59 protein-coding genes and 3 pseudogenes (1 of these 62 running past the window's edge) are annotated in these 57,671 nt (G+C 40.2%); 42 read left to right on the plus strand and 20 right to left on the minus strand.

From position 1 onward, the window contains the following. Positions 1-116: 116 nt before the first annotated feature. Positions 117-257, minus strand: a complete 141-nt coding sequence (locus AC1D7X_RS11240; protein WP_495475342.1) for an SDR family NAD(P)-dependent oxidoreductase — start codon at positions 255-257, stop codon at positions 117-119. Between the two features lie 193 nt (positions 258-450). Between AC1D7X_RS11240 and AC1D7X_RS11245 the strand changes: the two genes are divergently transcribed. The 8 genes from AC1D7X_RS11245 (at position 451) to lpxA (ending at position 7,537) form a co-directional block, all read left to right on the plus strand. Continuing rightward, a complete protein-coding gene (locus tag AC1D7X_RS11245) occupies positions 451-1,656 on the plus strand; it encodes an MFS transporter (RefSeq protein ID WP_495455344.1) in 1,206 nt (401 codons plus the stop codon). A 308-nt stretch (positions 1,657-1,964) separates the two neighbouring features. Beyond that, entirely contained in the window at positions 1,965-3,134 is a 1,170-nt protein-coding gene (locus tag AC1D7X_RS11250) for a glucose-1-phosphate adenylyltransferase (RefSeq protein WP_495455345.1), read from the plus strand. Further along, positions 3,131-4,234 carry a glucose-1-phosphate adenylyltransferase subunit GlgD gene (gene glgD, locus AC1D7X_RS11255; protein ID WP_495455346.1) on the plus strand — a complete coding sequence of 368 codons (1,104 nt, stop codon included), beginning with the start codon at positions 3,131-3,133 and terminating at the stop codon, positions 4,232-4,234. Before AC1D7X_RS11250 ends, glgD begins: the two co-directional genes overlap by 4 nt. Before the next feature lie 173 nt (positions 4,235-4,407). After that, a complete protein-coding gene (locus tag AC1D7X_RS11260; RefSeq protein WP_495455347.1) occupies positions 4,408-4,917 on the plus strand; it encodes a mismatch-specific DNA-glycosylase in 510 nt (169 codons plus the stop codon). An 84-nt stretch (positions 4,918-5,001) separates the two neighbouring features. Further along, the gene (locus AC1D7X_RS11265) at positions 5,002-5,439 is read left to right on the plus strand and encodes an RrF2 family transcriptional regulator (RefSeq protein ID WP_495455348.1); all 438 of its coding nucleotides are present in this window, start codon (positions 5,002-5,004) and stop codon (positions 5,437-5,439) included. Between the two features lie 189 nt (positions 5,440-5,628). Next, complete coding sequence (locus tag AC1D7X_RS11270; RefSeq protein WP_495455349.1) at positions 5,629-6,279, plus strand: nitroreductase family protein; 651 nt, start codon at positions 5,629-5,631, stop codon at positions 6,277-6,279. Positions 6,280-6,441: 162 nt separating this feature from the next. Next, complete coding sequence (locus tag AC1D7X_RS11275) at positions 6,442-6,528, plus strand: hypothetical protein (protein ID WP_495475343.1); 87 nt, start codon at positions 6,442-6,444, stop codon at positions 6,526-6,528. Positions 6,529-6,760: 232 nt separating this feature from the next. Continuing rightward, positions 6,761-7,537 carry an acyl-ACP--UDP-N-acetylglucosamine O-acyltransferase gene (gene lpxA / locus AC1D7X_RS11280; protein ID WP_495455350.1) on the plus strand — a complete coding sequence of 259 codons (777 nt, stop codon included), beginning with the start codon at positions 6,761-6,763 and terminating at the stop codon, positions 7,535-7,537. A gap of 86 nt (positions 7,538-7,623) precedes the next feature. Here the strand turns inward: lpxA and AC1D7X_RS11285 are convergent, their stop codons facing one another. Then, positions 7,624-8,073, minus strand: a complete 450-nt coding sequence (locus AC1D7X_RS11285) for a DinB family protein (protein WP_495455351.1) — start codon at positions 8,071-8,073, stop codon at positions 7,624-7,626. A 195-nt stretch (positions 8,074-8,268) separates the two neighbouring features. On the opposite strand from AC1D7X_RS11285, the gene AC1D7X_RS11290 reads away from it, so the two are divergent. After that, the gene (locus AC1D7X_RS11290; protein ID WP_495455352.1) at positions 8,269-9,261 is read left to right on the plus strand and encodes a cation diffusion facilitator family transporter; all 993 of its coding nucleotides are present in this window, start codon (positions 8,269-8,271) and stop codon (positions 9,259-9,261) included. Positions 9,262-9,320: 59 nt separating this feature from the next. Here AC1D7X_RS11290 and AC1D7X_RS11295 read toward each other — a convergent pair whose 3' ends face one another. Together AC1D7X_RS11295 and AC1D7X_RS11300 are read right to left on the minus strand one after the other, a co-directional pair. Further along, on the minus strand, positions 9,321-10,193 hold the full coding sequence (locus AC1D7X_RS11295) for a DegV family protein (protein WP_495455353.1): 873 nt from the start codon (positions 10,191-10,193) through the stop codon (positions 9,321-9,323). A gap of 34 nt (positions 10,194-10,227) precedes the next feature. Continuing rightward, positions 10,228-10,656, minus strand: coding sequence for a hypothetical protein (locus AC1D7X_RS11300; RefSeq protein WP_495455354.1), 429 nt, complete (start codon positions 10,654-10,656; stop codon positions 10,228-10,230). A 170-nt stretch (positions 10,657-10,826) separates the two neighbouring features. On the opposite strand from AC1D7X_RS11300, the gene AC1D7X_RS11305 reads away from it, so the two are divergent. After that, a complete protein-coding gene (locus AC1D7X_RS11305) occupies positions 10,827-11,207 on the plus strand; it encodes a DUF423 domain-containing protein (RefSeq protein ID WP_495455355.1) in 381 nt (126 codons plus the stop codon). A gap of 74 nt (positions 11,208-11,281) precedes the next feature. Here the strand turns inward: AC1D7X_RS11305 and AC1D7X_RS11310 are convergent, their stop codons facing one another. Then, complete coding sequence (locus AC1D7X_RS11310; protein WP_495475254.1) at positions 11,282-11,839, minus strand: hypothetical protein; 558 nt, start codon at positions 11,837-11,839, stop codon at positions 11,282-11,284. A 199-nt stretch (positions 11,840-12,038) separates the two neighbouring features. On the opposite strand from AC1D7X_RS11310, the pseudogene AC1D7X_RS11315 reads away from it, so the two are divergent. The 4 genes and pseudogenes from AC1D7X_RS11315 to AC1D7X_RS11330 all read left to right on the plus strand — a co-directional run. Further along, positions 12,039-12,158: pseudogene (locus AC1D7X_RS11315) on the plus strand (YunC family protein); the annotation flags it as partial. A gap of 616 nt (positions 12,159-12,774) precedes the next feature. Continuing rightward, positions 12,775-12,966, plus strand: coding sequence for a helix-turn-helix domain-containing protein (locus AC1D7X_RS11320; protein WP_495455357.1), 192 nt, complete (start codon positions 12,775-12,777; stop codon positions 12,964-12,966). A 63-nt stretch (positions 12,967-13,029) separates the two neighbouring features. After that, on the plus strand, positions 13,030-14,142 hold the full coding sequence (locus AC1D7X_RS11325) for a site-specific integrase (protein ID WP_495455358.1): 1,113 nt from the start codon (positions 13,030-13,032) through the stop codon (positions 14,140-14,142). Between the two features lie 66 nt (positions 14,143-14,208). Continuing rightward, positions 14,209-14,409 (plus strand): annotated as a pseudogene (locus AC1D7X_RS11330) (DUF1805 domain-containing protein); the annotation flags it as partial. Between the two features lie 71 nt (positions 14,410-14,480). Here the strand turns inward: AC1D7X_RS11330 and mtnA are convergent. Then, positions 14,481-15,575: an S-methyl-5-thioribose-1-phosphate isomerase gene (mtnA, locus tag AC1D7X_RS11335; RefSeq protein ID WP_495455359.1), complete on the minus strand. Its 1,095-nt coding sequence runs from the start codon at positions 15,573-15,575 to the stop codon at positions 14,481-14,483. After that, complete coding sequence (gene mtnK, locus AC1D7X_RS11340; RefSeq protein WP_495475255.1) at positions 15,572-16,804, minus strand: S-methyl-5-thioribose kinase; 1,233 nt, start codon at positions 16,802-16,804, stop codon at positions 15,572-15,574. Before mtnK ends, mtnA begins: the two co-directional genes overlap by 4 nt. Positions 16,805-17,084: 280 nt before the next feature. Here mtnK and AC1D7X_RS11345 point away from each other — a divergent pair, with 280 nt between their 5' ends. From AC1D7X_RS11345 to AC1D7X_RS11375, 7 genes are all read left to right on the plus strand, one after another. After that, positions 17,085-17,546, plus strand: a complete 462-nt coding sequence (locus AC1D7X_RS11345; RefSeq protein WP_495455361.1) for a Dps family protein — start codon at positions 17,085-17,087, stop codon at positions 17,544-17,546. Between the two features lie 279 nt (positions 17,547-17,825). Further along, entirely contained in the window at positions 17,826-18,605 is a 780-nt protein-coding gene (sufC, locus tag AC1D7X_RS11350) for a Fe-S cluster assembly ATPase SufC (protein WP_495455362.1), read from the plus strand. A 24-nt stretch (positions 18,606-18,629) separates the two neighbouring features. Further along, on the plus strand, positions 18,630-19,937 hold the full coding sequence (gene sufD, locus AC1D7X_RS11355) for a Fe-S cluster assembly protein SufD (protein ID WP_495455363.1): 1,308 nt from the start codon (positions 18,630-18,632) through the stop codon (positions 19,935-19,937). Continuing rightward, positions 19,934-21,154: a cysteine desulfurase gene (locus AC1D7X_RS11360; RefSeq protein WP_495475256.1), complete on the plus strand. Its 1,221-nt coding sequence runs from the start codon at positions 19,934-19,936 to the stop codon at positions 21,152-21,154. The genes sufD and AC1D7X_RS11360 overlap by 4 nt, the downstream gene beginning before the upstream one ends. Next, on the plus strand, positions 21,144-21,578 hold the full coding sequence (gene sufU / locus AC1D7X_RS11365; protein ID WP_495455365.1) for a Fe-S cluster assembly sulfur transfer protein SufU: 435 nt from the start codon (positions 21,144-21,146) through the stop codon (positions 21,576-21,578). The genes AC1D7X_RS11360 and sufU overlap by 11 nt, the downstream gene beginning before the upstream one ends. 17 nt (positions 21,579-21,595) lie before the next feature. After that, the gene (gene sufB, locus AC1D7X_RS11370) at positions 21,596-22,993 is read left to right on the plus strand and encodes a Fe-S cluster assembly protein SufB (protein WP_495455366.1); all 1,398 of its coding nucleotides are present in this window, start codon (positions 21,596-21,598) and stop codon (positions 22,991-22,993) included. Between the two features lie 174 nt (positions 22,994-23,167). After that, on the plus strand, positions 23,168-24,175 hold the full coding sequence (locus tag AC1D7X_RS11375) for an NAD(P)H-dependent flavin oxidoreductase (RefSeq protein ID WP_495475344.1): 1,008 nt from the start codon (positions 23,168-23,170) through the stop codon (positions 24,173-24,175). Between the two features lie 183 nt (positions 24,176-24,358). Here AC1D7X_RS11375 and AC1D7X_RS11380 read toward each other — a convergent pair. Together AC1D7X_RS11380 and AC1D7X_RS11385 are read right to left on the minus strand one after the other, a co-directional pair. Further along, positions 24,359-25,226 (minus strand): annotated as a pseudogene (locus AC1D7X_RS11380) (HD-GYP domain-containing protein). Positions 25,227-25,273: 47 nt separating this feature from the next. Continuing rightward, positions 25,274-25,996: a molybdenum cofactor biosynthesis protein gene (locus tag AC1D7X_RS11385; protein WP_495455368.1), complete on the minus strand. Its 723-nt coding sequence runs from the start codon at positions 25,994-25,996 to the stop codon at positions 25,274-25,276. A 151-nt stretch (positions 25,997-26,147) separates the two neighbouring features. Between AC1D7X_RS11385 and AC1D7X_RS11390 the strand changes: the two genes are divergently transcribed. The 9 genes from AC1D7X_RS11390 (at position 26,148) to AC1D7X_RS11430 (ending at position 34,788) form a co-directional block, all read left to right on the plus strand. Further along, positions 26,148-27,584 carry a bifunctional metallophosphatase/5'-nucleotidase gene (locus AC1D7X_RS11390; RefSeq protein ID WP_495455369.1) on the plus strand — a complete coding sequence of 479 codons (1,437 nt, stop codon included), beginning with the start codon at positions 26,148-26,150 and terminating at the stop codon, positions 27,582-27,584. 60 nt (positions 27,585-27,644) lie between these two features. After that, positions 27,645-28,475, plus strand: a complete 831-nt coding sequence (locus tag AC1D7X_RS11395; RefSeq protein ID WP_495455370.1) for an undecaprenyl-diphosphate phosphatase — start codon at positions 27,645-27,647, stop codon at positions 28,473-28,475. 88 nt (positions 28,476-28,563) lie between these two features. After that, a complete protein-coding gene (locus tag AC1D7X_RS11400) occupies positions 28,564-29,685 on the plus strand; it encodes an HD-GYP domain-containing protein (RefSeq protein ID WP_495475257.1) in 1,122 nt (373 codons plus the stop codon). A 284-nt stretch (positions 29,686-29,969) separates the two neighbouring features. Then, positions 29,970-31,106, plus strand: a complete 1,137-nt coding sequence (yfkAB, locus tag AC1D7X_RS11405; RefSeq protein ID WP_495455371.1) for a radical SAM/CxCxxxxC motif protein YfkAB — start codon at positions 29,970-29,972, stop codon at positions 31,104-31,106. 17 nt (positions 31,107-31,123) lie between these two features. Further along, positions 31,124-32,482 carry a hemolysin family protein gene (locus tag AC1D7X_RS11410; RefSeq protein WP_495455372.1) on the plus strand — a complete coding sequence of 453 codons (1,359 nt, stop codon included), beginning with the start codon at positions 31,124-31,126 and terminating at the stop codon, positions 32,480-32,482. Between the two features lie 12 nt (positions 32,483-32,494). Then, positions 32,495-33,526 (plus strand): sporulation integral membrane protein YtvI, encoded by a 1,032-nt coding sequence (gene ytvI, locus AC1D7X_RS11415; RefSeq protein ID WP_495455373.1) that lies wholly within the window; start codon positions 32,495-32,497, stop codon positions 33,524-33,526. Positions 33,527-33,705: 179 nt separating this feature from the next. Continuing rightward, complete coding sequence (locus AC1D7X_RS11420; protein WP_495455374.1) at positions 33,706-33,927, plus strand: spore coat associated protein CotJA; 222 nt, start codon at positions 33,706-33,708, stop codon at positions 33,925-33,927. Beyond that, positions 33,927-34,193 carry a spore coat protein CotJB gene (locus tag AC1D7X_RS11425; protein ID WP_495455375.1) on the plus strand — a complete coding sequence of 89 codons (267 nt, stop codon included), beginning with the start codon at positions 33,927-33,929 and terminating at the stop codon, positions 34,191-34,193. Before AC1D7X_RS11420 ends, AC1D7X_RS11425 begins: the two co-directional genes overlap by 1 nt. Before the next feature lie 25 nt (positions 34,194-34,218). Then, the gene (locus AC1D7X_RS11430; RefSeq protein WP_495455677.1) at positions 34,219-34,788 is read left to right on the plus strand and encodes a manganese catalase family protein; all 570 of its coding nucleotides are present in this window, start codon (positions 34,219-34,221) and stop codon (positions 34,786-34,788) included. Between the two features lie 199 nt (positions 34,789-34,987). On the opposite strand, the gene AC1D7X_RS11435 is transcribed toward AC1D7X_RS11430, so the two are convergent. Beyond that, positions 34,988-36,379 (minus strand): aldehyde dehydrogenase, encoded by a 1,392-nt coding sequence (locus AC1D7X_RS11435; protein WP_495455376.1) that lies wholly within the window; start codon positions 36,377-36,379, stop codon positions 34,988-34,990. 116 nt (positions 36,380-36,495) lie between these two features. Here AC1D7X_RS11435 and AC1D7X_RS11440 point away from each other — a divergent pair, with 116 nt between their 5' ends. Beyond that, positions 36,496-37,140, plus strand: coding sequence for a phosphatase PAP2 family protein (locus AC1D7X_RS11440; RefSeq protein ID WP_495455377.1), 645 nt, complete (start codon positions 36,496-36,498; stop codon positions 37,138-37,140). A gap of 337 nt (positions 37,141-37,477) precedes the next feature. Here AC1D7X_RS11440 and AC1D7X_RS11445 read toward each other — a convergent pair whose 3' ends face one another. Next, on the minus strand, positions 37,478-38,128 hold the full coding sequence (locus AC1D7X_RS11445; protein WP_495475258.1) for a nitroreductase family protein: 651 nt from the start codon (positions 38,126-38,128) through the stop codon (positions 37,478-37,480). A gap of 116 nt (positions 38,129-38,244) precedes the next feature. Between AC1D7X_RS11445 and AC1D7X_RS11450 the strand changes: the two genes are divergently transcribed. Further along, positions 38,245-38,610 carry a MerR family transcriptional regulator gene (locus AC1D7X_RS11450; RefSeq protein ID WP_495455379.1) on the plus strand — a complete coding sequence of 122 codons (366 nt, stop codon included), beginning with the start codon at positions 38,245-38,247 and terminating at the stop codon, positions 38,608-38,610. Between the two features lie 212 nt (positions 38,611-38,822). On the opposite strand, the gene AC1D7X_RS11455 is transcribed toward AC1D7X_RS11450, so the two are convergent. Genes AC1D7X_RS11455 through AC1D7X_RS11480 form a run of 6 tightly spaced genes read right to left on the minus strand, consistent with a single transcriptional unit; the run spans position 38,823 to position 45,472 of the window. Continuing rightward, positions 38,823-39,956, minus strand: coding sequence for a YheC/YheD family endospore coat-associated protein (locus AC1D7X_RS11455; protein ID WP_495455380.1), 1,134 nt, complete (start codon positions 39,954-39,956; stop codon positions 38,823-38,825). Further along, entirely contained in the window at positions 39,938-40,462 is a 525-nt protein-coding gene (locus tag AC1D7X_RS11460) for a GNAT family protein (RefSeq protein ID WP_495455381.1), read from the minus strand. The genes AC1D7X_RS11455 and AC1D7X_RS11460 overlap by 19 nt, the downstream gene beginning before the upstream one ends. A 16-nt stretch (positions 40,463-40,478) precedes the next feature. Beyond that, complete coding sequence (locus tag AC1D7X_RS11465; protein ID WP_495455382.1) at positions 40,479-41,597, minus strand: YheC/YheD family endospore coat-associated protein; 1,119 nt, start codon at positions 41,595-41,597, stop codon at positions 40,479-40,481. Next, the gene (locus tag AC1D7X_RS11470) at positions 41,594-42,970 is read right to left on the minus strand and encodes a YheC/YheD family endospore coat-associated protein (protein ID WP_495455383.1); all 1,377 of its coding nucleotides are present in this window, start codon (positions 42,968-42,970) and stop codon (positions 41,594-41,596) included. The genes AC1D7X_RS11465 and AC1D7X_RS11470 overlap by 4 nt, the downstream gene beginning before the upstream one ends. Next, on the minus strand, positions 42,967-44,091 hold the full coding sequence (locus tag AC1D7X_RS11475) for a YheC/YheD family endospore coat-associated protein (protein ID WP_495455384.1): 1,125 nt from the start codon (positions 44,089-44,091) through the stop codon (positions 42,967-42,969). The genes AC1D7X_RS11470 and AC1D7X_RS11475 overlap by 4 nt, the downstream gene beginning before the upstream one ends. Positions 44,092-44,104: 13 nt before the next feature. Further along, positions 44,105-45,472, minus strand: coding sequence for a YheC/YheD family endospore coat-associated protein (locus tag AC1D7X_RS11480; protein WP_495455385.1), 1,368 nt, complete (start codon positions 45,470-45,472; stop codon positions 44,105-44,107). 147 nt (positions 45,473-45,619) lie between these two features. On the opposite strand from AC1D7X_RS11480, the gene AC1D7X_RS11485 reads away from it, so the two are divergent. The 3 genes from AC1D7X_RS11485 to AC1D7X_RS11495 all read left to right on the plus strand — a co-directional run bounded on the left by AC1D7X_RS11485 (position 45,620) and on the right by AC1D7X_RS11495 (position 47,883). Beyond that, on the plus strand, positions 45,620-45,967 hold the full coding sequence (locus AC1D7X_RS11485; protein WP_495455386.1) for a YlbF family regulator: 348 nt from the start codon (positions 45,620-45,622) through the stop codon (positions 45,965-45,967). 99 nt (positions 45,968-46,066) lie between these two features. After that, positions 46,067-46,351, plus strand: a complete 285-nt coding sequence (locus tag AC1D7X_RS11490) for a hypothetical protein (RefSeq protein ID WP_495455387.1) — start codon at positions 46,067-46,069, stop codon at positions 46,349-46,351. A 197-nt stretch (positions 46,352-46,548) separates the two neighbouring features. After that, on the plus strand, positions 46,549-47,883 hold the full coding sequence (locus tag AC1D7X_RS11495) for a DRTGG domain-containing protein (RefSeq protein ID WP_495455388.1): 1,335 nt from the start codon (positions 46,549-46,551) through the stop codon (positions 47,881-47,883). Positions 47,884-47,922: 39 nt separating this feature from the next. Here the strand turns inward: AC1D7X_RS11495 and AC1D7X_RS11500 are convergent, their stop codons facing one another. From AC1D7X_RS11500 to AC1D7X_RS11510, 3 genes are read right to left on the minus strand one after another with little or no spacing between them, the layout of a single operon-like run. Next, on the minus strand, positions 47,923-48,219 hold the full coding sequence (locus AC1D7X_RS11500) for a YtpI family protein (RefSeq protein WP_495455389.1): 297 nt from the start codon (positions 48,217-48,219) through the stop codon (positions 47,923-47,925). Positions 48,220-48,278: 59 nt separating this feature from the next. After that, positions 48,279-48,764 (minus strand): sporulation membrane protein YtrI, encoded by a 486-nt coding sequence (locus AC1D7X_RS11505; RefSeq protein ID WP_495455390.1) that lies wholly within the window; start codon positions 48,762-48,764, stop codon positions 48,279-48,281. Between the two features lie 2 nt (positions 48,765-48,766). Continuing rightward, positions 48,767-49,093 carry a YtrH family sporulation protein gene (locus AC1D7X_RS11510; RefSeq protein ID WP_495455391.1) on the minus strand — a complete coding sequence of 109 codons (327 nt, stop codon included), beginning with the start codon at positions 49,091-49,093 and terminating at the stop codon, positions 48,767-48,769. 168 nt (positions 49,094-49,261) lie between these two features. On the opposite strand from AC1D7X_RS11510, the gene AC1D7X_RS11515 reads away from it, so the two are divergent. From AC1D7X_RS11515 to AC1D7X_RS11545, 7 genes are all read left to right on the plus strand, one after another. Beyond that, entirely contained in the window at positions 49,262-52,849 is a 3,588-nt protein-coding gene (locus AC1D7X_RS11515) for a DNA polymerase III subunit alpha (protein ID WP_495455392.1), read from the plus strand. A gap of 135 nt (positions 52,850-52,984) precedes the next feature. Further along, entirely contained in the window at positions 52,985-53,491 is a 507-nt protein-coding gene (locus tag AC1D7X_RS11520) for a phosphatidylglycerophosphatase A family protein (protein ID WP_495455678.1), read from the plus strand. 102 nt (positions 53,492-53,593) lie between these two features. Continuing rightward, positions 53,594-53,782 (plus strand): glutamate decarboxylase, encoded by a 189-nt coding sequence (locus AC1D7X_RS11525; RefSeq protein WP_495455393.1) that lies wholly within the window; start codon positions 53,594-53,596, stop codon positions 53,780-53,782. Positions 53,783-53,870: 88 nt separating this feature from the next. Continuing rightward, a complete protein-coding gene (gene accD, locus AC1D7X_RS11530; RefSeq protein ID WP_495455394.1) occupies positions 53,871-54,761 on the plus strand; it encodes an acetyl-CoA carboxylase, carboxyltransferase subunit beta in 891 nt (296 codons plus the stop codon). Further along, on the plus strand, positions 54,762-55,766 hold the full coding sequence (locus AC1D7X_RS11535; RefSeq protein ID WP_495455395.1) for an acetyl-CoA carboxylase carboxyltransferase subunit alpha: 1,005 nt from the start codon (positions 54,762-54,764) through the stop codon (positions 55,764-55,766). 97 nt (positions 55,767-55,863) lie between these two features. Next, positions 55,864-57,285 (plus strand): pyruvate kinase, encoded by a 1,422-nt coding sequence (gene pyk / locus AC1D7X_RS11540; RefSeq protein WP_495475259.1) that lies wholly within the window; start codon positions 55,864-55,866, stop codon positions 57,283-57,285. Between the two features lie 175 nt (positions 57,286-57,460). Beyond that, positions 57,461-57,671: the 5' portion of an FxsA family protein gene (locus AC1D7X_RS11545; RefSeq protein ID WP_495455397.1), read on the plus strand. Its footprint extends 182 nt past the window's final position; the window shows 211 of its 393 coding nt (coding positions 1-211); the start codon lies at positions 57,461-57,463; the stop codon falls past the right edge of the window.

Genomic DNA, 57,671 nt, shown 5'->3' on the forward strand with positions numbered 1-57,671 from the left:
TGACGGGATGGTTTCAGGATACATGGTTCCGTCATTCCCATCCTCGGTTGTAAAGTTAGATTTCATTTCATGAAATCTCTGTTTTTTCGCGCTGTAAAGCGCTTATACAGAACTTGTCATACTGCCCCGTTAGCTTCAATTATACGTTTTCTTTCTTCCGCATGTTTCGGAGTGCGATCCAGCAGACATACCGTTGCACCTTCTTTGGCGAAACGGTTGGCTGTTGCCTGCCCGATTCCTGACCCTCCACCTGTTATAACAGTTTCTGAGCGTTACTTCTTATATATTTGTACCCTTGAACAGAATAATGAATCGAAATCGGACTTAATAGTATAGTGATTCCAGCAGGATAGGAGTAGAATAGTACCTAATGTTGCCAATTGTGATGGGAATCTTTCATATGACATACGAGAAGCAAGCTACATCAAATACGATATGAAAGGAGTAAACATGACATTTCTATGGAAAAGGAACTTAGTTGTCCTCTGGGTGGGTGTGTTCTTTTGTAGCACAGCTTATTCAATATCCATTCCCTTTCTTCCCATATTTCTGAATACGGAACTTGGAGTGGAAGCGAATATAGAGATTTGGTCAGGATTGGCATTCGGAATCACCTTCCTAGCTAGCGCATTGATCTCTCCATTCTGGGGTTCTCTAGCAGATAAGTATGGGCGTAAGCCGATGTTGATTCGGTCAGGGTTTAGTCTTGCGGCATTATACTTATTGAATTATTTCGTAACGGATCCCTATTGGTTCTTAGGAGTAAGAGTGTTGCAGGGGTTACTCGCTGGGTTCGTCCCTGCGGCAATTGCGTTGGTGGCAACAAATACACCAGAAGATAAGACGGGGTATGCATTAGGAATTATGTCTACTGCTGGAGCAACAGGAAGTATTCTGGGTCCCCTAATCGGAGGATTTGTAAGTCATTATTACGGAAATCGGAATGCATTTCTATTCTCTAGCATCATCGTATTAGTCTCCGCGTTGATTGCGACCTTTTTTGCCAAAGAACATAATTTCGATCGTAACGCTGTCCGGTCTCATGTTAGGGACGATCTGAAGATGGCGGCGAAGAACACCACATTTATGACTTTGATGGGGCTCGTATTCATTACAACATTCTCGGTTATGATTCTGGAACCTCTCATTACGGTGTATGTCATGGACATGGGGGTTGCGAAGGAGAATGCTTCACGTACTTCAGGAATTATATTCTCTGCTGTTGGGATCGCAACCATTATCATGGCTCCGCAGTGGGCGAGAATAGGAAGAAAGATTGGATACGTGAAAGTGTTATTTCTTGGACTGATCGGCGGAGGTCTAGGGAATATATTGCAGTTTTTTGTGACAGGTTATATCGGGTTCGGAGTACTTCGATTTGTGTATGGGCTTTTCTTTGCAGCCGTGTATCCAACTATTAATGCATTGATTGTAAATGTAACAGATTCAAGTTTTCGCGGTAGGGCATTTAGCTTGAATCAATCTGCTTCTCAGATGGCAACGATGGCTGGACCGATTATTGGTGGATTGTTAGGGACGTGGCTACCTATTCGGTGGATATTTATTATTAATGGTGCAGCGCTAATCTGTTCTGCGCTTCTTGTGAGATCAAGAATGACGAACCGTCAAGTCACCCCATCTCAAACAGAATCTTAGACGCTCTAATCATAGACCCTCCACAGAGGAATAGCGTATATATGCAAAAATATGTCTGGCAGGAGAAATACACACTGCCAGACATATTCATGTCCACTTTTTCATATACATAGAATGATCTTAAGTCGAAGAAACTTAACATCAATCAATGCACATAGAATGATCTTAAGACGAGAACAAGCTTAGTTAGTCATATCTATCTTTCCTGCAAAGCTCGTATTGATCTCATAGGTTATTCAATAGGGACGTACTCAGATGGCTGTGATAAGCCAGACAAGCATTCGTTTCTTGAGAGGGAGGGTCATGTGATGAAGAATAAAGAATGTATTGCCATGCTGTTAGCTGGAGGCGAGGGTAAACGTTTAGGGAAGTTGACTAAGAAGATTGCTAAACCTGCGGTATTCTTTGGAGGTAAGTACCGTATTATTGACTTCACGCTTAGCAATTGCACGAACTCAGGTATAGATACAGTGGGTGTCTTAACGCAATATCATCCTCAAGCATTGAATCGCTATATCGGGATTGGGAAGCCATGGGATTTGGATCGAAAAGAAGGTGGCGTATCTATTCTTCCACCATTTATCAAGCGAAAAGGTGGAGATTGGTACAAAGGAACGGCAGATGCCATCTATCAGAACATGGATTATATTGAACAATACAACCCTGAATATGTCCTCATTATTTCCGGAGATCATATTTATAAAATGGACTATGAGCGCATGTTACGTTTTCACAAAGAACAGAAGGCAGATGCCACCATCGCTGTCATTGGTGTAAGGTGGAAAGAAGTCAATCGATTTGGAATTCTAAGTGTGGATGACAACCATAAAGTGACTGATTTCAAAGAGAAACCAGAAGATTCTACAAGTAATCTTGCTTCTATGGGCGTGTATATTTACACATGGAAGACACTGAAGCAATACTTAGAGAATGATGCGGCCCAATCGAAGTCAAGTCATGATTTCGGTAAAGATATTATTCCTGCCATGTTAGAGGATGGCATACAGTTAACAGCTTATCCTTTCGAAGGATATTGGAAAGATGTTGGGACCATTGATAGCTTATGGGAAGCGAATATGGATCTATTAGATGATGAGACAACATTGAATCTACATGATCGCAAATGGCGAATCTACTCACTTAATCCGAATCAACCACCACAATATATCGCTGAATCCGCAGTTATTTCTAACTCCCTGGTGAATGAAGGTTGCATTGTATTCGGGGAAGTGAACCATTCCGTCTTGTTCTATGGTGTTGAGATTGGAAAAGGGAGCGTTATTACCGATTCTGTTATTATGCCTAACGCTAAAATTGGAGAGAATGTCACGATCTATAAGGCCATCGTTGGTGAGGGATCCATCATTGGGGATGGTAGTGTTGTGGGCTCACCTGATAGTGAGGAAGTCACGCTAGTAGGTAACCATGAATCTATTCCTTCAGAGTTTCTAACCGTAAAGGAGCAGATGGGGATATGAAGAATGTGATGGGAATTATAAATATGGTGAATGAACCAGATCAGTTAGAAGAGCTAACGTATCACAGGAATATCGCATCTGTTCCATTTGCGGGACGGTACCGTCTCATTGATTTTATTTTATCAAGTATGGTTAATTCCGGTATAACAAATGTGGGCATATTCACACACACGAAATATCGCTCATTAATGGATCATTTAGGGTCAGGGAAAGAATGGGATCTAGATCGTAAAAGATCAGGTTTATTTATTCTTCCTCCTATGAAAGAAGGGCTAGACTCAACCCATGGGGATTTACATACATTAAATGCACATAGAGATTATCTACATCGAAGTAGTGAGGAGTATGTGTTGATCTCTCGTAGTTATATGGTCTGCAATATTGATTTCAATGGATTACAGGAATTCCACAATGATACTAAGGCGGATATCACCATATTGTATAAGGACTCAAGCGATATTGACTCATTCTCTACTCGAATTGGGATGGATGATAAAGGTAAAGTCACTTCGATGTGGGAACCGAATGCATCACCACATGGGGATAAAGTATCCATGGAAATGTTCTTTCTGAAGAAGAGTTTATTGCTAGATTTAATAGAAACATCGTTGGCAGAAGGTCACCACAGTCTCATGAAGGATGCGATCCGGGCGAATATTGGTCGTTTGAACATATATGGATATGCGTATCAAGGATATCTAGGTATTATTAATACGTTGAATAGCTATTACAGGCATAGTATGAATCTTCTAAACCCGAATATCTGGAGAGAGTTGTTCTTTAAGCCAGGTCTTATTTATACGAAAATAAAAGATGAGCCTCCAGCTCGACATATTGCTGGCGGACATACAAGTAACTCTATGGTGGCAAACGGATGTGTTATTGAAGGAACCGTGGAGAATTCGATTCTATTTCGTGGAGTCCGTATCTGTAAAGGTGCATCTGTGAAGAATAGCATTGTTATGCAGAATGGGATCATTCATGAGAACACGTCCATTGATCATGCGATTATCGATAAGGATGTTATAGTCAAACCTGATAGAACATTAATAGGACATGAACGTGCGCCCTTCGTTGTTGTGAAGAGAAAAGTAATCTAATCAATCAGAAATGAATGAATACAGACCGACCATTTCCTTTATGAAGGGGAATGGTCCTTTCTATGTGTTGGATTTTTTCATAAAGGGTAATGTATTTAGAAGAACTGTTAGGGAATTTGCTATTTCAATCTTGGTCAAATACAATATTAAAAATGTTGTGGAAGGTGGGTCTTATGTCAGAAATTCCAGATCATCTAGATTATGGCCTGTCTATCTTATTTATCGGGTTTAACCCGAGTATCCGTTCAGGGGAAGTGGGTCATCACTACGCAAATCCAAGAAATAACTTTTGGCGAATTCTATATCGTTCGGAGTTAACTCCACGGCTATATGATCCTTCTGAGGATGGAGATCTCCTCCAATTAGGGTATGGCTTCACGAACATTGTCTCTCGACCTACGAGAGGTATGGATGATATTACTCGTGAAGAATATGCGGAGGGACGCGAGATTCTTCGTGCTAAATTAAATAAGTATCAACCGAAGGTTGCTTGTTTTGTAGGTAAGGGAGTGTATACAGAATATAGCCGTAAGACGAAGGTCGGATGGGGATTCCAACCGGAATCCGTCGTGGATGAAATACATGAGTTCGTTGCTCCTTCATCTAGTGGTCTTGTACGTATGTCTATGGATGAGATCGTGGAGATCTATCGTCAACTTACCACTTTTATCGCTGACAGATGAAAGCATCGACCAACCATATAGACGAAGCTTATAGCATTTGTTAGAATGATGATGCATTATAGCGTGAAATGAAGGGGTAGATCAATGATGGTAAAAGAGCGAGTTACAGGGTCTCCCCAGTACAAGTCATTCGGTCTTGCAGTACAGGCTTTAGTAGTGCTAGCTAATAATCAAGGGAATACTTGTCCCAGTTGTTATATTGCGCAGTCTCTTCATTCCGAAGCAACCTTGTTAAGAAGAATACTAGCTAATCTGGTAAGGGAGAACATTCTAGGGACACGTGAGGGCAGAGAGGGTGGATATCTGCTGAAAAGGGATCCTAAATTACTCACATTGGCAGAGGTATACATTGCGCTTGAGGTAGGGACTGCGAAATATAAAGCCATGATAGATACGACTTGTGAGAATGAATTAGGAATTCGATTTAGAGCTGATTTCACAGAAATACTGAATGAAGTGGATCGAAATATATTGGAGACATTCAAGAAATATACAATCGCAGATTTAGCACATAAAGAATAGTGTTGACAGCCGTTATTTGTTTGTTCTATACTGTACATTATAAAGTAACAGTTAGTAAATGGATCATTCAGGGGATGCGGTTTACGAATTTGTATCCTCATACGGAGGAACATATTTTTTTGGATTTAACTGTGCTTATATTTACACAGAAACACATAAATAGATAACAATGGATATGGAGGCGTTACAATGACGAATAATGGATTACAGGTGGAGAAGGATTTCGATACGGTTATTAGAGAAAGACATTCAGTAAGAAAGTACGATGCAACATGGAAGATGACAGAAGAGGAGATTAAGGAGATTCTGGCAGATGCTATTCTAGCACCTTCTTCTTCCAATCTACAACCATGGAGATTTATCGTTATTCAAGATCCAAGTTTGAAGGAGAAATTACTTCCGGTTGCATTTAACCAACAACAAGTTGTTGATGCTTCCGCAGTCATCGCTGTGATCGGCGATTTGGAAGCTTATCAGAATGTCGAGAAGATTCACGGACTTGCGGTTGAAGCAGGAGTGATGACACCGGATATTAAAGATATGATGGTGAAGAACACTATGAACACGTATCCGAATGCTGGTGCTGAGAAACTGAAAGAAATCGCATTGGTTGACGGTGGATTAATCTCGATGCAACTTATGCTTGCTGCCAAAGCTAAAGGATATGATACGGTACCTATGGGTGGCTATAACGAAGAACAATTCAAACAATTATTTGATATTTCCGATCGTTATAAGACCGTTATGTTAATTGCCTTAGGAAAAGCAGCAGTAGAAGCACGGCCATCCGTTCGTTTACCACTGGAAGATGTGTCATTCTGGAACGAGTTTAAAAATTAATAGTCCGTCTTCATATCAATAATTTAATATATAAATAAATGCTTCTTACCATACGCGACAAAAGTTAAATCCGACTTTTGTCGCGTTTTTGTGTTGTGTTCATGTCGAAAAATGTAGGCCTAAAGTAGGTTTTATTGTTTTCCTCTTCTTTAATGTTCCCAATTGGAAGGTATAAACTATAAGGTTAAAGAAGAAGAGGACGAGACTTTTATGTTTTATTGTAAAACCTTTGAATTTGAAGTTTGTTAGATTTCTGAGAGTACTAGAATTGTTTATTATGGCCTTGGGATTATTCCCAAGGTTTTTTATTGATTTTCTAATGTAGCGTATTCTACATTTTAACTTCCTAAAAATTGAAATTAAAACTATAATATTACATACAAACGAAAGAAAGATTATGTCGAAACAAATCGCATTAATCCTAAAAACGATTCGATTATATTCTTATTACTCAAAATAATTATAAACGGAGGCAGACTGTATGTTACATTCCACAGCAATTATTCATCCTACAGCATTAATCGGAAATAACGTTGAAATTGGTCCATATTCTATCATTGAAAAAAACACAAAAGTGGGAAACGGATGTAAAATTGAAAGTCATGTTCGAATTGGCAGCAACACGACAATTGGCGAGAATAACCGCATATTTCAAGGGGCTATTATCGGGGGTATTCCTATGGATTTGAGTTACGAAGGACAAGAAACATATCTTACTATTGGGGACAATAATGTTGTACGAGAATATGTGACAATCAGCAAAGGAACGATTAAAGGAGGCGGGGTAACCAAAGTAGGAAATGATAATTTCATTATGAATTTTGTACATATTGGTCATGATACAGCAATTGGAGATCACTGTGTTTTTGCTAATAACGTTCAAATTGCTGGCCACATCGAAATTGAAGATTATGTGACTATTGGTGGTTGCACTGCCGTTCATCAGTTTTGCAAAATCGGCCAATTATCGATGATTGGCGGAGTAAGTGGTGTAACGAAAGATATTGTACCTTACGCTTTAGCTAATGGAACTCGAGCAAGTATTTATGGGATTAACATCGTTGGATTGAAACGAAAAGGGATGAATCAAGAAGATATCCGAATTATTAAACATATTAATAATCTTTTATTCCGTAATAAGTTGACGCTCCCTCACGCGATTGATGAAATTCAAAATTTACCTCCGTCCAATTTTAAAGAACATACACTTCATTTTTTGACTAGGTCTGAACGCGGTATTGCAAAAATGAAATTATAGAAAACTTAGTTTTATTTTTTTACAAAGCAAAAACCAGTCCATTACGTTGTTCGCAAAGGACTGGCTTAAAGAGATCAATCTACATATTACATGAAGAATGGAAGTTCGGTCACACCACCCATACGAGCGTAGGTGAATAATTGACCTTTATGATGTACTTCATGGTCGAGTGCATTGCTTAGGAATATATAAGCTGGTGCTGTATTTCCGAAGAATGTGACTTCTTTTTGCAGATGTTCTTCTGTGATAGAAGAGAGCAATGAACTCGTAGATTCAGTGTAACGGTGTACGAGGGTACGTACATCCTCTAGTGTATTCCACTCGTCTTTGGACTGAGGAGGTGTAAATTCGCCGCGAACTATTGAATTAGTAAACATTTCGGTAGAAAGGGCAATATGAAGAGCCAGCTCGCCATAACTCATTCCGCCTTCCCAAGGCTTGTACTGAACTAGCTCACTGTGATCCAGCTCAATTAGTTTATGTAACACTTCACGGTGTTTCTTCCACCGACTCATAACATCGTTCATTTCTAACATTTATAATCCTCCTGTATTCTTGCATATGATATAAGTAAGATGGTAACGAAAATAAAGCGGAATTGCAAATAATGATGTAGTGGGAATGAAAAAACAATAATCCAGTATTTTCGAAAAAATGGTATGATCCAAGAGAGGTATTTTTAGTACATATTGTAGAATCTAGTTCGTAAAAAACAAACCATAGGAGGAATTATGAAACAAGGATCATCCACAGAAGGTAAACAAACCCTCTGGCAGCTAGTTAAAAAAGGAAACAAATCATCTGCTATTGCTATGACAGGTAATGCATTACTCGCGGGTATTAAAACGGTTGCTGCAACAATGAGTGGTAGCGGGGCAATGTTTGCATCGGCTATGCATTCCTTTGCAGATGCGATTAACCAAGCTTTTGTATTTATCGGTAGTGTCCTTTCGGAGAAAAAGCCTACAAGACGTTTCCCAACCGGCTTCGGTCGTGTCATCAACATCTTCTGTATGATCGCAGTCATTGTCGTAACGGTCATGGCGTATGAGACGATTCTCGAGGGGATTCATCTAATCCAGCATCCAGTGGCGAGTGGAGGATACTTTTGGTTAAGTGTGGGAGTACTCTTAGTTAATATTATTATTGACGGGACTATTCTTTTTAAAGCGATGAAAGAAATCCTGCATGAGGCTCGCGTTGAGGCGAAGGGCTTCGGTATTGTTTCTGGGGCATTTAAAAATGTAAGTCGTTCAGCACCCCCAACAAGGCTTGTATTCTATGAAGATATGGTAGCCGTGACGGGAGCCTTACTTGCACTAATAGCGATCGTTGTCACTTCGTTCGTAGCTTCACCTTATTTGGACGGTGTAACGACCATGCTAATCGGGTTACTTATGGTTGGAGTTGCATTCAAGGTAGGTTACGACAATATGATTGGTCTAATTGGCGTGGCAGCACCCCTAGAGATAGAAACAAGAATCTCAAAGATTATTCTTCAAGCAGCACATGTGAAGGATATTCATTCTTTACGTATTCTACAAGAAGGTCGATACTACCATATAGAAGGCCTGATCGAGCTAGAAAAGGGTCTTACCCTTGCCGATGCAGATGATATTAAGTTCGATGTTAAAGGTCTATTGTTATTAGATCCGGACATCGCCGATGTTACGTTAGGCATTATAGAGGATGATGATCTACAGACCTGGATTGTCAGCGAATAAAATTTTAAAGCGATAATCGATATGACAAACCCCTGACGTTCATTCGTCAGGGGTTTATTTTACACTACTACGTTATTCACTGTGAGAGGTTGCTTCGAATACATAATGCCGATCGTTTGTGGTCCGCAGTGGCTACTAATAACACAACCAGCAGTAGATAAGTCAATCTTAGCATGCGTAACCTCTTGGAGACTTGCTTGTAAGAAGAGAGCATCTTCTTCCGCGAGAGAATGAACGACAAGGATGTGATCTTGATCCATAAGCTCTTTCTTGTCTATCGCATTTTGTAAGAGTTGTTCTATAGCCTTTTCACGTTTACCGCGGACTCGAATCGTAGGTGTCATTTTACCTTCGGCTACTTTAATGATTGGACGAATCTTTAGTAGGCTACCAATGATGTTCTGCATGCCAGAACAACGTCCACCTTTGTAGAGATATTCTAGGGTATCAACAACGAACTCCGCTTCAATCTCAGGTCTCACAGACTCGAGAAGAGTTACAATGTCTTGCAATGACTGTCCTGCTTGAGCTGCTATAGCTGCTTTCTTCACTAAAAGTCCAATGGCAGATGATAAGTTCAATGAATCAATAACTGCGATCTGGTCAGATGGATATTCACCTGCTGCAATGAGGGCATTCTGGTATGTGGAGGATAGTTCTGAAGAGAGGCTTATAAAAAGAATCTGATCCCCTTGTTCTATGTACGGGTTGAAGGCTCTCATGAAGTCAGCCGGCGAAGGGGCTGCTGTCTTAGGCAATTCTCCACTTTCATTGACTCTCTGATAGAGATCAACAGGAGTGATGTCTATTCCATCTCTCAGGGACTCTTCTCCAAATACAACATATAACGGAACAATGCCGATGTTGTATTCCTCAATCCAAGACGTAGGCAGATCACTAGTACTGTCAGCAAATATTTTAATGGATGGCATATTATAGTAATCTCCCTTTTACATTCGTGTTTCTTTAAGTAGTTGAACTAATGACAGAAATAACAAAAAACGAGGCTATGCTTAATAAAATAACACCATTAAGAATTAAACCTAGTATTGCGAATATTTTCTTTCTATTTTTAAGTGATACTCCAACAATCCCCAGAATTAAGCCAATTACGTTCATTAGAATGAATAAGATGACCACTAAGACTGCAATTCCCAATTTCTGTACTATATTGTCGTTGGTAGCTAAGGCGTTACTTTCAACATCTAAAATGGGTGAGATGAGGGCGCCAATTAAGGCGACAGATACAATGTAACCTAACAGGCTGACCATACTTAGTACAAAAGATGCAATTCCGGGACCCGAATGCTTTACAATAACAGGTGGATCTGAAAGGATCGGGTTAAAGAATGATCCTTCTGTACCAGATGGTTGCTGTGGTTCGTTTGAATGCATGGTTGTTCCTCCTCTTAGAAATATTCACAATACTATTACTTTTCCATATTTGAATAGAAAAATCAAGGATTGTTATATTGTGACCTGAAAGCTATGAAGTGGTAAAGGTGTGGGGGATGAGGTATTATAGCGTAAGAATAACTGATATATGATGAAGGAGCTGAAAGAAGTTGCAAAGGACATTTGCTAAATGGGGAGCGATTTTGATGGCTCTATCTGTAGGGATTGGGGCTTTTGGGGCGCACTTATTAGAGTCAAGAATAGGTGAAGATGCATTAGGGGTATACGAAACAGGGGTTCATTATCATATGATTCACGCACTTGGACTTCTATTGATAAGCTTGACGGTTGGTCAATGGGGTGAGTCAAAGAGCCTCAAATGGGCAGGTTGGTTATTAATTGTTGGGATTATATTGTTCTCGGGCAGTCTTTATGTGTTAAGTATCACTGGAATTAAAGTGCTAGGGGCTATTACACCTCTTGGTGGTGTAGCATTCATCGCGGGCTGGTTATGCTATTTCTCAGCTTTCTTACAATCCAAGAAAGTATAATCTTAAAGAAGAGGACCCTCAAGGATCCTCTTTCTTTTATCCATGATGAGAGTTAAATGAAGAGTTTATTCATCCTATTTATCCGTAAAAGAGTCAATTTCGTTAAGCTTAAACGAATATACTTGCTTCTCGTCCACATGGTACACGTTAATATATTGTTGTTCTTCATCGAAATTTAATATTCGACATGGAATGTCTAAATGTTGACCTTGCCGATTGGCAGTTAGACGTACGAGACGATTGTCTTTAATACAAGATTTAATCCATGCTCGGGGATCTTTGGGATGTTCTGATGTTGACTGTTGTTTGTTCTTGTTTGTTGTAGTGGATGCTTTAGCAGGAGAGGACGCTTGAACTAAGTCTTTTTTATTTGTATTACTATTGTTACTTTCAGAAAGCTGGGAGCTTAACAATTCATTTTTAGGAATGGCGACCTTATTCTTGGATTGAAGAAGTTTATCTATAGTCTCGCCTAAGGTAATTCCAGACTGAATTTTGAAATCCATAACTTGGTTGTTTCCGTTCAGGATTTCAATTAACAATTGAAGAGCTTGAGCGCTGGAATCATCTTTGATCAATATGTCGACGTTGAATAAATATCCATTGTTCTCGTAAATTTGTTGTTTATTCATAATTCCTCCAGCTTATCAGTGAAATGTTACCTATGTTATCAACTATACCATTAAAATGGAAATAAATATAGTCCTAATGTCGTAGGACTAAAGTGGAAAAAGTACATAATTCGACAAATTACGCAGTTTTGTCTAAGACACTCTCTTGTCTTAGATTGCATACACATAATGTTGAGACAGATTAGAGGAGGTGTCTACCATAATTAATATTGTGCCCATCATTATCGAGGGGATAACTGTGACTGGAGTTGAAGTAAAACTTCCCAAAACTACACTCTTAACCATTAATACTTCTAAGGGTTATATCATGTGTGGTGCACATCATATATGTTATTTCTGGGAAGGTTGATAAACATTGATTACTTCATGATGGAATCCATTTAGGACAAGCTTTAGGGTTATTGCTCATTATCCATTTAAATTTATGATCTAAAAGTGAAATAAAGTGGGATTCACTCTTTATTGTGACCGAATCTGTGATTTAGTGAATGCAATTGAGACCACATGAAATCTTAAATGACATCTAAGTTTATTGACATTAAAGGTGTGGTAAAATAACCTACTAGTGATAACGAAAATTAAAATTATATTTATATATAACATCAAAAATGGGGAGTGTACAGCATGATGAATTCGGTATTTTTTGTTGCGGGTATGGCTTTAACTGGAATTTGCATTGGAGGTTTAATTGTGGTTTTTAAATCTAGATTTAAGAAGTAAGAGGGAAGCGATCGAATAACATTTGAAGAAAAAGAACAGATCTCTTTCATAAATAATAAAATCAGAAGGTATCCTGTTCCCGTGTGTATTCACGGGATTGGTGTACCTTCTTTTTTTACGTAATAGAGGTTAAGAAAACTGCATTTCAGGTACCTATAATTAATGTGGTATCGGACAAATTCATGAATACATAGAAGTAAATCAGAGGTGATCGTATGGAAGTGAAAGATAAGAAAGTGTTACTTGGTATTAGAGAGATCATGTCGAGAACAGGATTTGGAAGAGAGACTGTTAATGACATTATGGACAGCGGAGAGTTATATGTTGTGAAGGTTGGTAAACGCCAGTATGTTCATGAAGAGGTCCTTGATAAGTGGCTTAAAGGTGAGGATAGGAGAGATGACTGATTTAGAAAATAAGTCAGATCTGACTCCGTATCATTTGGTCATAAGAATGGAGGGGATTGTAGGATGGCTGCACCTACTAGAAACCCAACGACAAAAAAGTGGGACTTCGTCTTCGACTACTACGTGGGAGGAAAACGAAAACAGGTAAGAAGAAGAGGCTTCGATACGCAACGTGAGGCCAATAAAGCAATGATCAGTTTACAAAAAGAAGTGCAAAATGATGAATATGTGCAGAACAATCAGCAAAAAGTAGGCCCTTTTATGACTTATTGGCTAGATCATGTGAGGAAATTGGAATGCGATGATACAACCTTTTACAATAATCAATTGGTTTTGAAGAATCATATTATTCCTCGCATTGGTGACATCAAGCTACAACACTTAGACCCGTTGACTTGCCAAAAATTTATTAAAGGTATGCATGACGATGGCTACGCTAGAAACACTATTGAGCGGGTGGCAACGTTAATAAAGCAAGCTTTAGACACAGCCATTATTTACAAATATATGAAAGAAAATAATATGAGGAAGGTTACTTTACCAAAAAAGTTGAAACGAGAACTAAACGTATGGACCCTTGATCAAGTAAACCATTTCTTGAATTTCACTAGAACAAGAAGATACTACTGTGTTTATGCTCTGGCATTACTAGCTGGAATGAGACAAGGAGAGATTCTGGGATTGAGATGGAAGGATATTGATTTCGAGAAGAAAACAATAGCTATAAACCAGACGCTAACTCACTATGGGAAAAGTCTCAGTCATGGAGCGAAGACGATATCAGGGAATAGAACGATATCTATTCCTTCACAATTAGTTGAAGTACTACGAAGACAGCGAAAGGCTTACGAAGCACTCAAACAGAGACTTGGTCCAGCATTTGAAGATATAGATATCGTAATATTCAACTTAAAGAATGGGAAGACGATTTACCCCTCTAACTTAACAAAGACTTGGTTGAAAGATGTTAAAGAAGCGGAGTTACCTCATATTCGCTTTCATGATATGAGGCATACGCATGCAACAATGCTGATTCAGCGAAATGTGAACGTGAAGATCATATCCGAGCGACTGGGACATTCAAAGTCTAGTATCACGCTAGATGTTTACAGTCATGTGATACCTAGTATGCAACTCGAACTAGCAAACACGATTGAAGAAATGATTACATTGTGACCGCATTGTGATTCCAGGGTCATAAGATGTTCGAATACGCTGTAGGCATGGGGTTTCTTGATACGTTATCTCGTTCGTGGTGCTCTGGATGTTGGATTGTTGAATACACGACTGTCTGATCGTCAGATCATCGCTGGAAGAGCTGTTGGTGTAAAAACGCTTCAAGAGCTATTGGATGCACCCCTTGAATCTGTTACTTATGAAGCAGAGAAGTTGGGTATTACCCAAGGAATTACGGGAAGAGAAGCTTTACTGAAAATGGTGTAACCTGGTCACATTCAAAAGACCAATTCGTCAAGGCGAATTGGTCTTTTATGCTGAATGAAGATGTGTATGGGTTATTTCGAAAAAATAGCAGCTAAATTTTCTTTGTAAGGTGCTTGGATGATCCCTTTTTCCGTAATAATAGCTGTTACATATTCGTTAGGAGTGACATCAAATGCAGGGTTGTACACTTTGATATCTTGAGGTGCAGTTCGTTTGCCGAATCCTTCGGTTATTTCTTCAGCAGGTCTTTCTTCAATCGGAATCTCTTCACCTGTCTCGGTATTTAAATCAATGGTAGAAAGAGGACAAGCTACATAAAAGGGAATTCCATGTGCTTTGGCTAGTACAGCTACACTGTAAGTGCCAATCTTATTCGCTACATCTCCGTTTGCAGCAACTCGGTCTGTACCGACGATGACAGCTTGGATCCAGCCCTTGGCCATCACCATTCCAGCCATATTATCGCAAATAAGTGTAACATCAACTCCAGCTTGTTGTAGTTCAAATGCGGTAAGTCTTGCGCCTTGAAGAACAGGGCGAGTCTCATCAGCATACACTTTTAAGTGAATTCCTTGTTCATGGGCAAGATACATTGGAGCAAGTGCCGTACCGTATTTCGCAGTAGCGAGCCCACCAGCATTACAATGGGTTAGTACGCCCATACCATCATGGAATAATGGGAGTGCATGTTCACCAATCAGACGACATACTTCTTCATCTTCTAATTGAATTGCTTGTGCTTCAGCAAGAAGTGCTTGATTCCGTTCATCAATGGTATGTCCTTCTTGGGTAAGTTCTGTTGCTCTATTCTTCATGCGATCTAGCGCCCAGAAAAGATTCACAGCCGTTGGCCGTGAGGTTGCTAGATAATGGCTAACCTTAAGAACATGATTCAACCACGTATTTGGATCGTCATTAGTGGGTTCACTAGGGTTGTCGCTGTCCAGGGAAATCTGAGTTCCTAGAACGACACCATATGCAGCTGCAATACCAATCGCTGGAGCACCGCGTACTTTCATCGTATGTATGGCATCCCAGACTCCTTCTGGGGTATAAAGGTCCAACATAACAATGGATTCAGGAAGTAATCTCTGATCTAGAAGAACGAGATGATTGTCTCTCCATGTTAGAGAAGATAGAGGTTCAGAAGTATCTGTCGGATTCATGTTGTAGCTCCTTGTCTAGTAGGTGTTGGAATCGTTTCTTGTATGATCCGTAACAATTCTTCAACAGAAGATAGTTGACGATGATTTAGAATGAGTTGTTTCCCAATAGCTAGAGCCTTACGCTGTGCAGCCTCTTTCAATTCGTCATTTACGATCGTATCGATATCAGCAACGTGAGCTAACCCTACAATGCGTCGAATCATTTTGCAACCAGCGAATCCAACTGTATCCTGAAAAACCCGTGTAACGTACATATCTTGATATCCCGGAGTGCGTGCCATTAGGTCTTGTATATCTGAATTCCACAATGTCCTGAACTTAGATTCGAATTCTCTCCAGACGTTCTCAATCATAAGTAGCAGTTGTGCTTCCTTCGCTAGAACTGCGGACTCCGTATCATTCCAACCGGGTTGTGCAACATAATTTAGAACTAGATTAGCTAGTACAGCACCAATATCGAAACCCATCGGACCATAATAGGCAAATTCCGGGTCAATGACTTTTGTGGATGTTGGGGTAATAAAAATACTGCCGGTATGTAAATCACCATGAATAAGCGCTTGAGATTGGGTTAGGAACTTTTCTCTTAGCAAAGCTATCTCTAAATGAAGGTCCAAATTGTCACGTAAATTCTGAGCTTCATCTTCAATGTAATAGGGATAATTATTGTGTTCTGAGATATGATAAGGATCCTCAAAGATCAAATCCTCCGTAATTTTACATAAGTCTGGGTTGATGAATTTCTTGGATTGTTCTTTTTTTGCAACGGGATTTAGGTATAGATCTGATGTGTAAAATAGTGAAGTAGCAAGGAACTCTCCGATATGTTCAGCAAATAGAGGGTATTCCTCTCCATTAATTAAACCTTGTCGCATAATCATGTGATCACTTAAGTCTTCCATGACGGTGAGTGCAAGATCTTCATCATAAGCAATGACCTGAGGGACGCGTCCTGGACAGAGTGAATATTGTTTCTGGAGTGCTTCTCGTTCGATTCTAGCGCGATCTAAAGATAATGGCCAAGATTCACCTACGACTTTTGCATAAGGAAGAGCTTGTTTGACAATGATACTCTTACCGGTGTTTGCGTCGGTAATGTGAAATACTAAATTCAAATTTCCGTCTCCTATTTCACGACAAACCAGAGTGGATTTATCAGAGAAGAAATTAGGTATTTCCTGGACGTAAGCGATAGCTTCCTCATTATTCAAGGGATGATATGTGGACAAACGGATTCACCTCCGGCGAGTTTAAAATAACGTTATCCCTACTTGTTAACTGGGTATAATTTAGTATAACGGAATTTAGACATAATTTGTACATTTATTTAAATGAAACGTGACGTTTGATGTTTCATCACATGGGTAAAGGGGGTAAAGTATAGATAAGCAAGCGGGCAACGAAATATCCGAGATTCACTAATAACGACATCCTAATGCAGGTCACTTGCTTGTCATTTAGTATACAGACAGGTTTATACCATATTAATAGAAAAGGAAGGGATTTATCATGGCAAAAACAACTTCAGCTACTCAAAAAACAACATTAGAACAGGTTCTAAATCAACAAGTTGCGAACTTAAATGTTCTATATGTGAAGGTACATAACTATCATTGGTATGTACGCGGAGATAAGTTCTTTACATTACATGTGAAATTCGAAGAATTGTATAACGATATTACGTTAAAAATGGACGAGGTTGCTGAACGACTATTGACCATCAAAGGAAGTCCAGTTGCAACAATGAAAGAATTCCTAGACATTACAACAATTCAAGAAGCTGACGGTAAAGAAGATGCAAGTAAAATGGTGCAGAATCTGATTGAAGACTTTGCAACCGTTGCAGAAGAACTTGAAGAAGGAATTGATCTTGCGGAGAATTCTCATGACCATGTGACAGGAGATCTGTTGATTACGATCAAAGGTGACTTGGAGAAACATATGTGGATGTTGCGTTCTTTATTAGGATAATTTCGCTAAATATAGCGCATATTTATAGAAGATGGGCTTGGCTGAAATCTCAGCCAAGCCCATTTTACTTATAAGATGCCTTTTTTTGCTAAACGGTCATTGACGAATAGGGTTGATAAAAATGTTCTTTCGTATAAAATTAATGAGAATCATTGAGAATCAAATGGATTTAGTTTAGAATAAGTATAAACAACATTACTCATGCTTGAAATTGGAGAGTCACTCCATTTCAAATATAGTTACAGAACAAATATCAGAATACCGGAGGGAATAATAAAAATGACTACAAATTTCGTCATTGAAGGACTTAAAGCATCAATCGAAGGAAAAGAAATATTGAAAGGGATCAACCTGGAAATGAAAGGTGGAGAAATCCACGCAATCATGGGTCCAAACGGTACAGGTAAGAGTACATTGGCTTCTGCTCTAATGGGACATCCTAAGTATGAAGTAACGGCTGGAAAAGTATTGTTGAACGGTGAAGATGTTCTTGAGATGGCAGTTGATGAACGTGCACGTGCTGGACTATTTCTTGGTATGCAATATCCAAGTGAAATCAGCGGTGTAACGAACTCCGATTTCCTTCGTAGTGCCATCAATGCACGTCGTGAAGAAGGAAGCGAAATTTCACTTATCAAATTCATCCGTCAAATGGAAGCGAAGATGAAAGAACTTGATATGAACCCTGAATTCCTACACCGTTATTTGAATGAAGGTTTCTCTGGTGGGGAAAAGAAACGTAATGAAATTCTACAAATGATGATGTTAGATCCTAAACTTGTTATTTTGGATGAAATTGACTCAGGTCTTGATATAGATGCACTTAAAATTGTAGCCAATGGCGTTAACGCTATGAGAAGCGAAGACCGTGGTTTCTTAGTGATTACCCATTACCAACGTCTATTGAACTACATCAAACCTGATTTTGTTCACGTTATGATGCAAGGTGTTATTGTGAAATCTGGTGGTCCTGAGTTGTCTGAACGTCTAGAAGCTGAAGGTTACGACTGGGTTAAAGAAGAATTGGGCATTGAAGACGAAACAGTAGGTCAAGCGTAAATATAACGGGAGGAGGACAAAGATATGACAACACAAACCATTCTTCCGGTGAATACCGAAAGTTTAAAAGCGACATCGTTACGAAATAATGAACCCAATTGGTTAACAGAACTTCGTCTTGAAGCCTTGGAATTAGCAAGTCAATTGGAACTTCCTCGTCTTGAGAAGACAAGAGTGGATCGTTGGAACACACAATCTTATGGTACTTATCAAGAAACGACTACAATCGATTCCTTAAAGAGCCTTCCGGCTTCTGTACAAGGATTGATTAAAGACGAAGATGCAGAAGGAAATCTAATTGTTCAGCATAATTCCGGTGTGGTCTATACCAAGCTTTCAGCTGAATTAGCTAAACAAGGCGTTGTTTTTATGAATCTTCATACAGCCGCTATTGAACACGGAGATTTAGTGAAGAGTTACTTGCATAAGGCCATTGAGAAGAACGAGAATGCGATTACTGCTCTACATGCTGCACTTTGGAACGGTGGGATTTTCCTATATGTACCGAAGAATGTGGAAGTAACTGTACCTCTACAAGCTATTTTCTTAGCGGATGAAGTACAAGCAACGTTTGCGCCGCATATATTGGTTATTGCGGATACTAATAGTTCTGTAACTTATGTAGACAATTATGTATCAGGAGAACTTACAGGGGACTTAGTCCATAATAGTTCTGTTGAAGTATTTGTTAAAGCTGGAGCTAAGGTTCGTTATGCAACCGTTCATGAAATGAGCAGTAATGTGACTGAATTAAGCTATCGTCGTGCTATTGTTGAGAACGATGGTGTCATTGAATGGATCGTCGGTGAGATGAATGACGGGAATACCATGAGTGATACGAATTCAATCCTCAAAGGTAATGGATCATCTTCAGATTCGAAGATTATCGCGGTTGGTTCAGGATCACAGAAACTTAATTATACGACTAGAGCGCAACATTTCGGTAAGAGCACTCCTAGTCAGATGATTACACGTGCTGTTATGCGTGAACAAGCTACAGCGATCATTAACGGTATTACGAAGATTGAGAAAGGTGCTTCCAAAGCTGACGGACAACAGACAGAGAAAGTACTAATGCTTAGTCCAAAAGCACGTGGAGATGCGAATCCAATTCTTCTGATTGATGAGGATGATGTAACTGCGGGACACGCTGCATCCGTTGGACAAGTGAATCCAGAGCAAGTCTACTACCTCATGTCTCGTGGTATTTCTCGTACAGAAGCAGAAGCTCTAATTATTTACGGTTTCTTAGCTCCAGTAGTATCTCAGATTCCTCTTGAAGCGTTACGGACTCAACTTCAATCGCTTGTTGAAAGGAAGTTAGGACGATGAATTTAAACGTGCGGGAGCAGTTCCCAATTTTGCAGCAGGAGATCAATGGTCATCCATTAGTGTATTTGGATAGCGCAGCTACTTCACAGAAGCCTCGTGTAGTTATTGACGCTCTGCAGCATTATTATGAATGGGACAATGCGAACGTGCATCGTGGAGTGCATACTCTCGGTAGCCGTGCTACAGATGCATATGAAGGTGCTCGCGAGAAAGTGGCTCGTTTCATTCATGCCCGAAGTACGCAAGAGATTATCTTTACTCGGGGAACGACGTCAGCATTGAATATGGTTGCAGCATCGTATGCTCGTGCTGTATGTCATGAAGGCGACGAGATTGTGATCACACCTATGGAACATCATAGTAATCTTATTCCGTGGCAGCAAGTAGCTAAAGCTACGGGTGCTACGCTCAAATATATTACTTTGCAACCGGATGGATCAGTGGATCTGGCTGAAGTTGAGAAATCAGTAACAGCGCAGACTAAAATTGTATCGATTGCATATGTATCCAATGTCATGGGAGTCGTGAATCCCGTGAAAGAAATAGCAGAAATTGCCCATCGTCATGGTGCTATTATCGTGGTGGATGGTGCACAAAGTACGCCGCATATGAAAGTAGATGTTCAAGACTTAGATTGTGATTTCTATGCATTCTCTTCTCATAAAATGTGTGGTCCAACCGGAATCGGTGTACTTTACGGTAAGAAGGCACTGCTGGAGTTCATGGAGCCGGTTGAATTCGGAGGAGAAATGATTGATGAAGTAGGTCTCTACGATTCAACATGGAAAGAACTACCTTGGAAGTTCGAAGGCGGAACCCCTATTATAGGGGGAGCTGTTGGACTAGGTGCAGCTATTGATTTCCTAAATGATGTCGGCATGGATAATATTGAACGCCATGAGAAAGAATTGGCGGCTTATGCCATGAATCGATTATCAGAAATTAAGGGAATTACTTTATATGGTCCTAGTACGCGTGAAGTTGGACTTGTAACCTTTAATCTTGGTGATGTTCATCCTCATGATGTAGCTACCGTTCTTGATGCAAGTGGTATAGCCGTTCGCGCGGGACATCATTGTTGCCAGCCACTTATGCGCTGGCTGAATGTGAATTCAACGGTTCGTGCCAGCTTCTATTTATACAATACACAAGATGATGTTGATCGTCTTATCAGTGCCTTAATCCAGACAAAGGAGTATTTTGGCGATGCAACTTGATGATTTATATCGACAGGTAATTATGGATCATTATAAAAATCCACGTAACAAAGGTAAGTTCGAAGATGGCGCTATAACAGTGGACTTAAATAATCCTACATGCGGCGACAAGATCACATTGCAGCTTAAGGTCAATAATGGCGTTGTTGAAGATGCCAGATATACCGGTGATGGATGTTCCATCAGTATGTCTTCAGCTTCGATGATGACTGCAGCAGTGAAGGGTAAGACGTTGGAAGATGCACAAGAAATGATTGCACGTTTCTCACAGCTTATGTTGGGTGAAGATGTTCAATTTGATGAATATGAAGATATCGAAGCCTTATCGGGTGTAAATAAGTTCCCTGCACGCATTAAATGCGCAACGCTCTCTTGGAATGCATTACGGAAAGTGATTGATGAGGAACAGTTCAACAAAAAATGATAGGGAGTTGAAATAACATGGCTAAGAAGTCCCCAGAAATTGAAGAATATAAATATGGGTTTCGTGACGAACATGAGTCCATTTTCAAAACAGGAAAAGGTCTAACACGTGAAATTGTAATGGAAATTTCCCGGATCAAAGATGAGCCAGAATGGATGCTTGATTTCCGTCTGAAAGCATTAGAACAATTCGAGAAAATGCCAATGCCTAATTTCGGTGGCAATATGGATGATCTAGATTTCAACGATATCCAATATTTCGTTAGAGCTTCTGATAAGCAAGGAAAGACATGGGAGGAAGTTCCGTCTGAAATCAAAGAAACTTTTGATAAGCTTGGAATCCCTGAGGCAGAACAGAAGTTCCTAGCTGGAGTATCGGCACAGTATGAATCTGAAGTTGTTTACCACAGCATGCAGTCTGACCTTGAAGCTCAAGGTGTTATCTTCATGGATATGGACACAGCTCTTAGAGAACATCCGGAAATCGTTAAAGAATATATTAGTACTGTTATTCCAACGACAGATAATAAATTCTCTGCTTTGAACAGTGCTGTATGGTCCGGAGGAAGTTTCATCTATGTTCCAAAAGGTGTGAAATGTGAAATGCCTCTACAGGCATACTTCCGTATTAACTCCGAGAATATGGGACAATTCGAACGTACATTGATTATTGCAGATGAAGATAGCCATGTTCACTATGTAGAAGGCTGTACAGCTCCAATATACAGCACGAATTCTCTACACAGTGCCGTTGTAGAAATCATCTGTAAGAAGAACGCACGTGTACGTTATACAACGATTCAGAACTGGGCGCCAAATATCTACAACCTAGTTACGAAACGTGCTGTAGCAGAAGAGAATGCAACAATGGAATGGGTAGATGGTAATATTGGTTCCAAATTGACGATGAAATATCCTTCTGTTGTTCTTAAGGGTCGTGGGGCTAAGGGAATGGTTCTTTCCATCGCGATTGCAGGTAAAGGCCAACATCAGGACGCAGGAGCTAAAATGATCCACTTAGCGCCAGACACAACCTCTACGATTGTATCTAAATCAATCAGTAAACATGGTGGTAAGGTAACTTATCGTGGTCTAGCTTCCTTCGGACGTCAAGCAGAAGGTGCTAAATCCAATATCAAGTGTGATACATTGATCCTAGATAACCAATCTACATCCGATACGATTCCATATAATGAGATCATGAATGATAACATTACATTGGAGCATGAAGCTACAGTATCGAAAGTGTCAGAAGAACAACTCTTCTATCTGATGAGTCGTGGTCTAACAGAAGAAGAAGCTACACAAATGATCGTTATGGGCTTCATCGAACCGTTCACAAAAGAACTTCCAATGGAGTACGCCGTTGAAATGAACCGTCTCATCAAGTTCGAGATGGAAGGGTCTATCGGTTAAGTCTCTAAAAAAGCGTTGGTGTAACAACGTTATGACCCGTTTGAATAGCGAGGGAAATTGTTCGTGCCGATTTCGTGCCGATTCAGATTTTTCTCTTAACAAGGAGGCGAACTTTTTAAGTTCGTCTTTTAGTATCTAAGAAGGTGACAGTGGTTGGTGCAACTGGGTAATGTCATGTTACACAAAATAAAACGTGAGGTGAAAGAAATGAATATAGCAACAAACAAAAGAGTGGAGGACATCTTAGGAATAAAATATCCCATTATTCAAGCGCCACTAAATTGGCTAACAAATGCTAAATTTGTAGCTGCGGTTTCTGAAGCGGGTGGATTAGGTGTCTTAGGATTTAATGCGGGTCCACATGCGAAAGATGAAACAGTATCTTTAGAAGATGGACTTAGAAGTGAGATTAGAGAAATTAAAAAGTTAACGGATAAACCATTCGGTCTTAATATGTATTCTCCGTCAGATGGTATGGAGAAAGATAATATTTATGTAAGAAGAGCACTTGATGTTGCTTTTGAAGAAAACGTAAAAATCATTGTAGCAATCGGAGAAGTGAATAGAAATATTTTCAAAGAAATAAAAGATCGTGGTGGTATTATCATCTTTAGAGAGTTAACACCATCCGTTGCTTCCGCAAAAAAGGCAGAAGAGTGCGGCGTTGATTTAATTGTTGCTACAGGATATGACGAGGGAGGACATATCCCACAACGCCAAATTGGAACGTTCTCTATCGTACCAACTATTGTAGATGTGGTTAACATCCCAGTTATTGCTGCAGGGGGAATTAATGATATTCGTGGTGTACGAGCTGCTTTCGCACTTGGAGCTGAAGGAGTCTATGTAGGAACTCGTTTTATTGTATCTGAAGAGAATCCTGCTTCTGAAGAAGCTAAACAAGACATTATCAATTCTAAATCTGAAGACTTACTACTTGTTTCAGGAGTACAACGATCTACTCCTACGAAATCAGCGGTGGAATTGGCAAAAATGTATAACAGTGGGAAATCTAGTGACGAGGTTGAACAAGAAATTAATAAGCGTGGCGGTCTTCGTACAGGAATGCTGGATGGGCAAATTTCAGAAGGTATCATATCTGTAAATACAGCGATTGATGTAATTAAAGAAAAGAAAACAGTTAAAGGAATTGTTGATGAATTAATGGCTGATTTTCAATGAATATGGGAGTCCCAAGCCATAGAGTGTCCTACATTTTTTACAATTTCGATATGGCAGACCACAGCGATTGGACCAATGGTCCGTTCGTGGAGTGATCTCTCACGAACATCTAACTTTATCCTATAAAAACAAAAGGGCTGTCCAAGCCATTTTCATGGCTTGGACAGCCCTTTTTGTATGCACTCACATAAATACTTTTCCAATCGATAGAGTTCGTTCGATGGAAAGGTCTAAGAACTCGTTATCAATCTGAATCAGGAGACGGAATGAATCCGCAGGATTCGTCATGATAATTGTTCCAATCTGACCATCCGTGAGAAGGGGTGAATATTGTGCTCATTTAATTTCTGAGGATAGCCACTGCCATCATCACGTTCGTGATGTTGGAGAGCAACTAAGGCAGATACCTCATCTAATGATGAATTGCGAATAATTTCGTAACCATACGTAGTATGTAACTTTATTTCCTCAAATTCTTCGTACGTTAATTTACCTGTTTTTACCTGTTATTAAGGAGTTCAGTAGAGATTCTACATTTACCGATATCGTGTAAATAACCTGCTTTACCAGCTACATAAGCCTCGTCCTTAGTGTAACCTAACCAATTTGCAATGTAATAAGATAACATACCTACTTGCATAGAGTGTTGATAGGTATAATCATCTTTAAAATCATGAGCTATTAGTAAAGAGACAACATCCGTCTGGGCAGTCAATTGATCGACCAGAGGATGCATGATGTCGTCAACCATACTATTATTTACTTTACCGCTACTTATAGCTTCCAAGAATATATTCTCGAACCCATCAATGGCGTTTGCTAAATGTGGTTTAGATTTAGCGAGAAACTCCTCTGACTTTGGGCTATCTATGATACGGTTCGTTTTAGCGGGCGAATGAATATCTACATAATCAAATCCATGCTGAACAAGTATTCTAATTTCAGCTGATCTTAATTCGGTGAATTTTTTCATCACATGTAGGCCTTTATCACTATACGTATCTGCTTGCAAAATATCACCGGGCTTTAAATCTGTTACAGGCACTCTCATAAATGTTTCATCTATCATAACAAGAAAAATATGGATTTACAACGATTTTAACTCAAATACGGGTCCCAGGACTCTTGTTTATCGTATCCTTTCCATTTCTGCCCGTCTTCCCATAGTTCTTTCTTCCATATTGGAACGGATTGCTTCAAGTTCTCAATAGCATAACGACTAGCCTCATAACAGATATCTCGGTGTGCGGAAGAAACCGCTATAATTACGCTGACTTCTTTTATATCAACTTTTCCGATTCTATGCGAAATAGCGCAGAGTGTGCCGGGCCAACGGTTATTCAATTCCGTTCCTATCTTCTCCAGATACGATAATGCCATAGGGATATAGGCTTCATATTCTAAATGAACGGTTCGAGTGTCACCGGTCATTTCTCGCGTCGTACCAACGAATGCAAGAGTAGCACCATGATTGTTATGGAGCACTTTAGAATATACTTCATCTAAAGAGAGTGGTTCTTCTGTAATGACATATAATCCATTGGAACTAGTTTCTCGTACTGATTTCTGGCCATCTCCTCCAGATACTGGGGGAATTAGAGCAACTTCATCATCAAGCGTAATCATCATTTCGCCTGTAGCATATTCTTCATTGACAGCGAAGAAAGAGACGGATACTTGAGATGCTGCCTCTGGGTAGGTGGTAGATATTAGTTTTTTTAATTGATCGACAGAAATAGGTAACTCATCTATTGCGAAGTCGAGTACAGAACGGTTCATTAATTCAGCTAGTCCAGCAAAAAGTCTAATCTTTATGTTCATAATTATGCACCTCAGAATTGTTGGTTATTTCCTTCAATATACCACAATCAATAAGGAAATGTTATGATTAAGCACTAGATACCAATAACTGATTGGTTGGTTAATTGCATGAATTGTATTTTGACATAAAGAGAGAAGGGGGAGAGTCAGGATGTCACTGAATCAGAAAGAAAGACTAACCATTCTACATACCAATGACATTCATAGTCATTTTGAAATGGTGAGTTCCATTGCGGGAGTGATTAATGGGGAGAGAAGTCTTGCCTCAGACAGTTCCCTTCTTCTGTTAGATATAGGTGATCATATGGATCGTATGGCTGTAGAAACAGAAGGTAGTGTTGGGCAAGTCAATACAGACATTATTAATTTAACGAATTATGATGCCATTACAATTGGTAATAATGAAGGGCTTACGTTTACCCCAGATATGTTAGAGAGAGCCTATAACGGGCTGTTGTGTCCTGTTGTGTGCTGTAATATTCGTGAAAGCTCGAGTGGACTCTGTCCAAACTGGATGAAGAAGCACGTTATCATAACCAAAGGTCACATTAGAATTGGAATTATTGGTGTAACAGCCCCATTCGATGAGTTCTATAGACTTATTGGGTGGGAGGCCCTTGCTCCTGAAGCCGTAATACAGGAACAAATTGGAATCTTAAGACCACAAGTCGATGTACTTATTCTCTTGTCCCATTTAGGACTCCCTACAGATCGTAACCTTGCTACGAACCTAGAGGGGATAGATCTAATTCTGGGTGGACACACACATCACTTACTTGAAGAGCCAATTCGAATCGGAAATACTAGTATTTGTGGCGCTGGTAAGTTTGGACAATTTGTTGGTAAAATAGTTATGGAACGGAACTCTAATGGGGGATTCGGCGTCGTCTGGGGTGGGGTTATACCCGTTGATCCGATACTTAGGGACGATAAGATCACTATGGCCTTAGAAATCCATCGTAAGCAAGCAGAGAAGACTTTAGAACGAACAATCATGGTTACAGACCATGCTTTACTACTAAATGAAACAGGTCAAGAGTCCCCGTTCGGGAATTTGCTGGCACAATCGTTACGTGAATTTACGAAAACTGAAATTTCAATGGTTAATACAGGGCAACTTCTAAGTTCTCTACCTGAAGGGAATATTACAGTGGGAATGTTACACCAATTATGTCCATCTCCCATCAATCCGTGTATTCTTACGTTAAAAGGTAGTGACATACGATTTACATTGGAACAAAGCTTGCTATCTGAATTTAAGGAGAAGAAGATCTTTGGTTACGGATTCAGAGGGAAAGTATTAGGAAGTATAGCACTGGATGGAGCAGAGGTCTTGTATGACAGTACCCGAATCCCTTATGATAAAATCGTTAGCATTACTATCCAGGGTGTGCCTATATCTGATGATCAAGAGTATAGAGTAGGGACTATTGACATGTTTACATTTGGCATTGGTTACGAGAGAATTGCTACGGGTTGGGATAGAACATTTATTCTGCCAGAATTCCTGAGGGACTTATTAAGTACAGAACTTCAACGTCCGGGTAGCCTCGAAGATTGTCATGAAATGAGATGGCATTCTGTGTAGGTTACTAGGATTTAGCATAGATTAGTCAATTTAGATGAGAGATATGATAAGGAGGATATAATGGATACTATTACAGCAATTATTCTTGGGATTGTGGAGGGGATTACGGAATTTATTCCGGTATCTTCAACGGGACATATGATCCTAACATCCAAAGCGATGGGATTTGATGATCAAACAGATATTATGAAGACTTTCGAAATCGTTATACAGTTAGGGGCTATTCTTGCTATCGCTATTGTATATTGGCGCCGGATTCTGGGCCTGTTAGGACTCAAAAGTGCAGAGAATACTACTGCTATTGGAGGCAAACCAAAAAAGAGGCTTGATTTAATTCATGTGATCCTAGGGATTGCTCCAGCACTGATTGTGGCCTTTTTTGCAAGAGATTTCATAAAGAGTCTGTTTAGTGCGAATACCGTTGTCTGGGCTTTAGTCGTAGGTGGTATTTTTATGATCTTCGCGGAATGGTATAATAAGAACAAATCAAATGTAACTGCCCATGATCTGGATGATTTAACTTATAAGCAGGCTTTCTTAATCGGAATATACCAGATTATATCTGTATTATGGCCAGGTTTTTCACGTTCTGGTTCTACGATTTCTGGGGGAATGTTAAGTGGTGTTAGTTATAAAGCATCCGCTGACTTCTCTTTTTTAATTGCAATTCCAATTATGTGTGCAGCTTCGGGTTATGAATTACTCGATTCTTACCGATATTTTAATAGTGATAATATAGGCATGTTCATATTAGGGTTTATCGTAGCTTTTGCAGTGGCTTACTTGGTAGTGTTAGCGTTTATGAAGTTAATACAACGAGTTAGACTAACTCACTTTGCTATATACAGATTTGTGCTTGCAGCGGTATTTTGGATATTTATATTGAACTAATGTCATTCAAGCGTATTTCTCTCTTAGAATGAGATCAAATGAACTGCTTAGATGTATCATGACATTCATCATTGTAGGAGGATTTACTTTGCGACTAGTCCCTGTGCAGATGCTTCACGAAGGCATGAAGATCGGCAAAAAGATATATAGTGCTGATGGAGTTACTTTATTGTCTGAAGGTGTGGAATTAACAAATAATCTGATTAGTAGATTAAAGGAAATTGGCATCGGGTATGTTTATATTCAAGATTCATTAACAGAGGATATTATCATCCCTGAGGTTCTGCACGAGGAAACGCGCCGCAAAGCCTTACATACCATTCAATCAAGTTTTCAAAAAATATCTCAATTCCCGATCACCTCCCGCAGTATGGGTGGTTATCGGCATTTAGGGAGAGATTTCACGGCTGTCATGCAATCTATACTTGATGATCTTAATAGTCAAGAAGTAACGATGATTATGCTCATGGATATGAATAGGCTAGATCATTATTTGTACAGGCATTCCTTAAATGTGTGTGTGTTTACATTAATTCTTGGTGCCGCAAGTGGCTTATCGACTGAACAACTTAAGGTACTTGGAGTTGGCTCACTTCTCCATGATATTGGTAAGACACAAATTCCAGCTAACATATTATTGAAACCTGGGAAACTGGATGACGATGAATTTAATCAGATTAAGTCTCATACAGAACTAGGTTTTAAAATGCTAAAAGATGAACCAGATATTCCGTTAGTGGCTGCTCATTGTGCATTCCAGCATCATGAACGATTGAATGGTACGGGGTATCCTAGGGGACTTAAAGGGTCTGAAATACACGAGTATGCACAATGGTTAGGTATCGCAGATACGTTCGATGCGATGACTTCCCATCGTGTGTATAAACCTGCTATGCTTCCACATCAAGCGATGGAGTTCTTATATGGAGGTTCTGATATTCTATTTGAACAGAGTAAGTTACAAATATTTCGAGATAATGTTGCCATTTACCCACCAGGTATGAGTGTGAAGTTAAGTACTGGAGAGACGGGTGTGGTAAGCAAGATTCACCCTAGCATACCTCAACGGCCTGTGGTGCGTGTATTGACAAACGAAGCGGGAGAACCGCTAAAGGTACCTTATGATAAAGATTTGGCTGAAATTCTATCCGTCGTAGTTACACATGTTGAGGGACTAGAATCGGTAGACATAGCTGAGAAAGCACAGTGATCAAATATTTCCAAGGAACAACGACTTGTTGATGAACATGTAAGGCATAACGATCCTTCGTTATGCCTTTCGTCGTTGTTTCATGGTTCCTTTTGCTATGTATTGATTCGCCTGAAGTTGGATAGGTGTAATTAATATTTGGATTGTGATAATAATATATTCGAATAGAACACAAGATATAAGGAATCGAGAAAATGCGAAACACCCCCCTTCGTGATATGATATATAGTAAAAGGTTTGATCTCATTTCATTGTTGGTTAATAAAGGGAACAGGGTGGCGAATATGATTACAAGAAATATAAGTTCCATGAACACACAGGAAATATCCCCAAGTTATGATCCATGGGATCCTATGAATTCACTTCGAAAGTACGGACAGCATGTACTAACTAGTGTCGAGATGACGGTTACTCATCTGTGTAATATGCGATGTGAACATTGTGCGGTTGGAGATATGCTAGTTATGAAAGAATCAGATTCTCTTTCACTGGATCTGATGCTCAGAAGATTGGACCAAGTGGAGCACTTGGAAACGATTAGTATGACTGGGGGGGAACCTCTGTTTCGGAAGCAAACCGTTGATGAAATTATTGTTCCTTTGTTGAAATATGCGAAGGATCGTGGGATCAAGTCCCAGATTAACTCTAACTTAACGATGGGAATAGATCGTTACGAGAAGCTTCTTCCTTATCTAGATGTTATGCATATGTCGTTTAATTATCTGAACGGGGATGATTTCCATGAGGTAGGATTCGCAAACAGTGCTCGTCCTGTTAGTAAAGAAGCTGCGTACCGCCTATATGACACTATGGTCGAGAATACGCGTCAACTGACCGATGCTGGCATGTACATATCCGCTGAATCCATGATTAATTATCGAACACATAAGAAGTTAGATCAGATTCATCAATTAATTGTCGACATGGGCTGTCAACGTCATGAAGTCCATCCCATGTATGCTTCTAATTTTGCATCAAGTCTGCCAGTCTTATCTCTGGATGATATGCGTAATGCCATATATAACTTATTAGATACACGAGATGAATCCGTGTGGATGTTATTCGGTACACTTCCATTTTATGCTTGTAGTGATCATGACGAAGATTTGAAATTGCTTCGGCGGTTAAAGGATTCCAAGAATATCACAGTACGTAATGATCCAGATGGTCGTAATCGAGTAAATGTGAACTTATTCTCCGGAGATGTGTATGTGACAGATTTCGCAGATATCCCGCCGTTTGGGAATATTAAGAGCGAATCAATTGAAGATATATTTAATCAATGGATGAATGGGCATCCGTTGAACCAGAAAGTGAACTGTCATTGCGATGCTGCGGGTTGTTGTGGTCCTAACTTACTTGTAGCAGATATGTATTACATAGATATGGATTTTAAATTAAGAACTGCACACAGTCTATAGAAAAGAGGTCGTTCATATTGCATACAGAGTTTGCAATCGGGAAACTTACATTGAATTTAACTCTAGTATTGCTGCTTGTACTGTTAAATGGGGTATTTGTCGCAGCGGAATTTTCACTTGTCAAAATGCGTCAAACACGTCTAACACAATTGGTGAGTGAAGGGAATAAATTAGCTGATTTCGCTCTGAAAGTGAACAACAAGTTGGATTCTTATTTATCAGCAACGCAGTTTGGGATTACTTTAACTTCTCTAGGTCTAGGTTGGTTAGGGGAACCGGCAATATCAGATTTACTGGTTGAACCGATTATGTATAAGCTAGGTGTCACAGATCAGACGCTCATCACAACCGTTGGGGTTGCGCTTGGATTCGGTGTGATTACGTTTCTACATATTGTATTAGGAGAATTAGCTCCTAAATCTATTGCCATTCAAAGAACGGAAGGGACAGCTTTGGCCCTTTCTGCTCCATTAATGTTTTTCTATAGAATATTCTTTCCGTTTATTTGGGTGTTAAATGTTTCGGCTAATGCGCTACTTCGGATGATTGGGATTCATACTGCTAGCGAGGCAGAGGGGGCTCATTCTGAGGAAGAAATACGGATATTAATGAATCAGAGTGCCAGAAGTGGCGTGATTGATAAAGAAGAAATGAAGCTGATGGACAACATTTTCGAATTCTCAGATCTGTTGGCTCGTGAGGTAATGTTACCTAGAACGGATATGGTTTGCTTATATGTGAATTTACCGCTAGAGGAGAACATAAAGATAATTAGTGAGACTAAGCATTCACGTTATCCGGTCGCATTAGAAGATAAGGATCAGATTCTTGGTTTTATTCATATTACAGATCTTCTACTTGCGGACAAGGAACACCAAGAAGATCTTACATCTATGCTTCGTCCGATATTAAATGTTCCTGAATCGATGGAGATTAGCCATGTTCTTCGACTTATGCAGAAGAAGCATGCACAGCTTACACTGGTTGTTGATGAGTATGGTGGAACAGCTGGGATGTTAACTGCAGAAGAAATCCTAGAAGAAATCGTTGGAGAATTATATGATGAATTCGAAGATGATGAGCGTGAGGATGTAGAGGTTAACGGAGACGTGATTTCTGTGGAAGGGAGGATGCTTATTGAGGATGTGAACGATCTAACGGGTATTGTGATTGAGGATAATGAAGTGGATTCCATCGGAGGATGGTTGTTCAAAGAACTCGAAGGTAATCCTGCCAAAGGCAAGAAAGTTGAAGTGGGTAATTTCATATTTCAGGTGGAGGAATCTTCTCGATTGCGTATAACACGAGTCATGATTCTACGAGCAGAGAAAAAGAAGGACACAACCATGGAACAGTTAGAGAATGATGATCTCTAAAGGATGTGAAGGATGTCTGGGAAGCAGGTATTATTTATTGGTTTAAGTCTTCTCTTTATTTATGGTCTCTTTACCATAGGTTCACCATTTCTTCTTGCAGCATTAATAGCCATTTCCATTGAACCGGCTAATGTGTTTCTAATGCGACGGTTGAAGTTAAATCGAATCACAGCATCGACGATGACATGCACAATATTTCTGCTTCTTATCTTGCTAATGGTGTACATTGTGGGCTTGCAAGTCTACACTCAACTTGTGGAGTATTGGAAAAATGCACCTAGCTATTTCTCCAGCGCGAATGATTTCATTAAACAGACCATGATACAAGCTGAGGGGGCATTTGATCGGCTTCAGCCTGACATGGCAAATAGTCTGCAACAATTTCTGAATAATCTAACTTCGTACGTTGAATCGATTGTGAATACGGTATCTTCTTCTTTTCTGTCGTTTGCTAAAGGGATACCAGATATGTTTATCTTTTTCATCGTGTTTTGCGTAGCGGTCTACTTATTCAGCTTCAGCCTCGATACGATGCGCACTAGTATCCTTTCATTCTTTGAAGAAAAGTCACAGAGTCAGGTAAATGAAGTGATTCATAGTCTCAAGAGATCCATATTTGGATTTCTAAGTGCCCAACTTATTCTAAGTGTTTCGACATATATAGTTACTCTGCTAGGCCTCCTAATCTTAGGTGTATCCTTTCCATTAGCTGTTGCCTTATTAGTTACTATTGTTGACCTCTTACCGATCCTGGGCGTAGGTTCAGTGCTGGTTCCATGGGCAATATACCAGATGATTGTAGGCAATACCTATATGGCGATTGGATTGGTTATTCTTTTCATTGTAATAACGGTATGGCGTCGAGTTCTTGAACCCAAAATTATTGGCGATGCAGTTGGGATTGGTGCTCTTCCTGCTCTTGTCAGCATGTATATCGGCTTCAAGTTGGTAGGTGTTATAGGTTTCTTTATCGGTCCGTTAGTCATTATTATCTACTTAGCCATGCGTAAGGCTGGATTATTCCAGATTAATATTAAATTTTAGTGCAATTGTGTACAATCATGACGAATGGTGTATTAGAACTCCTTGTGGTCGAAGCTCAAGCTTTTGGCCAAGCCAAGGAGTTTTTTGTCTTATTTAAGTTCATTTTCTGGGCTAACGTCATATGATAATACAAAGACATTGTCGTAGTAACCATATGAATCATAAGGAGGAGACTTTCGTTGAACCAAGTAGTGCAAAGTTATAGACCCTTTGTTGGTCCATTTGATCCATGTCCACCCATCTTCTGTAAGTCGTATGTAGTACCACCAAATCAATTCATTACCTTCCAGCCTTTGGATTGGCCGCAATTTAGTCTCTCGGAAGCACTAAGAAGGGGAACACTCTGGCCGGCACTCTATAGCCCTTATACTGCAAGACAATCACAAGGGGGAGATTGTTGATGGAGTTTACAGCGTGTGATCAACAGTATTATGAATGGCTTGAAGAACTTCAGACTGTAGATTTTGCTCTTGTGGAACTAAATTTATTTCTCGATACACATCCTGAGGATTTGAGAAGTATCCAACAATACAACCAACTTAGTCAAGAAAGAATACGGCTTACCAAGCAGTTCCAGGATGTATATGGTCCTCTAATGAATTTCGGCCATGCCTTTTCAAGGTTTCCATGGCAATGGTCACAAACTCCATGGCCTTGGCAAGTCTAAAATTTATCGGAGGTGAGGTTTGTTCATGTGGGTGTATGAGAAGAAATTACAATATCCTGTAAGAGTTAGTAAATGCGATCCTCAAATGGCGAAATTTCTATCTGAACAATATGGTGGAGCGGATGGAGAATTAGCTGCTGCATTACGTTACTTGAATCAGCGGTATACGATACCTGATAAAGTCATAGGTCTTCTAACAGACATTGGTACAGAAGAATTCGCTCACCTCGAGATGATTGCAACGATGATCTTTAAACTAACCAAAGATGCTACGGTTGAACAACTAAAAGCAGCAGGACTCGGTCCTCATTATGCAGCCCATGACAGTGCACTATTCTATGAGAATGCAAGCGGGGTTCCCTTCACGGCGGCTTATATCCAGGCAAAAGGGGATCCGATAGCAGATTTGTATGAGGATATTGCTGCTGAGGAGAAAGCACGGGCTACATACCAGTGGCTGATCGATATGACGGATGATGTAGATTTGCAGGATAGTTTGAAGTACCTACGTGAGCGGGAGATTGTGCATTCTCTGCGTTTTAAGGAAGCCGTAGAGATAGTCAAGGGTGATCGGGAGCAGCAGAAGATTTTTTAAGAAGATAGGAGAAAACCTCTTAGAAAAGAGATGGGTATAACCTTTTGGTTATATCCATGTTAATTCTAAGAGGTTTTTTAAAATATAAGAATTTATAAGTATTTCTGCTTATACATAGGATTATATTTCAACGCTAACCGTTTCATCGCCGCTAAAGGACGGCGAAGCCGTTTATGCTTGTTTGGATCATGATGTGTAATTACTTCAATAATTTTTTGATGATTTTTACTTTATCCTTGTAAGGAGGGAAGACAACGTTGATTTTTATGGTTGTGCTTTTCTTCATGATACTTTTATTGTGGGAGAACAGTTCGAAGCTACTTCTACCATGATATGCACCGATTCCTGAATTCCCTACGCCACCGAAAGGGAGATGTGAACTAGCAAAATGTGAAAGGGTGTCATTAATACATCCGCCTCCGAAAGAAACCCGTCTCAACACTTCATTCTCAACTTCTTTACTCGCAGTAAATAAATACAATGCTAATGGTTTAGGATGATTATGAATGCTTTGAATGACCTCTTCAAGTTGCCGGTACTCCAGAATCGGGAGGATGGGTCCGAATATCTCTTCTTGCATGGCTGCATCGGAGGAAGAATTAGAATCTAACAGAGTAGGTTCTATGTATAGATCTTCTTTATCCGAGTGACCTCCATATAGAACATTCGCGCTATCTTTTTCTAAAATAGCATGCAAGCGATCAAACTGTCGCTCATTAACAATCCGACCGTAATCACTACTGTCTTTGGCATTGTTGCCATAGAAATCGATAATGACAGTTTTCATGGCCTCAATCAGCTCTTGTCTAATCTCCGTATGAGCAAAAATATAATCAGGTGCAATACAAGTCTGTCCAGTATTAACCAATTTTCCCCAGATAATACGCTTGGCAGCCAATTCAATATTGGCTGATCGGTCCACAATAACAGGACTCTTCCCACCTAGTTCAAGGGTAACGGGGACGAGGTTTTTCGCCGCAGCTTCCATGACAATCTTCCCAACGGGAACACTTCCTGTAAAAAAGATATAGTCAAAGGGTGCATGGATCAATATCGACGTTGTTTCGCGCTCACCCTCGATTACTCTAATATAAGATTCGTCGAAGGTTTCCTTGATGATATTAGCGATGATGGCAGATACGGTAGGTGTATTTTCTGAAGGCTTAAGTACAGCACAGTTCCCAGCGGCGATCGCGCCGACGAGTGGTTCAATGACCAAATGGAAAGGATAGTTAAAAGGACCCACAATCAAGATGGTTCCATAGGGTTCCTTTAGAATAAAGCTTTTGGATGGAAATTGGTGAAAAGGGGTTTTTACCTTTTGGGGTTTCATCCATTGTTTCAAATGTTTTATCGTATAGCCGATGCTGTCTAGTGTTAAGCCTATTTCCGTCGCATAAGCTTCAAATTCACTTTTTCTCAGATCCTGGTAAAGAGCCTCCATAATAGGTTGCTCATTGCGTTGAATGGCTTCCTTAAGTTTTCTAAGTTGTTCTATTCGAAACTGGATGTCTAGTGTTCTACCACTGTTATGAAAGTGATGGTGTTGCTGAATAATTTCATCCATACGCTGGGTTGTTAAGTGATCCATTGCCATGTACCTCCTGTATTAACCTATATGTTTGAATAGTACTATTTCCTCTGTTTGAAGTCCATAACCAAGCTATGCTAAGATCAAACAATAACGATGGAGGATATACATAACTTATGAAGAATAGGAAGTATTCATTTTCATTGGCTGTAGTCATTTTTGTCATATGTGCATTAGGTTTCAGTCTAATTTCCGTGCTCGTGAGTAATCATATGACGTATCATTTTGATAGCACGATCATCTCATGGGTACAGGGTCTTGAAGCACCGAATTTAACGGTAGTAATGAAGTTCTTCACAACGATTGGGAGCGGGCTGCCTATCGTTATCATATCAATCGTGATCATGGCTATTTTATATCATTTTTTGGGTCACCGGAGAGAACTACTATTTCTCATTTGGGTAATGATTGGGTCTGCTCTAATGAATAAGTTACTTAAATTAGTATTTCAGCGAACCCGACCTACCCTACACCGGATTGTGGAGGCTAACGGTTACAGCTTCCCTAGTGGGCATTCTGTCGCTGCATTCGCGTTATACGGCGCTCTTACCTTCTTGATCTGGAAACATGTTCACAAGGCAAACGGACGAATATTGATTATTATTGTTAGTTCGTTATTTATTGTTATTATAGGCATTAGTCGGATTTACTTAGGTGTCCATTATCCAAGCGATGTGCTTGGTGGATATTTAATGAGTGCTTGCTGGCTAACACTATCTATAGGGTTATACCGGCGATACTTAGAACGTGTGGAACGCTGAAATAGGGTGTCCCAAAGTCATGAAAAGAATCTATCAAATTAAAAGAAAATTGAACCTGGGATAATACAACTAAATCGCCACCATAGTAGATTCTTTGTCTAAGGATGTCATAAAATTAACAGTTGGTGTCAGAGGGAAATAAAGTTTTAGACCGAAGATACTTAATTCTAACGGGAGACGATAGCTCATCAAGACTTATAGGCAGCCACCCCTACGAATGGCTGCCGTCATCCGCTCAAGTAACGAGAAGATTAAACTCCGGCATGCTTTTAAAAAGCTGAAAACGTAAAGATTTCGGATAGCATGAGTTTTGATTTTAGACTTAGCTTATGTTCGATTATGCCCAAGTAGTAGTGGTTTCAACTGGAAGGCGGTAAGAAGGATAACCTTCTTTGGCTGCTTTTCCGATTGAGATCAACATGACCGGTTTGAACCTGTCTTTATTAAGACCAAAAACTTCAGCAATCCGTTCCTTATCATATCCTGCCATGGGGTTAGTGTCATATCCATGGGCGCGTGCAACAAGCATGAGTTGCATAGATACAATACCCGAATCAATCAAGTTCACGTCTCGCAGGTCGGATTCGGATAGGTTTGCATAGTAGGATTTGGCTTGTGGCACCTGCATGTCCATAATGTCCTGTGGCATGTATCCATGTTCTACAGCTTTGCCAAAAATCTCGTCAATATATTCAATGTTATTAGCATCGTAAAATACCGCGATGACAGCCGAGGAAGTCAGAGCTTGTGTCTGGTTGAAGGATGCTAGTGGGGCAAGTTTCTCTTTGCCTTCAGCGCCGTCTATGACAAGGAAACGCCAGGGCTGCATATTGATCGCAGAAGGGGCGCGGGTAGCTTCCGTTAATATTTCGGTTATTTCCTCCCGGCTAATTTTCACTTCTGAATCGTAGACTTTCACGGAACGGCGCTCCATGACAATTTCATTGAAATTGTTAGTTTTATGGAATTTGCTAGTGATTGTATTCATGTAGTGTCTCTCCCTCATCTATATTAGTTGTGAGATTCCGGTCGCTTAACCTCACTATTAGAATTGTAAACTATGAAGTATACTTTATAGCAAGAGAAGGCATTGGGGTGATTAATATGAAGATTAGTGAAGTTGCAAAAATGGTTAACCTTCCTATATCAACTATTCGTTACTATGAGAAAATAGGAATTATCACTAATGATTACATTAGGAGAGAACAGAATAATTACCGGGATTATGCTTCAGAAATTACTGCTTATCTAGAAGTCGTAAAAAAATGTTTATCCATGGGATTTTCAATTAACGATATAAAAGCCATGATCTCGAGAAATGAAATGTCCAAAGATGATCAAACACATATCATTAAGGAGAAAATATCTGAAATCGAGAAGGCTCAAAAAAAGTTAGATGATTCAAAAAGAAACCTTTACGACGTACTTGAATTGGATATTACATGCGAAGATGGGTTCGGAAAATATTAATTCAAATATGTCATAAGACAGATCAAGTGCAATACGGCACTTTTGATGAAAATATAATTTTTGATATTCCAGGTGGATTATATAAAGATGCAATAAAAGAATCATCATCCTTATTTAGGGATGATGATTCTTTGTATGATGTGTGGTTGACCGCCATCATGTTACACCACACCGCGTGCTAGGAGTTACACGCTGTGTACTATCGGAATTGGTTAAGACAATTCCTCTTTTGTTTCTGCTTTTGGAGGGTGATTCTTTTGTTCATATAACCAAATGGCATATTCTAAAGGTCTGATAATGGATTGACGATAGGTATCCTGTTGCCCACTTCGGGAGAAGACTTCTCTAGCTGGTTTCGGATTAACCTCCAGAAGGTATACTTCACCTTTCTTGTTGATGGCTAGATCAAGGGCGAGTTCACATAAGGCACCATAGGTTTGTTCGAGATGCTTAGCGGTTTCTAACCCAAGAGTTTCCGATTTCTTCTTCACTTGTTCTTGTAGATTTCGGTCCTTAATCCACTGGGATAACAGTGTATCCATCGAAATGGCTTGACCGCCACCATGGAGATTAGATGTGACGCTTCTAGATGCGCCTACTCTGCCCACCATTCCAGTTAATGCCCACACACCCTCCCGATTTTTCTGGACTAACATGCGATAGTCATGCACGCGTCCGTTGGGTAATTCAACCGGAATTCCTTCTTGTGCGATGTAATTATCTTTCATACCCCAATTTTGTAGAATAGCTCCAAGTCGGGCAGCATGTATTTTTTGTGGAGTGATGATTTTACGATTCTGGTTACGTCCTTGAATATAATATAAATTCTGATGCTTCAGCTTTTCAATGCGAAGAATTCCACGTCCTCCAGTCCCATTAATGGGCTTGAGATATATGACGGGCTTCTTTTTCAGCATATGCTCAACATCCGATATACGAGTAACTAACTTCGTCTCAGGTAAATGGGGACGGAAGTTTTCTTTTTTAGAGAGAAGCTCATGTATGATCCATTTATTACGAAGTGGGCGATTAAGGAAAAGATGGTGTCCGTAGTTTTTGCGAAATGCCTGAAGCTGTTTAAACCGGTAACCTTTTTGTATACGGCAACGATCAAAAATCATATTAGGGAAATCACGAATTTTACGACTCCATTTGTGATTTACTGGATCATATTCCATAGCGCTGATTTTCTTTGTTGCATTGTTTACATCCATAGGAGTAAAGACATAGATATCAAGTCCGAGCTTTTTGCCTTCAATAATCATGTTCTGGTAAACAATTCGTTCTTCGAGTTGCTTTTGTTCGTTGAGGTATAGTGTCAGTATTCCTAAGACGGGACGTGGCATATCGCTTCACCTTCTTCTTGAATGGAGGTAGTTGATGTACTGTCGGTTCGAATTTCTCCGTGTAGCTTAAGGCTAGGCTTCCCAGTAGGTCCTAGGTGGAGTGAATCAGCGGTAAGTCCAGCATGAAAGCACATTTGAAGACATTGTACATTATCTAACGCAACATTGCAGCATAATCTGCCTAATTTGGTGAGTTGAGACGACAAGAGGGAAGTTCCCAGATGTCGTCCACGATAGAAAGGATGCACAACGATTAAACAGGTGTGTTCACCATACCCAGAAACGAAACATACTCCAGCTAGTGTCGGTCCGCGATCTCCACGGACGGTAGCAATTAGAATTGAAGTACCTGGAAGTAACAATTCTGGATAAGTCAATTCAGCAAAGTGACGAAAGGCTTCGGTTGTAATTCGTTTACGGCTATGTTTCTTTATAAAATGAATGCTTTGTTCGTGGTATTTGTTCCATTCGGGTTGGGTAACTGTATCTAAGGATGTAATTTGCATCCTTATGCTCACCTCCTTAAGAGTGTTGCTTGTTTCGATGTGATAAATATTGGCTATATTCAAATATTCGTTCTAAAGATTTCTTTCGAATGGGCGGCTCATCAAATTTCATTGGACGGGAGTTAGCTTCAAAGAACCACAATTTTCCTAAATGATCAATCCCAAGGTCCATAGACATTTCACCTAATGTGAACCCAGAACCCTTCTCAATCTGACGAGCAATGATGAGGGCGGTGGTCTTAATACGACTAATCATACTTGTAGACATATCCGCTCCAAAAAGTGTTGAGAGTAGCTTTATAGGACTCTCAATTGTTCCTCCACGTGGCACATGTGTCGTGATACTTTTTAAGCCAGCCATCCTAGCTCCTAGACCTGTAACTCCCCAAGTTCCTTTCGCATTTTTCTGGACCAGAATTCGGAGATCAAATGGACGATGATCGATGTTAGCAAGTTGAATTCCCTGTTGAATAATATAAGGGGCGTTACCCGTTTCTTTTTTGAGGCGAATCCATAGTCTTCTTAAGCTGGTCGATTTATACGTTATGCTGGATCTGTCATTCTGGATTTTTAGTCTATAGGGTAATGCTCTTTCCTTTTTGTATTTCAGCATCATGATGCCTTTACCCGCTTTACCACTTTCAGGTTTCAAATAGAGATAAGGATGTTTATCTAGAAACCTAGAAAGTGACATAGGATTATCTAAACGTTTAGTCAGAGGTACTAAATAATCGGTTGATTTAGAAACTTTAAGCCATTCGAAAAGATGCCATTTATTAAAAAAATAAGGATTATAGAAATGAATATTCGGGTGTTCCATGCAAGTCATTATTTTACGATGTACCCAAGGCTTCTCCTCGTCTTCACGTAGGGGAATTCGATTATAAATGACTTGAGGTAGTGGGAATTGATGTGTTTCCCAGTCATCATTATTGTTATTTAATGTATACCCTTTGATTGTTGGAGAAGTGAATTTCAAATCACGTAGTGTCACCACATAAACAGGGAAGCCCATTTCCTTCCCTGTTCGGACAATATCCACAAAGTTCGCACGGTTGCCTCGGAAGCCGCTTGTGGAGCCCATTGTTAATATGGCAACAACCGGTTTGATTTCCTCAGAACCCCGGCCGTTCACTGGTTAATCCTCCTACGGAACTTACTGAGGTACAGACAATGTTCAAGAATATGTTCCACCGAGGCTTTTCCTTCATTCTTGAGAGAAGGGTGGTTAAATATAGTTCTTCCAGGTTTGGCGTTAGCTTCAAACATCCAGATTTTCTCATCTTGATCTATACCCAGATCGAACCCAATTTCACCGAGCAAATGCTGATGATGGAATTCAATGGCCTCAGCAAGTGCAATCGCCACTTGTTTGGCTTGTTTGAGCACTTCGTCCGAACGGGAACCAAAGCTACGAACCAGTGCTTGCTCTGGAGTCATGAGGGATCCCCCATTTTTCAAGTGAGTTGTTACACTACCGCGTCCCGCCTTCTTAGCCCCGATGCCTACAACGACCCACTGATTATTGCCATTTTTATGCATATGGAACCGGAAATCAATGGGGCAATTATCGATCTCAATCAATCGAATTCCTTGCTGAATGACATAACCATGCAGTGTTCGGCCGTGTTTGGTGTTTAACATACTCATAAGACTTTTGAAATTGTTGAAGCGAAGAAGTACATTCTCACTGTTCTTGCGATAACGCGCGAAATAGCCACGTTTAGGTAAATAAGTCATACGATAAATTCCTTTTCCAAGGCTACCACTTGAAGGCTTATAGTAAACAAATTGATGTCGCTCGAGCATATCCTTTAGCGTCTCTGTGCTAGGGTTCATATGCGATTCAGGTACGTAACGATTCACACTATTATCATTCTCGAGAAGTTTATAAATATCGGATTTGTTAAAAAAGCTCCAGTTAAAGAAAGGTATCTTCTTACGACCGAATCGTTCTCTAAGTTGGTTGATGGAAGTGGAAGTTTCAGCTTTACGACTCGGAAGTCTGTTGTATACGACATCTGGAAGAGGAACTGTTTTACGAATAAAGGACCCGCCTTCTGTAAGGAAATGCCCTAGAACGGTTTCTTGCTGCCAATTGATATCCTTAGGAGTAAAAGCGAAAATATATGCCTTTTTACTTCCTTCTCGGAGCAGTTGTTTAATAAAACCTGTTCTAGAACTGAAAGGTTGCGTAGTAGAGCTGGTTGGTCCATCAGACAGAATGCCAATTAACGGGCCAAGTTGAAATTCATTTTCCTGAAGATTTCGAAGATAAACGCCTCCCGCTTTGGGTACATGGATGGCATTTCGAACTCCTGAGCTTAAATAAAGATGGCTACCACTTTTCTTAATCGTTTTGATGCTTGCAGGTACAACGTCATTTCCTAAGCGAAGGTGTATGTTTTTTTTGCCGGATAAGTTGAGGCTCTTCATTAACGTATTTGAAATATAGGCGACTTTCTCAGGTTGTTGCGAAAAATGAACATTGCAAAAAGTCAAACTCATGAATTTACCCTCCTAGGTTGTCGAAGCAATAAATAACGAGCGTAGCGAAGCGGATTCTCTGTAGCGAGAACTGCGCTAGTCTGATCCCCGATATGGTTAAAGGAGCTGCGGCCCGGCTTGGAATTTACTTCAAGTAGCCAGACAGTTCCTTCTGTGTCGATCCCAAAATCGATACCAAGCTCACCCAGTCTACCGAAATGGCTCTCCAATATCGGCGGAATATCCTTCGACAGGTTATGAAGTACGGTCATTATATGTCCAGCTGCAGTAGCTTCTACTTCCTGTGTTAAGAATGGAAGGACTGAAGTAGCCGTACCTCCACCATGTATATTGGAGGTCATTCCTCCAATATATCCTTGTCGCACTGCCATTCCGGTGAGTGTCCAGCGACCTTCACCATTTTTTTGAACGAGTGCACGTATATCATAGGGATAACCTTTCTTGCTGTATAAATGTAAATAGGGCTGAATAATGAAAGGTCGATGATGAATAAATTGATGAATCCACGCTAAACCTTCAGACCTACTCGTGAAATTTTCGATAAATGTGTTATTGTGATGATCCCGACCTTTAATGGTTAGTTGGTTAGAGGTATTAGACATCTCTATATGAAGAGTCGATTTTCCTTGAGACCCGACTTGGGGTTTAAGGAATATTTGTTTGTGATAAGTGAGTAAGCTCTTCATAAGTGATTCGGGACCCGTATAGGGAGAAGTGGCTGGAATATAGGGTTTCAGTGTGGGTTCATCTTTGAGTTTGTTGTGTACTTTCCACTTTCCGGGTAATCCTCTAGCCCATATCATCCATGGCGTCTGTTCCTTAGATGAGTTAAGTAACATAGAAGCAGCACGTCGTTCTTTCCCCTGCAAATAGAAGCAGCGATCGTAGATAATATCAGGCATCGGAACGGTTACTTCTTTCCAAGCATCTTGTTCATAAATATAACCAGTTACTTTATTAGGCTTGATATGAATCGTTTGTGGACTTAAGACAATGACAGAAATTCCATATTTAGTACTCGCTTGACTTAAGGTGCGGCAGAAATGCTGTTCTGAGAAGGGAGGATTTCCCGTTCTACTACTGCACAGAATACCCATCGAGCCAATGGGATGACGAGACATGATGAACCGCCCCTTAAAAGCCAGACAAAAAACTACAGTATTGAATAAGTTGTCTGACAGATGGTCGTATTTTTTGTTCACTAAGCGGTGTATTGTCGTTCTTAGATGGTTTTGAATTGACTTCTAACATCCAGATTCGTCCGGTATTATCCATGGCTAAGTCGATACCGAGCTCACCGAAATGTGCAGGAATGGCATTATCCAGACCTTTTGCGATTTGTAATGCAGCTGATTTCAGATTGACATGTGCTGTATTCTTAGCTGCGATCGGCATATTACTTTTGTTGACGGCCTCCTTCACATTACTGAGGCTGCCCCCGCGAGCTAGATTAGACACGAAATGATTACCACCAGCTATACGGGCTACAATGGAGGTTACATTCCAGATACCCGTGCTATTTTTTTGAACTAAGGCACGGAAGTCTACAGGCCGTTTACCATGATCAATCAGAATGAGTCCTTGTTGAATTTGATAACGAGTACTTTTCATTTTTCCTGAGATACTTGAGAATAACTTGGGAAGAGTGGCATATATTTTCTTTTGTGTTCCACCCAGGGTTGTGGATAACGTTTGGTAAGTACCATCTGGTTGTTTAGAGATCCGAATTATTCCCTTACCAAGACTGCCTCTAGTAGGCTTCAGGAATACAACAGGATGCGTGGTACACATCTTTTTTAAAATGTTATAGCCATTTAATAAGTGAGACTCAGGCATGTAACGCTGAAGATTGGCTTCTTTCTTTAATGCATCGAACACTTCGGTTTTGTCGAGAAACTTTTCATTGAAGACATGACTGCCATGTACGGATTTTACTTCCTTCATAAAATGCTGTACGCTTGGGTTATTCTCCATTTTTCGCGAAGTCAGACGATTGTTAACGACATTCGCGATTGGCATTTGGGTCATACGCCAACCTCCATCATATATCCAACCTTGCATCGAACTGGTGCTAGATTTGATATGCTCTGGGGTGAAGAAGTAAACATATGCTCCTTGCTTTTGGCAGGCATTGACAAGCTCACGACAGAACATTGAGATGGAGCCAAACGGGTTGTCAGCTTTGTCAGGATAATCACGGCTAATCATGATGGCGATTAGAGGACCTAATCGAAGTGTTCGGCTTCCAGCGTGATAGTGAATTCTTAATACTGGGTGGGATGACAGTCCCATTTGTCTAGATAACGTTGCACTGATTCGCAGGCCGCTATACTTGGGAACCGGGACGACAATGATTTCCTGTTTAAAGGAACCGAACGTCAATTGTAGAGGACGATCTGTGGGTATTTTCCACAGTTTAATGAGCTTCTCACCCAACATGATTGCGTTCGCCTGCACAATGCCCGGTTTGAATAGTTGGACCGATATCTTTTTTGTGGACATCGTGGATCTCCTTCCAACAACAACTTGATGTCTTGAGTCATATTTGGACTGTGCATACTGCATGTAATTCATCATATGAGGACATATATCCCTTGGTGATTGACCATTTTTCAGAATTGGAGAGTAATTTTGAAGGAGGAATAAACAATGAACATTTATGACAAAACACACGAATTAGCGAAAGCTCTTAAAGAAAGCGAAGAAGTTCAAGAGATTAACGCAGCTATGGCCTTAATCGACATGGATCCTGTAGGGAAACAAATGCTCGAGGGTTTCCGTGAGCGTCAAATGCAACTTCAGCAACAAATGATGACTGGAGATATGCCTTCACCTGAGGAAATGGAAAAAATGGAAAAGACGTTTGAAGAACTCAGCTTAAATCTGAACATTCGTCGTTTGTTCGAAGCAGAGCGCAGACTATCCGTTATCATTGAGGATGTAAATAAAATAATCTCAGATAGTCTTCAGCATCTATATGGTGGTTCAAATATGTAATATATGATTCTTTCTAAATCTCGTATTTTCTTCTCATATTTCATTAACTATCTTCATAGAATAGAGATATAGATTCGAATTGAAGGAGTTGAAGAAGTGATGAGAAAGAGAACAAAATTGAAACATTCGATTTACATGTTGGTTGCTTTAGCCATGTTACTGTATGCAATACCTAGCATCTCTTTAAGTAGTGGGAATGGTTGGGTTTCGTTGTTCAGTGTAGTCTGGATGTTATTCGCATTTCTAGTGATCGCCGCCAATTGGCATATGATTCTGGGTGTGGATGAAGAGAAGAAGAAGGCACTTGAGCGCGTCAGACAAGCTAAGCTCCAAGAGTGGCAATCGAAATTTTCAGAAGAGACAGAAAGAAGTGAGGGTGTATAATCATTCTCGTAAATATGATGAATCATCACAAAGTTCTAAGATTCTATAACGAATCTTAGAACTTTTTTTAATGGATAAATATTGATAAAACTCTCTCATTACGTAGGAATGGAATTACTTAAAAAGTAGTATATTAACAAAAATGCGTGATATAATAGGTACAGTATAGTACAGATTTGAGTGTGGGGGTGTAACAGTTGGAGAATCGAGATGACACGGTCACCAAACACGAGCATTTGCTTCAATATATAGAGGGATTAAAAGTAGGTACGAAAATATCTGTGCGTAAGTTGGCTAAGGAAATGGGGGTCAGTGAGGGGACTGCATATCGTGCAGTAAAGGAAGCTGAGAATCTAGGAATAGTCATTACGAAAGAACGAATTGGTACAGTTCGAGTTGAGAAGAAACCACGTAATATTTCTGAGCAGTTAACGTTCTCTGACGTAGTAGATATTGTGGAGGGTCATGTATTAGGTGGAGCTGATGGTCTTCATAAGAATCTCCACAAATATGTCATTGGTGCGATGAAGATTGATGCGATGGTTCGATATATTGATGCAGGTAGCCTTCTCATTGTAGGTAATCGTGATGATGCTCACTCGTTAGCTTTAGAACAGGGTGCAGGTGTCCTCATTACGGGTGGATTCGGAATTAGCCGTGAGGTTAAGAATCTAGCCGATCAGCATAATCTGCCTATCTTTTCTTCACGCCATGATACATTTACGGTAGCTTCGATGATCAATCGGGCCATTTTTGATCGATTAATTAAAAAGAAAATCATGATTGTTGAAGATATAGTAGCGACGAAGCCGAAGCTGATCTCTCTCAAAATAACGAGTACCGCTCAGGAATGTAGGGAACTTGCAAAGAATTCTGATGAACCGAGATACGCGGTCACAGATGAATGGAATCGTGTTATAGGTATCATTAATTTGAAAGATACCTTGAGCCTATCGGATGAGCAAAGTATTGAGAAAGTGCTGATACGTAATCCGATTACGACAAGCTTGCAGACCTCACTTGCATCCGCAGCACAACAGATGATGTGGGAGGGCGTAGATTTCCTACCTATCGTGGATCGTAATCGTAAGCTCATCGCAACGGTTAGCCGTAAAGAAGTACTGAAAGCCATGAGAGACGCGCAAGCGCAACCTCAACTGGGTGAAACCTTTGACCATCTCTTGTGGAATGGCATCGCAGAGGAGCGCGACCAAGATGGCAAGTTGTTCTTCCATGGTTTTATCACCCCTCAAATGGCGACTGATTTGGGTACAATTTCTGAAGGGGTGTTAACTACGGTTATGACTCAGGCTGCATTCAAATCTACGAAGGATATTTCAGGAAATGATTATGTGTTAGACAACATGTCTACCTACTTCTTACGTCCTCTCCAGATTGAGGACCAGATTGTCATTATACCGAAACTATTAGAGATGAGTCGTAGAACTTGTAAAATAGAGATTGAAATGACACATGAAGAGACGTTAGTTGTCAAAGCTGTCATGACATTACAATCTATCGAACATGGGTAACTTCTACTGGTCATTGGTTATATTTGAGATCATCTATCATTAGGCTTTCTGGCTTGCATAATATTTACGATTACGTAATCCGGCGAATATGTTGAAGGCTCCCAGAACAAGGAATAACGCTTCCACAATGACAGAAGGTGTTGATCCGCGGAATATAAACATAAAGACAATGGATATGAGGATAAGCATAATGCCCATTAATATATTCGTAGTTGCACCGTATCGTCCTCGTTCCGTTGAATTGGAAGAACGATGTGATCGAATGCTGTAATAAGCGGAAGCTATACAGGTTATGACTAGTAGTATGAATAGAATATATTTAATAACAGTAATCATAATTATGGTTCCTCCTGAATAAATGACAAATTTGCTAATATTGTACCATGAATGAGTTGTTAAAGGACAGGATTTGTAATAGAAACCCATACTTGTAGGACGCTTTCGGCCACAAGCATGGTCTTGATATGAATGGCGTAATTTTTATCACGAACCGTATAAGTTTTGCGGTCTAGTAATGTCCTAGCGATCTTGCTATCTGTATCAATTTCATAGACACTGCGACCCCGCAGAACATCTAAATCTTCACCTACCTGAACGAGAATCTCTTTTATGATAATGGAGTCAAGTGGTGGATCTAGTTGTTCAGCACGTATTTTAATTTCTTTGATTACCGTTTGTTGATTGCTATATTTCTTAAGTGTTTTGATATCATGTTCAAATTGCTTTTTCTGAATTTGTAGATCTTTATTTTCTTGCCACAGTTGTTCGTAACTAGCATGAAATATAGCGTTGTATACAATACTACCAAGAACCATGCCAAGGACAATGAGAGAGGTCGCTTTTGAGAAGGCGAGGATATGCGCGCTGGAGGGGATTCTCATCGTTATCTCCTACCATTGCAGACCCATTTGACTAATTCACTACCGGCATGGGCACCCATGAAAGCAAACACGAGAAAGAGAATTTGTTTGATTGCCGGAGATAGATTACCTATAAAGAAGTTACTTTCTATGACCCGCATGGGATCAATGGTTCCCCCTACAGCTGCAGCAAGTGCCCATATTTTAATGCGGTCTGCTATATCAAGCATGGTTTGTGTGGGTGGTTGCAAAGAAATGACGGCTCCTATGCCACCCACCATCGCTCCTCCGAGTACAATGCCGAAGGCAATAAAGAAATCTAGAATGGCTTTTGATAAAAAAGTACTCATGAATTTTTCCCCTTTCATAACCAATGAAATGAACTTGTCCTATTCTTCTGTACCTATCAGCGTGTTATTCCTTGTTATAATCCATTCTATGGGCGTTCCCTAAGGTATTATGATAAAATAAGAGAAAGAACTTATAAAAAAGAACTTGCAGTGAAGGGGAGGGCGGACATGGCTTCATTTGTGCATCTACATGTTCATAGTGAATTTAGCCTCCTAGACGGCGCTGCACGTATAACGGATCTCGTGCAACAGGCATCGGATTTAGGAATGAATTCGTTAGCTTTAACAGACCATGGGGTTATGTACGGTGCAGTTCCGTTCTATAAGGCATGTAAAAGTAAAGGCATTAAGCCGATCATTGGCTGTGAAGCGTACTTCACGTCAGGGTCACGTAAAGAGAGAGGCAGCCGAAAGGATCAGCCAATCTATCATTTAATTCTGCTTGCTAAGAATGAAGTAGGGTACCGAAATCTAATGAAGCTGTGTTCCATTGGACACTTAGAAGGCTTTCACTATAAACCAAGAATAGATTTAGAATCACTTCGAACACACCATGAAGGCATCATTTGTCTAAGTGCGTGTCTGGGTGGAGAAGTTCCACAACACTTATTGCATGGACGATATGAAGAAGCTCGAAAGGCCGCTCTACGGTTTCAAGATATATTTGGTGAGGATTTCTATTTAGAGTTACAGGACCATGGAATATCGGAGCAAAAGAGGGTTAATCCTCAGTTGATTCAACTAAGCGAAGAGACGGGCATTCCTTTGGTGGCAACAAACGATGTCCACTATCTTCAACAAGAGGATGCCGAGGTACAGGATGTGCTCATCTGCATCGGAACAGGAAAGACTGTAGATGACGAGCAAAGACTTCGTATCCCGACAGACCAGTTATACTTCAAAAGTGAGGAGGAAATGGCTCGCTTATTTCCTCATGTTCGAGAGGCGCTCCTCAACACGGTTATCATTGCTGACAAGTGTCAGTTAGAGCTTGAGTTTGATCGCTCTATACTGCCGCAGTATAGTCCTTTGCCTGAAGGGATGACCTCTGAGCAATATTTACATGCGTTATGTTCGGAAGGGTTGATAAAGAGGTATGAGAAGACAGATCGTTGGCATGATGAAGATGCGAGAAGAGAGCTAGAAGAACGGCTTTCTTATGAACTTGGAGTTATTGGAAGTATGGGGTTTGCAGATTATTTCCTAATCGTGTGGGACTTTATTGCATTCTCTCATAGACAAGGAATTGCAACAGGGCCCGGTCGTGGATCTTCAGCAGGAAGTATCGTTGCCTACGTATTGCAAATAACGAATGTGGACCCAATGAAGTACCATTTGCTCTTTGAGCGATTCTTGAATCCGGAGCGGGTCACCATGCCAGATATTGATATCGACTTCAGCGATGAGCGACGAGATGAAGTGATTGAATATGTGGTAGATAAATATGGGCGAGAGCATGTTGCCCAGATCATTACATTTGGTACGATGGCAGCTCGAGCTGCAGTGAGGGATGTAGGACGAGCACTGAATATTCCCTTTGGTGATGTGGATAAAGCCGCAAAGCTTATTCCTAACCAACTAGGTATTCATATTGACCGAGCTATGGAAATAAGTGAAGAACTGAAGAAGTTGTATGATGCTGGTGGGAAGATCCGAGAAATGTTGGATATGGCGATGAAGGTTGAGGGAATGCCGCGGCATTCATCGACACATGCGGCAGGTGTTGTGATCTCACGTGATGCTTTGACAGATGCTGTACCTTTGCAGGAAGGTAGCGAGAAGACGGCACTCACACAGTATTCAATGGAACATCTGGAGAGCATCGGTTTGCTGAAGATGGACTTTCTTGGGCTCAGAACTCTCTCAATTATAGAGCGTTCCATGAAATGGATTGAAGAAATGACCGGGCATATGCCTGATTTTGATCAAATACACGATGATGATAAACAGACGTATGACATGCTAGGACATGGCGATACAACGGGTGTGTTTCAAATGGAATCAGCAGGCGTGAGACGTGTGTTGAAGGATTTGAAGCCTTCAGAGTTCGAAGACATTATCTCAGTACTTGCACTGTATCGCCCAGGTCCGATGGAGTTTATCCCTAAGTACATTCAAGCTAAGCACGGATTATTACAGGTTGAATATCCCCATGAAGATCTGCAACCAATCTTGAAAGATACGTATGGCATCATTGTCTATCAAGAGCAAATTATGAAAATTGCTTCCGTGATGGCTGGATTCTCACTAGGTGAAGCGGACTTACTACGTCGTGCAGTTTCGAAGAAGAAGCGAGAAGTATTAGACCGCGAAAGAAGTCATTTCGTGGATGGAAGCTTTAAGCAAGGATATACAGAGGAAGAAGCTAATCGTGTCTATGATATGATCGTGCGATTCGCTGACTATGGGTTCCCACGAGCGCATGCTACAGCATATGGTGTACTTGCATTCCAAACGGCTTATTTAAAGGCACATTTTCCCGTTCAGTTTATGGCTTCGATGTTGACTGCTGTTATGGGGAATCATCGAAAGGTCGCAGAATATGTATTAGAATGTCGTCGAATGAATATTGGGGTATTATCACCTGATGTGAACGTGAGCGGCGTGCTGTTTACACCTGTACCTAACTCGACAGAAGATGAGATTGCTGAAGGACAACCACATGCTGGTCATATCCGGTTCGGATTAGGCGCAGTGAAGAATGTGGGGACGCAAGCTGTAGAGAATATGTTACTTATTAGACAAGAAAAGCCCTTTGAGAGTCTTCTTGATTTCTGTAGACGTATAGATTTGAGACTGTGTAATAAAAGAGTCATTGAATCCCTTATTCAAGCGGGAGCCTTCGATTCATTACCTGGACATCGTGCTCAATTGCTAGCTATGTTAGACGAAACGGTGGATGCTGCGTTGAAATGGCGCAAGGAGCGTGATGATCTACAGATCCAGATGTTTGATTTCGTAGAAAGTGCGAATTGGGATATTGCTTATCCGGATATCGTGCCATATACCGTGGGGCAACAACTAGAATTAGAGCGAGAATTACTTGGATTATATTTATCCGGACATCCTCTTGACGGCTATGAGGAATTGCTGAATCAGACGACAGGCGTTGATCGGTTAATGGATCTTAGTGAGCTACCTGATGATACACGCTCCGTTGTTGTAGGTATGGTTGTTTCCATCAAAACGATTATGACGAAGCAAGGTAAAGCAATGGCTTTCATGGATTGTGAAGACCAAATAGAGCGCTGTGAAGTTGTTCTATTCCCTGAGGTGTGGAAACGTAGTTCCAAGCATATTGAGAAAGGTGCGTTACTTGCACTAAGGGCCAAGGTGCAACAACAGGATGAGGGTTTTAAGCTCCTTGCAGAGGAAGTTATCCCGTTAGATAACGTTGGGCTAGAACAGCTTGTGAAACGAAACAACACGGCTCAAACAAGATATGAGCAAACATTAGGAAAAACAACGAAAGCAATTCCATCAACGAATTCAACGGAAGTTCGCAAGAATCATGCCAAAAGTGTAGTTGAACAGCGTGTATTTGTTAAAATTAGCCCTCAGGCGGAAAAGGCTGAGCTATTAATTCGTTTAAAGGAATTGCTCCAGCGGCATCAGGGGTCTGTAGCTACTGTATTATTCTATGAACAAAGTCAAAAACTGCTTGCATTAAGTGATCAATATCGAATTAAGCCTTCACCAGAACTGTTTGAGGAAATGGAACAAATGTTAGGTACGGGAACAGTTAAAATTAAATAAGTAGCGTAAATGAAGAACGTTTCATACGCCTCCTGCATACACATAGAAGCACCATAAAAGTGACCTTAACGGTTAGGAATTAGGATTACTCTTTCCTTATCGTAGATAGGTAAAAGGTATGCGGGAGGAATTATGATGTCATTTGAAATTGTTAAATCTATACTTGAACGTCGTGGCGTTTATATCGCTGATATTGCGGAAATTGTGTATGGGTTACAATTACCTTATCATCCTCAACTAAAGATGGATGAGTGTGTGAATAGTGTAAAAGCTGTGCTAAGTAAGAGAGAAGTTCAATATTCTTTGTATACAGGTATTGCTCTTGATGAGTTAGCTGAACAAAAATTACTTCCACAACCATTACAATCGATCATGGAAGCCGATGAACCACTTTATGGTGTAGATGAAACGATGGCACTTGGAATAACTAGCGTCTATGGGATGATTGGTTTAACTAGTTTTGGATATTTAGATAAAGAAAAAACAGGTATTATCGCAACATTAAATAACAATAAAAATGCTATTCATGTGTTTCTAGATGATCTAGTTGCTGGCCTAGCTGCGGCTGCATCGGCGAGAATTGCCCATCGGTATGAAGGCGCAAAAAACTACTCCATTGCGATAGACCCAGAACTGCCATAGCTAATTATATCCAATAGTATTTGTTGCGATCAAAAAGATAATTATGGTATCATGGGTTCATTATATGAGCTCAGAACTTGAGAGTAGGGGGCTTTTTCGAAAGTGTGGACGGTCATTTATATCGCACCTACCGCCAAGGTCGCGGACATGATTCAGACCAAATTAACAGAAGAAGGTTTTTTGGTTCGAAGCCGTCCTGTCAATTTGTCCAAGCAACAGTTTGAAATTCAGGTTCCTTCAGGGGAATTAGAAGAAGTCCAAGAAGTATTGAATACTATTTTACATCCATAATTTTTTATTAAAATAAAATAGTATATAGTGTATAATAGAAGTTTGTGGTTAGATCGGCCAACAAATTAACGGCTGGAGAGGTGTAGTTGTGTTTAAAGACTTATTTCAGAAAAAAAGAAAATACGCGACCATTCCTTCAGATCGTTTGGGACGGGACAACAATCCAGAAGGTGAGCGCCCAAGACGGGAAGTTCCAGAAGGACTTATGAGTAAATGTGCCAAATGTGGCAACATTCTGTATAGTAAGGAACTGGAAAAGAACTTAAAGGTATGTGTTTCTTGTGGATATCATATGCGTTTGAATGCTTTAGAGCGCATCCAAATGACTTTGGATGAAGAAGGATTTGAAGAATTCGATGGGGATATGATATCAGTAGATCCTCTTCAATTTCCCGGATACGCTACCAAGCTAGAAGAGCAGACAATGAAATCTGAATTACGTGAAGCGGTTGTTACTGGACAAGGTACTCTTTGTGGACAACCCGTTGTCGTAGCTGTCATGAGCTTTAATTTCTTCAGTGGAAGTATGGGATCTGTTGTTGGGGAGAAAATAACCAGAGCTATTGAGACTGCCATGGAACGGCAATTGCCTCTGATCATCTTCTCGACTTCAGGTGGTGCTAGAATGCAGGAAGGTATTCTTAGTCTCATGCAGATGGCCAAGACAAGCGCGGCTCTTGCACGTTTTAATGAACAGGGCGGACTTTATATCTCTGTCATTACTGATCCTACAATGGGTGGCGTTTCCGCAAGCTTTGCAACACTAGGTGATATTAATATTGCCGAACCTGGAGCCGTATTTGGGTTTGCCGGCCGAATTGTTATCGAACAGACTATTCGTCAGAAACTTCCGGATGATTTTCAAACGGCTGAATATAATATGGCACATGGACAATTGGACCTAGTGACACATCGCAAAGAAATGCGCGGAATGCTTGCTAAGCTCATAGGAATTCATACGATGAAGGGGGAATTTTAAATGGCGGCGGAATTGCCTTTTGAATTACCTCTTGTTGAGATGCGTAAAAAGATTGATGAACTGAAGGTGTTTGGTCAGGAAAAAGGCATCGATTTCACTGATGAAATTTCTAAACTTGAGGAACGCTATAGTAAATTGGAAGAGGATATCTATTCTAATATTTCTGCACCTCAAAAAATGCATCTTGCAAGACATCAACAACGGCCAACATCATTAGACTTAATTCAACTTATATTCAATGATTTTATTGAACTTCATGGTGACCGTTTATTTGGTGATGATCTTGCTGTAGTTGGTGGAATTGCTAAGTTAAATGGCGTACCCGTGACTGTCATTGGGCAGCAAAGGGGCAAGGATACGAAAGATAATATTGCACGTTTTTTTGGGAGTCCACACCCAGAGGGCTTTAGAAAAGCACTCAGACTTATGAAACAGGCAGAGAAATTTAATCGCCCGATTATTACGTTTATTGATACTAAAGGAGCATATCCTGGTAATACTGCAGAAGAAAGAGGACAATCAGAAGCGATTGCCCGAAATCTACGGGATATGTCTGTTCTGGGTGTTCCTGTTGTTTGTGTCATTATCGGTGAAGGAGGAAGTGGCGGAGCACTCGGTTTAGCATTGGGTAATCGTGTCCTAATGTTAGAACATGCCATTTATTCTGTTATTTCTCCGAATGGTGCAGCATCGATTCTGTGGAAAGATGCAACAAAGGCTGATCAAGCGGCAGAAGCTATGAAAATTACGGCTCAAGATCTACTTCAATTTGAAGTGATTGAGGAGATTATTCCCGAACCACGGGGTGGAGCACAGCGTGATTATGAGCTAACGGCAAGCCATATTAAAGACAGTCTATGCAGTCAATTAAAAGAGCTGTCTGCGATGGATAGTAATGCATTAAAAGAAGATCGATATTTGAAGTTTAGAAAGTTAGGTCAATTTACATTTGAACGTTCTTTGGCTACGGACACAGGTGACACCCAATTTATGGGTAATAATTAATATGATAAAGGTCCTATACAAATCGTTCCACATGTAGTAGATTTAATTGTTGAAAAGATGATAAAGAGAGATCTTTAAAAAACGGAGGAACACTATAATGCGCAAAACTAAAATTGTATGTACGATCGGTCCAGCAAGTGAATCACTTGAAAATACTAAAAAATTGATCATGGCTGGCATGAATGTAGCACGTCTAAACTTTTCCCACGGTGACTTTGATGAACATGGCAACCGTATTAATGTCATTCGTCAAGCTTGTAAGGAATTAGGAAAGACAGTTGCCATCCTTTTAGATACTAAAGGTCCTGAAATTCGTACAGGTAAGCTTGCAGTTGAACCAATTGAACTTGTTCAAGACGAATACCTTACATTGACTACGGAAGAAATTCTTGGAGATAAGAATCGTATTTCCATTACTTATTCTAATCTTCCAAAAGATGTACAAGTAGGTTCAACTATACTTATCGATGATGGTTTGATTGGTTTGACAGTTGTAGAAGTTCAAGGAACAGAAATTAAGTGTCTTATTGTTAATGGTGGTACGATTAAGAGTAAAAAAGGTGTTAACGTACCAGGCGTTCGCATTTCTCTACCAGGGATCACTGAAAAAGACGCAAACGATATCATTTTTGGTATCGGACAAGACATCGACTTTATTGCTGCTTCATTCGTTCGTAAAGCGAGTGATGTGCTTGAAATTCGTGAATTGCTAGAACGTCATAATGCAGGACACATCAACATCATCTCCAAAATTGAAAACCAAGAAGGTGTCGACAACCTTGATGAAATTCTTGAGGTTTCTGATGGATTAATGGTTGCACGTGGAGATCTAGGTACAGAAATTCCAGCAGAAGACGTACCATTGGTACAAAAAATGATGATTGAAAAAGCAAACTGTGCAGGTAAACCGGTAATCACAGCTACACAAATGCTTGATTCTATGCAACGTAACCCACGTCCAACTCGCGCTGAAGCAAGTGACGTAGCAAATGCCATTTTTGATGGTACAGATGCTATCATGTTATCTGGTGAAACAGCAGCAGGGAAATATCCTGTTGAGTCTGTATTAACGATGTCCCGTATCGCTGAGAAGGCAGAATCTGCTCTTAATTATCGTGAACTTTTCTTGAAACAAAGCACAATTCAAGAAACAAGCGTTACTGAAGCTATCAGCCAAGCAGTTACGATTTCAGCATTAGATTTGAATGCAAAAGCAATCATTTCTTCAACTGAATCAGGTCACACGGCTCGTGTTGTTTCTAAATACCGTCCAGAAGCTCCTATTGTCGCTGTAACGACTGAAGATCGTACAATGCGTCGTCTAACTCTTACATGGGGAGTAACTCCTGTGAAGGGCAAACAAGCTTCTACAACAGATGAAATGTTTGATTATGCTATCCAAGGTGGAGTTGATTCAGGACTTGTTAGTGAAGGAGATCTTGTTGTGATTACAGCAGGTGTACCTTTGGGACGTTCAGGTTCTACTAACCTTATAAAAGTGAGCGTAATTAATAAATAATTGATCTGAAACGATCAAATTGAATATAAGATATCATAACGGCCTATTTTAAATAGGTCGTTATTTTTTCTACTCTAATTGTTAATGCAGAGCGCCCTTATAACGAAACTGGATAATTGCACGTGAGTAGATTATGATTTAGACATGTAAACATCTTTAGGGGAGGAGATTAGATATGTGGAAGTGGATTATGGGATTAATCATCATTATCGCAATGATTGAGATATACGTATTTGATTTTGTAATCGGAAAATTCGGAGGAATGAATACGTTTCTACTAACGCTATTCACTTCGGCAATCGGTCTCGTTATGATGCGATTTGAAGGTCGAAAAGTGCTCGAAGACGCGCGTTCACAAATGAAGACGGGGCAGATTCCTGGTAGAA

The sequence above is a fragment of the Paenibacillus sp. Y568 genome (genome assembly GCF_059445545.1).

Coding starts and splice junctions, on each gene's coding strand:
- AC1D7X_RS11490 (WP_495455387.1), top strand. CDS start 46,067: ATGAGAAAGAGAACAAAATTGAAACATTCGATTTACATGTTGGTTGCT.
- AC1D7X_RS11385 (WP_495455368.1), bottom strand. CDS start 25,996: ATGAACATAAAGATTAGACTTTTTGCTGGACTAGCTGAATTAATGAAC.
- AC1D7X_RS11310 (WP_495475254.1), bottom strand. CDS start 11,839: ATGAATAAACAACAAATTTACGAGAACAATGGATATTTATTCAACGTC.
- AC1D7X_RS11520 (WP_495455678.1), top strand. CDS start 52,985: ATGTCATTTGAAATTGTTAAATCTATACTTGAACGTCGTGGCGTTTAT.
- AC1D7X_RS11435 (WP_495455376.1), bottom strand. CDS start 36,379: ATGGATCACTTAACAACCCAGCGTATGGATGAAATTATTCAGCAACAC.
- AC1D7X_RS11505 (WP_495455390.1), bottom strand. CDS start 48,764: ATGAGAATCCCCTCCAGCGCGCATATCCTCGCCTTCTCAAAAGCGACC.
- sufC (WP_495455362.1), top strand. CDS start 17,826: ATGACTACAAATTTCGTCATTGAAGGACTTAAAGCATCAATCGAAGGA.
- AC1D7X_RS11445 (WP_495475258.1), bottom strand. CDS start 38,128: ATGAATACAATCACTAGCAAATTCCATAAAACTAACAATTTCAATGAA.
- AC1D7X_RS11475 (WP_495455384.1), bottom strand. CDS start 44,091: ATGTCTCGTCATCCCATTGGCTCGATGGGTATTCTGTGCAGTAGTAGA.
- AC1D7X_RS11375 (WP_495475344.1), top strand. CDS start 23,168: ATGTTACACAAAATAAAACGTGAGGTGAAAGAAATGAATATAGCAACA.
- mtnA (WP_495455359.1), bottom strand. CDS start 15,575: ATGAATCCGACAGATACTTCTGAACCTCTATCTTCTCTAACATGGAGA.
- AC1D7X_RS11265 (WP_495455348.1), top strand. CDS start 5,002: ATGATGGTAAAAGAGCGAGTTACAGGGTCTCCCCAGTACAAGTCATTC.
- AC1D7X_RS11260 (WP_495455347.1), top strand. CDS start 4,408: ATGTCAGAAATTCCAGATCATCTAGATTATGGCCTGTCTATCTTATTT.
- AC1D7X_RS11450 (WP_495455379.1), top strand. CDS start 38,245: ATGAAGATTAGTGAAGTTGCAAAAATGGTTAACCTTCCTATATCAACT.
- lpxA (WP_495455350.1), top strand. CDS start 6,761: ATGTTACATTCCACAGCAATTATTCATCCTACAGCATTAATCGGAAAT.
- sufD (WP_495455363.1), top strand. CDS start 18,630: ATGACAACACAAACCATTCTTCCGGTGAATACCGAAAGTTTAAAAGCG.
- AC1D7X_RS11500 (WP_495455389.1), bottom strand. CDS start 48,219: ATGATTACTGTTATTAAATATATTCTATTCATACTACTAGTCATAACC.
- AC1D7X_RS11515 (WP_495455392.1), top strand. CDS start 49,262: ATGGCTTCATTTGTGCATCTACATGTTCATAGTGAATTTAGCCTCCTA.
- AC1D7X_RS11470 (WP_495455383.1), bottom strand. CDS start 42,970: ATGAGTTTGACTTTTTGCAATGTTCATTTTTCGCAACAACCTGAGAAA.
- AC1D7X_RS11270 (WP_495455349.1), top strand. CDS start 5,629: ATGACGAATAATGGATTACAGGTGGAGAAGGATTTCGATACGGTTATT.
- sufU (WP_495455365.1), top strand. CDS start 21,144: ATGCAACTTGATGATTTATATCGACAGGTAATTATGGATCATTATAAA.
- AC1D7X_RS11345 (WP_495455361.1), top strand. CDS start 17,085: ATGGCAAAAACAACTTCAGCTACTCAAAAAACAACATTAGAACAGGTT.
- AC1D7X_RS11535 (WP_495455395.1), top strand. CDS start 54,762: ATGGCGGCGGAATTGCCTTTTGAATTACCTCTTGTTGAGATGCGTAAA.
- AC1D7X_RS11295 (WP_495455353.1), bottom strand. CDS start 10,193: ATGCCATCCATTAAAATATTTGCTGACAGTACTAGTGATCTGCCTACG.
- AC1D7X_RS11460 (WP_495455381.1), bottom strand. CDS start 40,462: ATGCAAATTACATCCTTAGATACAGTTACCCAACCCGAATGGAACAAA.
- AC1D7X_RS11455 (WP_495455380.1), bottom strand. CDS start 39,956: ATGCCACGTCCCGTCTTAGGAATACTGACACTATACCTCAACGAACAA.
- sufB (WP_495455366.1), top strand. CDS start 21,596: ATGGCTAAGAAGTCCCCAGAAATTGAAGAATATAAATATGGGTTTCGT.
- AC1D7X_RS11480 (WP_495455385.1), bottom strand. CDS start 45,472: ATGTCCACAAAAAAGATATCGGTCCAACTATTCAAACCGGGCATTGTG.
- AC1D7X_RS11250 (WP_495455345.1), top strand. CDS start 1,965: ATGAAGAATAAAGAATGTATTGCCATGCTGTTAGCTGGAGGCGAGGGT.
- AC1D7X_RS11390 (WP_495455369.1), top strand. CDS start 26,148: ATGTCACTGAATCAGAAAGAAAGACTAACCATTCTACATACCAATGAC.
- AC1D7X_RS11430 (WP_495455677.1), top strand. CDS start 34,219: ATGTGGGTGTATGAGAAGAAATTACAATATCCTGTAAGAGTTAGTAAA.
- AC1D7X_RS11320 (WP_495455357.1), top strand. CDS start 12,775: ATGGAAGTGAAAGATAAGAAAGTGTTACTTGGTATTAGAGAGATCATG.
- AC1D7X_RS11485 (WP_495455386.1), top strand. CDS start 45,620: ATGAACATTTATGACAAAACACACGAATTAGCGAAAGCTCTTAAAGAA.
- pyk (WP_495475259.1), top strand. CDS start 55,864: ATGCGCAAAACTAAAATTGTATGTACGATCGGTCCAGCAAGTGAATCA.
- yfkAB (WP_495455371.1), top strand. CDS start 29,970: ATGATTACAAGAAATATAAGTTCCATGAACACACAGGAAATATCCCCA.
- AC1D7X_RS11360 (WP_495475256.1), top strand. CDS start 19,934: ATGAATTTAAACGTGCGGGAGCAGTTCCCAATTTTGCAGCAGGAGATC.
- AC1D7X_RS11325 (WP_495455358.1), top strand. CDS start 13,030: ATGGCTGCACCTACTAGAAACCCAACGACAAAAAAGTGGGACTTCGTC.
- ytvI (WP_495455373.1), top strand. CDS start 32,495: ATGTCTGGGAAGCAGGTATTATTTATTGGTTTAAGTCTTCTCTTTATT.
- AC1D7X_RS11285 (WP_495455351.1), bottom strand. CDS start 8,073: ATGTTAGAAATGAACGATGTTATGAGTCGGTGGAAGAAACACCGTGAA.
- AC1D7X_RS11510 (WP_495455391.1), bottom strand. CDS start 49,093: ATGAGTACTTTTTTATCAAAAGCCATTCTAGATTTCTTTATTGCCTTC.
- AC1D7X_RS11290 (WP_495455352.1), top strand. CDS start 8,269: ATGAAACAAGGATCATCCACAGAAGGTAAACAAACCCTCTGGCAGCTA.
- AC1D7X_RS11395 (WP_495455370.1), top strand. CDS start 27,645: ATGGATACTATTACAGCAATTATTCTTGGGATTGTGGAGGGGATTACG.
- AC1D7X_RS11245 (WP_495455344.1), top strand. CDS start 451: ATGACATTTCTATGGAAAAGGAACTTAGTTGTCCTCTGGGTGGGTGTG.
- glgD (WP_495455346.1), top strand. CDS start 3,131: ATGAAGAATGTGATGGGAATTATAAATATGGTGAATGAACCAGATCAG.
- AC1D7X_RS11300 (WP_495455354.1), bottom strand. CDS start 10,656: ATGCATTCAAACGAACCACAGCAACCATCTGGTACAGAAGGATCATTC.
- AC1D7X_RS11425 (WP_495455375.1), top strand. CDS start 33,927: ATGGAGTTTACAGCGTGTGATCAACAGTATTATGAATGGCTTGAAGAA.
- AC1D7X_RS11440 (WP_495455377.1), top strand. CDS start 36,496: ATGAAGAATAGGAAGTATTCATTTTCATTGGCTGTAGTCATTTTTGTC.